The sequence below is a fragment of the Kitasatospora sp. NPDC056273 genome (assembly GCF_042268845.1).
Classification (GTDB): domain Bacteria; phylum Actinomycetota; class Actinomycetes; order Streptomycetales; family Streptomycetaceae; genus Kitasatospora.
On sequence record NZ_JBHJSJ010000005.1, the window covers coordinates 257,446 to 302,041 of the forward strand.

The following is a 44,596-nucleotide window of genomic DNA, read 5'->3' on the forward strand; positions in this document are numbered from 1 at the left end:
TGGTCTGTCCGGTTTGGTTATGTTTTTTCCCCCGTTTTTTTTGTTGGTCCCTTTTGTTTGGGGGGGGTCGGCGCGGGGGCCCCCCCGGGGGGGGCGGCGGGGGGGCCCCACGCCCGGGCAGGCGCTACCGGTTGGCGGATTCGGTCAGGTCATGCACCAGGCGGGCGATGGTCGGCACCGCCACCGCGTGCGCGTCGGCCGCCCGCAGCACGGCGCCGCCGATGGCGTCCAACTCGGTCGGCCGTCCGGCCTCCACGTCGCGCTGCATCGAGGACCTCATCGTCCCGGGGATGCGGTCGAAGGAGGCGAGCAGCGTCTGCGCGTCCGCCGGCGCGCCGACCGCCCGGGTGACGGCGGTGATCTCGTCCAGCACGGCGAGGAGTTCGGCCCGGTGCTCGGTGCGTACGGTGCCGATCCCGCTCGCGTGGCGGGTGGTCAGCAGGGCGAACGGGGCGAGGAAGGAGAGCTTGCTCCACAGCATCGCCGTCTCGTCCTCGCGCAGTGCGACGTCCAGACCGGTGTGCCGCAGCCGCTCGGCGAACTCGGCCACGGGGGAGTCGGGTTCGGCGTCCGCGCCCAGCTCGATGGCGGCGAACGGGCTGGTGTGCTCGATCAGCCCGGGCGCCGTCCGGGCGGCCTCGACCCGGATCGTGCCGGCCACCACCCGTGCGGCCGGGTAGCGCTCGCGCAGCACGGCCATGTGGTCCAGGCCGTTGAGCAGCGGCACCACGATCCCGGTGCCGAGCACCTCCGCGGGCAACCGGTCCAGCGCGGCGGCCAGCGCCGTCTCCTTGACCGTCACGAAGACGGCGTCGACCGGCTCGCGCAGCTCGGTCGCCGCCTCCACCCGGACGGTGAACTCGCCGAACTCGGCGCTGCGGACCCGCAGTCCGTCCCGCGTGATCGCGGCCGCGGTCGCCTCGCCGGCCAGGCAGACGACCCGATGGCCGTCGCGGGCGAGCAGCCCGCCGATCAGTCCGCCGACGCCTCCGGGGCCGAGGACGGCGACGGTCAGGGGGGTGGTGGTCATGGTGACTCCTGTGGGTGGGTGGGGTGGTGAGGGACGGGGAAGCGGGGGCCGGGTGCGGTTACGGTGAGCGGCGGGATGCGCCCGCCCGGCTGGAAGAGCAGGCCGTCGCCCGGGAGCAGCCACGGACGAAGGTGCCGCGCATCCCGCAGGGCAGCAGCCCGCCGTGCGGGGCCGGCAGCCCGCACACCTCCGCCTCGGTGGGGCCGAAGCGCGGCTCGGGCAGCAGGTCGATGGTCACCGGATCATGATTCCCGGTCGGGCGGGCCCGGCGGGAGGCGGGGGCGTAAAAGGGGAGGGCGTGCCCGGCTCCGGCGGGTTTAGGGTGCGCCGGTGGAGGCTGTGCGGCGAGGGGGAGTCGGCGGATGACGGCGGACGGGCGGCTGGCGGCGGCGGTACGGGCGCGGGATGTCGACGGCGTGTGGGAGGCACTCGCCGCGGGCGCGGATCCGAACGCCCGCGATGCGGACGGGCTGCCCCTGCTGTGGGCGGCCGTGAACGGGTTCGACCACGAGGTCGCCGGTGTCCTGGTCGACCACGGTGCCGATCCGGACCGTCCGCTGCCCGACGGGACGACCCCGCTGCTGCGCGCGGTGGACCTCGGTTCGTCGGCGCTGGTCGGGGCGGTGCTGGGGAAGGACCCGGCGCTGCGGTTGCCCGCCGACGCCCGTGAGCACCTGCTCGCCCTGGCCAGGGCCTGGCACGAGACGGGGACGGAGGAGGAACTGCGGCGACGGACCGGGGCCGTGGGGCCGGCGGAGTGGGTGTGGGTGACCGAGCAGTACGCGGACGTCGAGCAGGTCTCCCTCGGCGGGCTGACCGTGCGCGCCGGGCACGGGGCCGTGCTGACCGGGCTGGAGTGGCGGTTCCGCGTCCTCACCCCGGTCGACGAGTTGGTGGCCAGGGCCGTCCGGCACCGGGAGCCGGGGCACGTCGGGCAACAGGCCGTCCGGTTCGTGCTCGGGGAACGCCGCAGTCGGGAGACCTGGTCGGCCCTGACGGCCCACCACCGGCACCCCGACCCCGCGCACCGCCGCTTCCTCGCGGCCTTCCTGTGCGACGCCCCGCTCCTGCGGATGGGGCACGCGGTCGAGTACGAGGCGGAGGAGACGGAGCTGCTCGTCGCCTGGGCGTCGGCGGAGCCGGACGGCGGGGTGCTCGCCGAGGTCCTCCGAGCCCTGGGCGGTCGTGAGCATCCGGAGGAGGAGACCGTCGGGTTGCGGCACGCCGCCGCGTCCGTCCTGGCCCCGCCCGCCGACCGGACGCCCGAGGCCGCCGACGCCCTGGCGGCACTGCTGGACGTGGACGACCGGCCGGTGCGCCTGGAGGCGACCTACGGCCTCGCCCTCCGGGCCTGGGAGGCCCGCAATCCGCCCGAGGGGACGTAGCACCACCTGCGGGGTTCGGTTTTCCGAACCCCGGATTCGGGTGCCAGCACAATCGATCTCCCGGCCCCGGACGCCCACGATGGAGGGCATGAACGGGATGACGACAGCCGCCGCCACGGCGGCGCACGACGGGGTGACGGACGCGGCCCTGAGCGCGGTGGGGCTGCACCGGCGGTACGGGCGGGGCACGGCGGCCGTACAGGCGCTGCGCGGGGTCTCGGTGGCCTTCGCGCCGGGGACGTTCACGGCGGTGATGGGGCCGTCGGGCTCCGGCAAGACCACCCTGCTGCACTGCCTGGCCGGGATGGACCGTCCGACCGGGGGCACCGTGCGGTGGGGCCGCACCGAGGTGTCCGGGCTGCCCGAGCGGCGGCTGGCGGAGCTGCGCCGCACCCGGGTGGGGTTCGTGTTCCAGGCCTTCAACCTGATGCCGGCGATGACGGTCGGGCAGAACGTCGAGCTGCCCGGCCGGCTCGCCGGGCGGCCGACGGAGCGGGCCGCGGTGCGGGAGGCGCTGGCCCGGGTCGGGCTGGCCGGGCGGGAGCGGCACCGGCCCGGGCAGCTGTCGGGCGGTCAGCAGCAGCGGGTGGCGATAGCCAGGGCGCTGGTCTCCCGGCCGGAGGTGCTGTTCGCCGACGAGCCGACCGGCGCGCTGGACCGGGCCACCGGGCAGGAGGTCCTCGGCCTGCTGCGCTCGGGCGTCGACACCGACGGACGGACCTGCGTGATGGTCACCCACGACCCGGTCGCCGCCGGGTACGCGGACCGGGTGCTGCTGCTGGCCGACGGCCTGCTGGTGGACGAGCTGACCGCGCCGACGGCCGCGCAGGTCGCCGAGCGGCTGAGCCGGTTGGGCGGGTGAGCACGATGAGCAGTCCCGTACTGAGCCTCTCGGCGGGGCAGATCCGCCGCCGCCCGGCCTCCTTCGCCGGGCTGGGGACGGCGCTGTTCCTGGCGGTGGCGGCGGTGACGCTGTTCGGGTCGCTGGTCGCCGCCCAGGTCACGGCACCGGCCGCGGTGGCGCGCACGGCGGTGTCCGGGCCCGGCCTGGTGCTGATCGCCGGGGCCTTCGGCGAGATCGCCGTCCTGGTCGCGCTGTTCGTCGTGGCCAACGCCCTCGGCTTCACCCTGCGCCAGCAGCACCGCGACCTGGCGCTGCTGCGCACCGTCGCGGCGACACCCCGTCAGGTCCGGCGGGTGGTGCGCGCGCAGGTGGTGGCGACCACCCTGCTGGTGTCCGGGCCGGGCGGCCTGGTGGGCTTCCTCGCCGCCCGGGCCTTCCTCGCCGCACTCCAGCGGCGCGGCATGGCCGCACCCGGGCTGCGCATACCCGGGGCGCCGGTGCCGGCGCTGATCGGGCTCGCGGTGGCGCTGCTGGTGGGCCTGGCGGCCAGTGTCGTGGCGGCCCGCCGGATCACCCGGCCCGCCCCGGCCGCCGCACTGACCGAGGGCGCGGGCGGGCCGCGGCGGACGCCCGTGCCGCGGGTGCTCGCCGGGCTGGCGGTGCTCGCGGGTGGTGGGCTGCTGCTGCGACTGGCGGCGAGCCGGCCGGCCGGAGAGCTGGACAAGGCGGGGCAGGCCGCGCTGCTCGGCTCGCTGGTGCTGCTGGTCGCGGTCGGACTGCTGGGGCCGGTGGCGGCGCGGGTCCTGGCGGCGGTGCTCGGCGCCCCGGCGCGGGTGCTCGCGCCCCGGGCGGGCTGGCTGGCGGACGCCAACCTGCGCGGCTACGCGGCCCGGCTCTCCTCGGCGGTGGTGCCGGTCGCGCTGCTCGTCGGGCTCTCCGGCACCCTGCTGGTCCTGACCGGCACCGCCGAGCACGTCGTCCGGGCGACGGGCGCCGCGACCAGCGTCACCAAGCAGAGCGACATCTGGCTGCGCGAGGCGGAGCTCGGGATGCTGGTCTGCTTCGCGGCGGTCTCCACGGTCAACACCCTGGTGGCGCTGACCGCCGACCGGCGCCGCGAGTTCGCGCTGCTGCGCCTGGTCGGGGCGACGCGGCGGCAGCTGCTGCGGATGCTCGGCGTGGAGGCGGTCCTGACCACGGCGATCGGTGTGCTGCTGGGTGCGGCGGTGGCGGCCGCGGCCTCGGGGGCGTTCAGCCTGGCGGTGACGGGCTCGGTGGTGCCGGTGGTGCCGGGCGCGGCGTGCGGCTGGGTGGTGCTGGGGGCGGTGGTGCTCACGGTGCCGGGGATCGTGGGCACGGGGCTGTGGGCGGTCGGCGGTTCGGCGGTGGAGACGACGGGCGGGGAACGGGGGTGAGGCGGAGGAGGCGGAGGCCGGCGTCCACGGCGGGTGGGCGCGGGGTCGGTGCCATGGCTGTCCGAGGGGCCGTGCGGACGGAAGGGCAGGTGGATGCGGTGGTCCGGGCGGGTCCTGGTGGATGCTGGGGGCCGGTCGGCGGCTGAATGCCGGTCGGTGAGTGCTGGTCAGTGATTGTCGGTGGGCGAGTGGTGAGGTGGACGGTGGCTGAGCGGCGGCGGTACCGGTCGGTGCGCGGTGGTGAACTGGCCTTCGCGGTGCTCGGGTTGCCGCTCGGGGTGCTCGGCGGCGGGTACGCCGTCGCCGTCCTCTACGCGGGGGCCTTGCTCTCGCTCACCGTGCTGGGCCTGCCGTTCGTGGCGGCCGCGCTGCTCGGGGCGAGGAGGCTCGGCGGGTTGCACCGGTGGCTGGTCGCGCGGCTGCTCGGGGAGGAGGTGCCGGCACCGCGGCCGCTGCCGCGTCCGGCCGGAGTGTTCGCGCGGGGCCGGGTGGTGCTGACCGATCCGGTGGCCTGGCGGGCGCTGCTCTACCTCTTCCTCCGGCTGCCGCTGGGCGTGCTCGGCTTCCTGGCCGTGGTCGGGCTCCCGCTCGGAAGCGTCTGGCTGGTGGGCTTCCCGCTCTGGGTGCGGATGATGGAGCCGGGCCCGAGGTCGATCGGCCTGCTGGACCTGGGCGCGATCCCGATCGGCCTCGCGGTGCTGGTCGCCGTACCCGCCGCGGTGCAGGCGCTCGGAGGGGCGAACCGCACGCTGGCCCGTACCCTGCTCGGGCCGGTGCGCTCGGACCAGCGGGTGCGTCAGCTGGAGAAGGCCCGGTCCATCCTGCTGGCCGAGGGCACCGACCGACTGCGGAGCCTGGAACGCGACCTGCACGACGGCACCCAGGCGCAGCTGGTCGCGCTCGCCATCACGCTGTCGCTGGCCGACGACGTGCTGGGGGCGGGCGCGCCGCCGGTGGGCCTTCCGCCGGTGGGCGTTCCGGCCGAGGGTGGCTCGGACGGGCTCGACCTCGGGCGGCTGCGGACCCTGGTGGACCGGGCCCGTGGGCAGGCCGAGGACACCATCACCGGTCTGCGCCGGCTGACCAGGGGCATCCACCCGGTGGCGCTGGAGGGCGGGTTGGCCGAGGCGCTGCCGGGGCTGACCGCCACCTCGCCGGTGCCGGTCGACGTCCGGCTGGACCTTCGGGAGCGTCCGGAGGAGGTGATCGAGCGGGCCGTCTACTTCTGTGCGGCCGAACTGCTGACCAACGTGGCCAAGCACAGTGGCGCGCGGTCGGCGGAGCTGAGCGTGAGCGCCGCCGAGGGGAGGGTCCGGCTGACCGTGCGCGACGACGGGCACGGCGGCGCCGTGATCGGTGCGGGTAGCGGGCTCACCGGCCTGGCCGAGCGGCTCGCGGTGCTGGACGGGACGCTGCGGGTGGACAGTCCGCCCGGCGGGCCGACGGCGGTCAGCGCCGAACTGCCCGGCCGGCTCTGACGGGCGGCCACGGCCCGGGCGGTCGGGGTCGCCGTCCCGGGAGGTGCTACCTCAGGAGGCGCCGCTCTCCGCGAGGTAGGCGAGCACGGCCTTGACCCGCCGGTTGTCGGCCTCGGTCGCGGGCAGGTCGAACTTGCCGAACACGGCGGCCACGTGCTTCTCCACCGCCCGCTCCGAGACCACCAGCAGCGTGGCGATCGAACGGTTGGAGTGCCCCTGCGCCATCAGCTCCAGCACCTCCCGCTCGCGCGGGGTGAGCGCGTCCACCCGGCTGCGCCGCCCGCCGTGCAGCAGACCGTTGACGATCTCCGGGTCGAGGGCCGTGCCGCCTGCGGCGACCCGGTGCAGCGCGTCGACGAACTCGGAGGTGCGGGCCACCCGCTCCTTGAGGAGGTAGCCGATGCCAGAGGCGCTGTCGGCCAGCAGCCGGGCCGCCCAGGCGGTCTCGACGTGCTGGGAGAAGACCAGGATGCCGACCTCCGGCAGGGTGGCCCGGATCTCCACGGCTGCTCGGATGCCCTCGTCGGTGTGGGTGGGCGGCATCCGGATGTCCACCACGGCCACGTCGGGCCGGTGTCCGGTGACGGCGGCGATCAGCTCGGGTGCCGTCCCGGCGGTGGCGACCACCGCGCACCCCCGGGCGGTGAGGAGTTCGACCATGCCGTCCCGGAGGATCACCGAGTCCTCGGCGAGGACGACGCGGAGCTGCTTGTCGATCATGCCGTCATTATCCGGGCCCGCCGCCGGGCCGGGGCACGGGTGGTGGAGGGCCCGGTCCGCCCTCAGGAAATCTTCAGTTCAGACTGGACAGTCCAGACTGATGAAATTACCGTGGAGCCGTGACCGAGAAGCGAACCGCCCGTACCGCCCCGGCCGACCCCGCCGGGCCCGCCGGGTCCACCGAAACCGTGGTTCCCGACAGCGCGGCGCTGGCCGCCCGTGAACTGCGCGCCGTCTTCAGCCGGCTGCGCCGCACCCTCCGGGAGGCGAGCGGCACCAGCGACCTGACGCCCTCCCAGACCGCCGTGCTCAGCCGGCTGATCAACGACGGTCCGACCTCCGCCAGCGCGCTGGCCGCCGCCGAGCGGGTCCGTCCGCAGTCGATGGCCGCCACCCTCGCCGCGCTGGAACAGCACGGACTGGTCGGGCGCCGCCCCGACCCCGAGGACGGCCGCCGTCAGGTGGTCAGCCTCACCGAGGTCGGCCTGGCCCGGGTCGCGGACAGCCGCCAGGCCCGTGAGGAGTGGCTGACCCGGGCCATGGCGGAGCACTACACCGAGGCCGAGCGCGCCACCGTGCTGGAGGCGCTGGCCCTGATAGACCGGCTGAACCGGTGATGACCGGCCCGGCCGCCCTGCTCGCCCGACTCCGGCCGCGCCGTCGGCCGCCCGCCCCGGACGACGGGTTCAACCGCCGGCTGATCGCGCCGATGGTGCTCGGCTCGGTGCTCAACCCGATCAACTCGTCGATGATCGCGGTGGCCCTGGTGCCCGTCGGCGCCGCCTTCGGCGCGCCGCCCGCCGAGACCGCCTGGCTGGTCACCGGGCTCTACCTGGCCACCGCCATCGGCCAGCCGGTGATCGGGCGGCTGGTGGACACCCACGGCCCGCGCCGGCTCTACCTCGCCGGGACGGCCCTGGTCGGCCTCGCCGGACTGCTCGGTGCGCTCGCCCCGTCGCTCGGACTGCTGATCACCGCCCGGGTGCTGCTCGGACTGGGCACCTCCGCGGCCTACCCCGCCGCGATGCACCTGACCCGCAGCGAGGCCGAGCGGACCGGGCGGTCCAGCCCCACCGGGGTGCTGACGGTACTGGCCGTCGCCAACCAGACCGTCGCGGTGGTCGGCCCCACCCTCGGTGGTCTGCTGATCGGCGCGGGCGGCTGGCGGACGGTCTTCGCCGTCAACGTCCCGCTGTCACTGGCCTGCCTGGCACTCGGTGCGGCCCGGCTGCCCGTCACCGCCCGCCGCCCGGACCCTGCCGACGGCGGGGAGCGCCCCGGGCGTCCGGAACGCCTCGACCACCTCGGAATCGCGCTGTTCGCGGTCCTCCTGCTCGCCCTGATGCTGTTCCTGATGAAGCCCGGCCCTGCTCGCTGGTACCTGCCGGTGCTCGCCCTCCTGGCAGCCGTCGCCTTCGCCCTCCGCGAGCGGCGGGCCCGTGCCCCCTTCATCGACCTGCGGGCGCTCGCCGGCAACCGCCCGCTGATCGCCACCTACCTGCGCCAGGTGCTCGGCTACACCGCCATCTACGCCTTCCTCTACGGCTACACGCAGTGGCTGGAGGAGGGGCGCGGCCTGACGGCCGCCACCGCCGGACTCGTGCTGCTGCCGCTCTCGCTGACCGCGCTCGCGGCCGCCGGGGCCAGCGGCCGCAGTCCGGGCGTCCGCGGCAAGCTGCTGGTCGGCTCCGCCTGTCAGATCGCGGCCTGCGCCGCCCTGCTGCTGGTCCACGCGAACAGCCCGGGCGCCCTGCTGATCGGAGTCGGCGTGCTGGCGGGTGTCTCACAGGGGCTGATCGGGCTCGGCACCCAGACCGCCCTCTACCACCAGGCGGACCCCGCCACCATCGCCTCGGCGGCCGGGCTGCTGCGCACCTTCATGTACCTCGGCGCCATGGCGGCCTCCGCCGCGAACGCCGCCTTCTTCCCGCACGGCGCCACCACGGCCGGCCTGCACCACCTCGCGCTGTTCATGCTCGGCGGCGCGGCCCTGCTCTTCCTCCTCACCGTGCCCGACCGTTCGCTGGGGCGGCTGGGAACACCTCCGCGGCAGCGGAAGTGACGGCCGATCCGTTCGCCTGGACGTACTGACCGCGACGGTGGGTGACGGGGTTCAGTGAGGGCCTTTCTGGCTCGGTGCGGACTGCGACACCCGCACCGGCACCCGGAAGGCCCTCACGCCACACCGTGACCACCGCTGACCTTCACCGGACGCTGCCGCCTTGCCGACCTCCCACACCCGGACCGCGCCACCGGCCACCCGGTGCGGCGCTACGAACGCGCCGCACCGGGTGAGACGGTCGGGTTGCACCAGCTCGCGCTGTTCATGGTCGGCGGTGCGGCCCGGTCTTCCTTCTCGCTGTTCCCGACTGATCGTCCGTGCGGCTTGGAACGCTGGCGCAGTAGTAGGGGTGACGATCGATCAACTCTCGTCGGGCAGGTTTCCGCGCCAGGCGTGGATGCCCGGGGAGAGTTCGACCACCTCGGCGGGGTAGGCGCTGCGGACGAGGTGAAGCAGGGTGCGTTGCTCGGCCAGCCAGTTCGGTGCGGGGGAGAGTACGACCCGGAGGGTGACGCCGGATTCCTCCGCGTCGGAGACGGTCACCCAGAGGCCGCCGGGTCGGCCGGGTTCGATGCGTAGCTCCGGTCCGTGTTCCTCGTCCAGCCAGCGGACCGCGGAGCCGCGGCCGAGTCGGTCCAGAGCGGTTTCCCACTGCCTGAGGTGGCGGTCGGTCACCAGGGTGACGAACTGCCCGCGTACCGAGTCCGCGGTGACGGTGATCTCGCAGTCCAGCCAGTCGTGTCCGAGCAGCGAGCCCGGCGCGTGCCGTCCGAGGACGCGTACGCGGACGTTCCGGCCGCCGGTCCGTCCGTCGCAGCCGGGGGCGTCGTCGGTGCCGGGGCGGTCGGCGAGTCTTATCAACTCGTTCTGCTGCGAAGGGACTTCACTCACGGCGGACTCCTGTTGGCAGCGGGATCCAGGGGGTGACATCCTCGCGCAGGTGTTCGCCCCGGTGCCAGTCCGGGAGCGGGGCGTTCCGGCCGGGGCCGGCCCGTGGTGGGCCCCCCGGGAATCGGCTGGTGCCCGTGGCCGCAGCCCCCGCGGGCGTCGTCGGCACGCGGACGGCCCGCCGGACCGGGGAGGGTCGGGCGGGCCGTTCGGGTGCTGCGAAGGGGTACTCCGGAGGTCGGTGCGGCGGCGGTCGTCGGGTCAGCGGTGGTCCGGGTGGCCGGTGAGCACGGTGGTGAAGATCGGTTCGCCGTGCTGGTGGCCGGTCACGGTGGTGGTGAGGGCGTCCGGGTCCCCGCCGGGGGTGTGCTGGGCGGTGATCGTGGTGGGCGCGTCGTGCTCGGCGTACCGGTGGAAGGTGGTGGCCGCGGCGGTCGGTGTGACGGTGGCCGGGCTGCTCAGCGCGTTGGCCGCCTGCCGGGCCGCCTCCAGCAGCACCATGCCCGGGATGTGGTCGTTGGCGTGGTCGAAGAGGATCGGGTGCCAGAAGTCGGGGGTGAGGTGCCAGGTGCCGGGGGCGTCCGCCGGGGCCAGGAGGACGTCGCACGGGCGGAGCCGGCCGACCCGGGCCGGCGGGAGCGGCTCGGCGGTCACGATCGGCGCCGCCGGGAGCTCGGCGGAGTGGCGGCCCCGGCGCAGCCGCTGGTAGGTGGAGTCCGGAACGGTGGTGAAGCGGGCGTAGCCGGTGGCGGCCAGCTGGGCGCCCCGTCGGACGACGGTCTCCAGCGTGAAGTCGACGGTGGTGCCGGAGCGGCGCGGCTGGGCGAGGAGCTGGACCTCCAGGGTGAGGTCGGTCGGCGCCGCACCGATCAGCAACTGCCGCGACCGGGTGGTGTAGTCGAGGTTCCACATCATGAACTTGTGGTCGAGCGGTACGCCGAACCGGGTGTGGGCGAGGTAGAGCCCGGCTTGGCGGATCGTTTCAGCAGCTTGGATCGGGTCGTGCCGGGTGCCGTCCGGAGTGCTGAAGAAGGTGTGCGCCCGCGGCCACTGCGCGGTGACGGCGAAGGTGGTGTCCGTGAGCTGTTCGCTGCCGGTGAGGAAGACCTCGGCGTGGCAGGCCCGGTGGACGTACTCCTTGGCGACGGTGCTGGTCAGGCGAGGCGCCGGGGCTGCTGCGGCCGGGCCGGGGATCGTTCCGGAGTCCGTGCCGGTGGTGAGGACGGATGCGGGCGTACGGAAGGCAAGCAGAGTCATGGGGAGCGCTCCGAAAGGCCGTGACGGGCGGGGTGGGCTGCTCAGGGCTCGTAAGATACGTACCTACCGGTTTGGTTTTCAAGGAGCCAGAACAAAGGTTCGTCGGCGGCCGAGCGTGGTCGGACGGGCACGGTGGGTGGGTGTCGATCACTGCCCGGAGATCGGCTCCGGCGGGTGAACCTCGTTGACCTGTGGGGATGTCGGCGCATGGGCTTGACAGGTTCATGGCCATTATGTGGTCGTTCGTTGCCCTCCCGGCCACAAGTGAGAGCTGGTGTTCCGCTTAAGGGGGCTGGCGGCGAGATGTCGGCCATCTGTTCGTCTCATACCGTCTACGCGGTTTTAGTCCGCTCGAGGACGGCCTTATGTGACCTGGGGCGCAGGGATCCCCGCCGACCTCGGCGGGTAAGATACGGGGTGTTTGGTTTTGTTTGCCGAGCGTTTCGGGTGGGGTGGTTGCGGTGGTGCGACAGGAACGGGCGGTCCGGACGCGTCGGCTGATCCTGGAGGCGGCGGCGTCGGTCTTCGACGAGTACGGGTACGAGGGGGCGACGATCGGTGCGGTCGTGGCTCGCGCCGGAGTGACCCGGGGCGCGGTGTACTTCCACTTCGCCTCCAAGCGGGAGCTCGCCCAGGGGGTCGTCGAGGAGCAGTTCGGCCGGGACGAGATTCCCGAACGGCACTGCAAGCTCCAGGAGTTCGTGGACCTCGGGATGGTGGTCGCCCATCTCATGCCGCGCGACCCGGTGTTGAGCGCCGGCGCCCGGCTCTCCCTCGGCCAGGACGTGTTCGGCGACTTCAGCGGCGGCGCGGCGCCCGGCTGGATCCAGCGGGCCGAGACCGTGCTGGAGACGGCCGGCCGGCGCGGCGAACTGCTGCCCCAGGTGGTGCCCGCCGAGACGGCGTGGCTGGTCACCGGGGCCTGGACGGGCGTGCAGATACAGTCCCAGAAGATGTCCGGCCGGTCGGACCTGGAGCGCCGGGTCGCCTCGCTGTACCAGCATGTGATGCCCAGCATCGCGGTGCCCGGGGTGCTGGCCACGCTCGACCTCGCGGCGGACCGGGGCGGCCGGGTGGTCGCGGAGCTGGCGGCGGCCCGGGCGGCCGAGGCGGAGGCCGGGGCGGCCGCGGGCGAGGCGGCCGGGACGGGTGCGGGCGGGGCCGGTCCGGCCTGATTCGGGGTGATCCGGGCGGGCTCCGGGCGGGTCCGAGTGGTCCGCGGGGGTCTCGGGCGAAGCCGTTCGAGGCCGGACCGGCGGTCCGGTGTCCTACTCCCACGGGCTTGCTCCGCCCAGAAACAAACAGCGCGTTCGGTTTTGTATTGACAAACCGTCTGTCCTGTTTTTGGATAGGTGTCGGGTGCTCGACCGACCTTCCAGCGGATCTGCGCGGACGGTGAGCAGCGGAGCGCCCGCCCGACCGGCGGCCGTCGGGGCCGCCGATCCGTCTGGATGTGGGGTGGTCGTCGTGGAGATCCGGGTACTGGGGGTCTTGGGGGTCCGACTGTGCGGGGTTTCGGTGGTGCCCTCGGCGCCGAAGCCTCGACAGGTGCTCGCCCTGCTGGCGTTACGGGCCGACCAGGTCGTCCCGGCGAGCGTCCTCGCCGAGGAACTGTGGTCCGGCCGTCCGCCGCGCAGCGCCCGCACCACCGTGCAGACCTATGTGCTCCAACTGCGCGACCTCATCGACCGGGCGCTCGCCCAGGGTGACAGCGGCCCGGGGGCCTCCTGCGCGAAGGACGTCCTGGTCACCTCGGCCGGCGGCTACATGCTGAACAGCGGTGGCGGGCTGGTCGACCTCCAGGAGTTCGACCGCCTCGCCGGGCACGGCTACCGCGCCATGGACGGCGGCGACTTCCCGCTCGCCGCCCGCCAGTTGGGCGAGGCGCTCGCGCTGTGGCGCGGCCCGGCCTTCGCGGACGTCCCGGTCGGCGGCCAACTCGCCGTCGAGGTCAGGCGGTTGGAGGAGACCCGGCTCTGCGCGCTGGACCAGCGGATCGAGGCCGACCTGCGCCTCGGCCGGCACCGCGTACTGCTCGCCGAACTCACCGTCCTGGTCGACCGCTACCGCACCCACGAGAGCCTGCACGGCCAGTACATGATCGCGCTGCACCGCTCCGGCCGCCGGGGCGAGGCGCTGGAGGCCTACCAGCGCCTGCGGAACACCCTGGTACGGGAGTTGGGCATGGAGCCGTCCGCGACACTGCGGCGACTCCAGCGCTCCATCCTGCTCGCCAGCCCGGAACGCCCCGACCAGGAGCAGGTGGGCGCGCTCGCCGAGGGAGCAGTCGCCCGAACCGCCCGCCTCACCCGGGTCGGCTGAGCCCGGCCCGCGACGTCGCCGCCCGACCGCTCCCGACCACACCGGGCGGCGACGGGCGGCGCGGGGTGGCGACGGAACCGGTGGCCGGCCGGCGGGCGCGCCGGTCAGTCGGTCAGCACGCCGGTGTTCTGGCAGGCGTGCAGCAGCCACCGCCCGTCGTCCTGCCTGGTCATGACGTACAGCGGTGCACCCTCCGCGCCGCCCTCCGCGCCGCCGTCCGCCGAGTGGTAGACCTGGCGGACCTTGACGGCGGCCACGTCGGGGCGGAGGAACTGGATGTGCACCGGCTCGTACGTGACCCGGCCGTCCCAGGTCGCGGCGGGCAGGACGGCTCGGGTGAACTCGGCGATCGCGTCCAGGCCGAGGAGGACCTTGCCGTGCGCGGTGGTCCAGAGCGCCTCGGGGTGGAAGAGGGCGAGGAAGGCGTCCGGGTCCTTGGCACGTTGGGCGCGCTCGACGGCGGCCACGACCCGCTCGATGGCCGCGATGTCCGCGAGCTCGGTGTCGGAGGGAGCGGCGTCGGACAGGGCGGCGTCGGAGGGGGCGCTGCCGGAAAGGGCGGTGTCGGCGGGCGCGGGCGTTGCGGATTCGGTGTTCATGAGGATCACTCTGGGACCTCAAGTTCCCTTGAGGTCAAGCCCGTCGGGGCACCTCGGGACGCAGCGCCAGGTAGGTGTCGAGGCGGGCCGAGGCGGTGAGCATCGCGAGCCCCCGGGTGGTGAGGCGCTGTTGCCAGCCGTCGAGGGCGGCGGCCAGTTCGCCGGTGCCGCCCGCCGTGCGGATCTGCCGCAGCACGGTGGCGACGCGGTCCAGCAGGTAGCCGCCCCGGCGGAGCAGGTGGGCGAGTTCGGCGTCGCGGACGTCGGCCGGGAGGTAGCGGCGGTGGCCGGTGGCGCGGTCCCGGGCGGGGGTCAGGATGCCGGCGGCCTCCCAGGCCCGCAGGGTCGCGGGGGTGACACCGAGCCGGTGCGCGACCTCGCCGACGGAGCGGGGGCCGGGCAGCGCGGGAAGGGCGGGGCCGGGTGCGGAGCCGTCGCTCAGGTGGCCGACGGCCGTGCGGACGGCGGCGAGGGTCTCCCGGTCGCGCAGCAACTGGGCGTGGCCCCGGTCGAGTTCGGTGAGGGCGTCGCCGAGCCGGTCGGCGTGGACGGCGGTCATGACCGAGCCGGCGGTCGCGTGCCCGTACGCCGGGACGAGGGCGAGGTAGGCGCGCAGGGCGGCCGCGTGCGGCTCGGTGTAGATCCGGTACCCGGTGGGTGTGCGGTCGGCGGGCGGGAGGTAGCCGTCGCGCTCGTAGTTGCGGATGGCCTGGGTCGAGATGCCGTGCTCGCGAGCGAGGTCGGCGGGTCGCATGGTCGTCTCCGTTCGGGGTCGGGCGGGCGTTCGGAGTCGGCCGATGGTTCAGGGCCGTTTGAGGCTTTCGGCCACAGTTGGGCAATGCCTGGGCGGTGGTGGAGGGAAAAGTTTCAACCGTTCTTTCAAGGATACGCTTGAGGTTCATGAACCAGGACATCAACGATTTCGTCCCCCCGGCGTGCGAGCTTCTGGGCCTCGGTGAGCCGACGCACCAGGAGCCGGCGTTCGGGCGGGTCCGCAACGAGCTGTTCGCCCGGCTGGTCGACCGGGGCTTCCGGTCGATCGCCCTGGAGACCGACCGGGTGTCCGCGTTCGCCGTGGACGCCTACGTCCGGGAGGGTGTCGGCACCCTCGACTCGGCGCTGGAGGAGGGCTTCACCCACGGCTTCGGGGAGCTCGAGCCCAATCGCCGACTCGTCGCCTGGATAAGGGAGTTCAACCGGGACCGGGCGTCCGGTGCGCAGCTGTCCTTCCATGGCTTCGACATCCCGACCGAGAACACCAGCGCCCCCAGTCCGCGCCGCTACCTCGAACACGCCCGCGACTACCTGGGGCTCGACCTCGACCTCGCCGGGGTGGCGGGCGAGGACGAGCGCTGGAGCCGCACGGAGGCGGTGACGGACCCGGCGCATTCGCCGGGTGACAGTGCCGAGGCCGCGCGGCTGCGCTGCCTCGCCGACGACCTGCTCCTCCAACTCCACATGCGGGCACCGGCATTGATCGCCAAGACCTCGTCCGCCGAGTGGTACGCGGCCCGCACCCGGCTGACCGCCGGGATCGGACTGCTGCGCTACCACGCGCAGTCGGCGGTCCGGGGCCTCGACCGGAGCGCCCGGATCAGCGCCCTGTCCGGCGTGCGGGACGCGCTGATGGCGCAGAACCTCCTCGACATCCGCGCGATCGAGGCCGGGCGCGGACCGACCCTGGTCTTCTCCCACAACCTGCACCTGCGGCGGAACCCGAGCGCCTGGTCGTCGGGCGAGCTGGACTGCCGCTGGATCGGCGCGGGCCACATCGTGGGCACGCTGCTGGGCGAGCGGTACGCCTTCGTCGCCGGGAGCCTGGGGCGCAGCGAGGCGATCGGGCTGGCCGAGCCGGCGCCGGGGACGTACGAGGCCCACCTGCAGGGGCGGGGCGCGGCCTGGGAGTTGACGGACACGGCGCTGCCGGCCGGGGTCCGGACGCGCACCGACACCGTCCCGCGGCAGGGCTACTTCCCGCTCGACCGGGAGGTGCTCGACGGCGCGGCCGCGCTGCTGCACATCGCCGACGGCGCGGCGGTACCGGCCGGAGCCTGAACGGGGGCCGGAGCCGGAGCGGCGGCCGGCCCCGGGTAGGCCCGCCGCAGGTGGGCCACCAGGGCGGCGGTCGGCGGTGAGGCGGGCTGCCCGGTCGGCCAGGTGAGCGCGATCCGGACCCGGGGGACGGGTCCGGTGAGCGGGCGCACCCGCAGACCGGGCAGCGGGCCCGGGTCCGGCAGGACGGCGACGCCCAGCCCGTGTGCGGCGAGTTCGGCCAGCTGCGGTGGCGCGGCCGCCTCGACGCCGACCGCCGGATCGACACCGGCCTCGGCCAGGGCGCACTCCAGCGCGGTGCGCAGACCGGTGCCGCGCGGGGTGCTGACCAGGGCGTGCCCGGCCAGCTCGGCGACCGGGAGCGCGCTCCCGCCCGCACCAGGGACACCGGCGCCAGAGTCAGAGCCGGAGCCCGGACTATCGGCGGAACCCGGGCCCGTACCCGCCGCGAGCGGGTGCTCCGACGCGCAGGCCGCGACCAGCGGGACCTCCAGCACGGTGTGCAGCGCGAGCCCGGTCAGCGCCGACCAGCCGTCGTCGCCCTCCCGCCCGCTCGCCGGGGCGGGCAGGCCGACGACGGCGAGGTCCAGCCGACCGTCGCGCAGGGCGTCGAGCATCCGCGCGGTGGTGTCCTCGGTGAGCGAGAAGTCGATGCCGGGGTGCTCCTGGCGGAACGCCGCGAGCGTGGTGGCGAGTCCGGGGAAGGTCCCCAGCTCGGCCGGCGGGGTCAGGGCCGCCCCGGCGACCATGCCCAGGCGCACGTGCCCGCGCCGCAGCCCGCCGAACTCCTGGGCGGTGCGGCGGGCCGCCGCCGCGGCGGCGAGCGCCGCCCGGGCGTGCGGCAGGACCGCCTCGCCGACCGGGGTGAGCCGCACGGTGCGCCCCGAGCGGTCGAACAGCGGGTGGCCCAGCTCCCGTTCCAGTTGCCGGATCTGGGAGCTCACCCCGGGCTGGCTCAGGTGCAGCAGCTGCGCGGCCCGGGTGAAGCTGCCGTGCTGGGCGACGGTGACGAAGTACTGGAGCTGCCGCAGTTCCATAACTCCTGATCATAGGTGCCAGAACTTCCCGGTCTTGGACGGGCGTACGGTTCCGGCCGCAGGCTGGACGCATGGAAACCGTGCCGCAGGACCAGGACGCCGGGCAGATCCGGTGGATCCGCGCGCAGATCGCGGCCGAGCGCCGTGAACTCGCCGCCGTGTTCGCCGCCTTCACCCAGGAGCAGTGGAACTCGCCCTCGCTGTGCGCGGGTTGGCGGGTCCGTGAGGTGGCCGCGCACCTGAGCACCGGCTTCCGGCACTCGACGGCGCGCACGCTCCTCGAACTCGCCCGCTCCGGCGGCAACGTCCACCGGATGGCCGACCGCATCGCCCGCCGTGACGCCGCCGCCCTGAGCGAGCGCGAACTCGTCGCCGCCATGGCCGACCACGCCGGCCACCCCTGGCGCCCGCCGGTCGGCGGCCGGATCGCGGCGCTGGCCCACGACGCCGTCCACGGTCTCGACATCACCGTGGCGCTCGGGCTGCCGGCCCGGCTGCCGGTGGCGCGTACGACCGCCCTGCTGGCCGGTGTCTCACCCCGCACGCTGCGGTTCTTCGGGGCGCGGGTGGACGGGGTCCGGCTGGAGGCGACGGACACGGAGTGGTCCTACGGGCACGGTCGGCTCACCGTGGAGGGGCGGGCGGAGCACCTGCTGCTGGTGGCGTACGGGCGCCGGGTGCCGGAGGGGCTGCTGGCCGGGTCCGGCGCGGGACGGTTCACGGCGGACGGTGCGTAGCGGGCACGTGAGCGGTGCCCCATCGGCGGGAGGTGTTTCTCGGCCACCGGCGAGGGCGGCCGTCATGCGGGCCTCCGGGGCCCGTGGCTACGATCGGAAGGAGTACTTCCGGATGGTGGCGAGACGGAAGCCAGGTCGCCGATGGCCCCGAGGTCCGTGCAGTGGCCGCCGTACGTGCGGGTCGCGCCGTGGTTGCTGACCGTCGGCGGGCTGGTGTGGAACGCGCTGGACCCGACCGACTACTGGGGCGATCCGATGCTGGCGGCGGCCGCCGTGCTGGCGGGGGCGCTGCTGATGCTGGGGGACACCGTCGCGGTGGGGGCGGCCAACGCGCTGGGCATCCTGGTGCTGTCGGCCCGGGACGGGTCGCTCGGGACCCGGGCCGGCTTCCTGGAGCTGGGGAACACGGTGTTCGCGGCGCTGCTCGGGATCGCGGTGAACCGGGTGGTGGCCCGGCACGGGCGGCGGTTGGAGCGGGTGCGGTCGGTGGCCGAGGCGGCGCAGCGGGCGGTGCTGCCGGAGCCGCCCGCGCGGGTGGGGCGGCTGTCGGTCGCGGCCTGCTACCGGGCCGCCCAGGACGAGGCGCTGATCGGCGGGGACGCGTACGCGCTGCAGGTCACCCCGTACGGCGTGCGCGGGCTGATCGCCGATGTGCGGGGCAAGGGGCTGCACGCGGTCGGCGCCGTGTCGGTGCTGCTGGGCGCCTTCCGGGAGGGCTCGCACCGGCTGCCGGACCTGGTCGCGCTCGCGGACGCCCTGGAGGACTCGCTGCTGCGGGAGAGCGAGCGGATGAGCGAGGAACTGCGCTTGGAGGGGTTCATCACCGCGCTGCTGGTGGAGTTCCCGCCGGGGGAGGAGAGCGTGCGCACGCTCGACTGCGGGCACCCCGGCCCGTACCTGCTGGGCCCCTACCCGCCGGGCGGGGCCGCGCCCCGGGTGCGCCGGCTGGACGCGGCGGACCCGGGGCTGCCGCTGGGGATGGGCGGGTTGGGCGTGGCGCGTCCGCTGCCGGAGGGGCGGCCGTTCCCGGCCGGGTGCACGCTGCTGCTGGTGACCGACGGGGTCACCGAGGCCCGGGACGCGGCGGGGGAGTTCTACGACCCGGTGCTCGGCCTGGCCCCGCTGGGGCCGTTCACCGGGCCGGGGGAGGTGCTGGACGCGCTGGTGGCGGACGTCGAGCGGTGGACGGGCGGGCCCCGGGACGACGACATGGCGGTGCTGGCGATCACCCGCCGTGCGGAGCCGGGGGCGGACAGTCGGCGCTGAGGGTCGAGGGCGGCGGCCGGTGGACCGGTTCGCGCCGGGGGCGGCTCGTATCCGCCCTGTGATCCCCTTCTACGGCTCGCTTCGGTCACGCCGGTATCACGATGAGGTGACGGTAGGGCTGCACTCCATGGAATCCGGCCAAGTTGAGCGCCTCCGTCCGGTGGCCGGAAAGGTCCCGTCCGAATAGCGGACGTCGAAATGGACCGGCGGGCCCCGGGGTGATCAAGGTGCCCGTCGGGCCGCGCCGCCTTGGCCGAGGGGCGCCGTCGGCGGCGCGGCCGCGCGGGACGCGTCCATAAGGAGCGCGCAAGGGTCCGGCGGGCGAGTGGCGGGATTCGGCCGACCTGCGGTCCGTCCGGAAACGGACCCGGTGCTTGCCCGGTGTCGAAGGGGTGACCGAGAGTCGCACCAATGAACGAGAAGCCCAGCTCCCGCCAGGCCCGTCTGCTCGGCCACCGCGATTTCCGGCTCCTGCTGACCGGAGCCGCGGCGGCCCAGACGGGCACTCAGGTCACCCTGGTGGCCCTTCCCTTGGTGGCGGTGATGGTGCTCGACGCCACGCCGTTCGAAGTCGGCCTGCTGACCGCCGCCGAGACCGCCGCCTTCCTGCTCATCGGCCTCCCTGCGGGCGCCTGGCTGGACCGGATGCGCAAGCTGCCGGTGCTGATCAGGGCCGACGTGGTGCGCTGCCTGGCCGTGGGGTCGATCCCGCCGGCCGCCGCGCTCGGCGTGCTGACCATGCCGCAGCTCTACCTCGTGGCACTGGTCACCGGGGTGGCGACGGTGTTCTTCGACGTCGCCCACCAGTCCTTCCTGCCCGCCGTCCTGCCGCGCGAGCAACTGGTCGGCGGCAACGGAGCGTTGGAGACGGTCCGCTCCTCGGCGCAGATCGCCGGGCCGGGCCTCGGCGGCGGGCTGGTCCAGCTGCTCGGGGCGCCGCTCGCCATCGTGGCCGACGCCTGCGGCTACCTCGTCTCCGCGCTGCTGCTCGGCCGGATCAAGGTCGAGGAGCAGCGGCCGGAACCCGAGCCGGGGCGCTCGCTGCGCGCCGAGGTCGGGGAGGGTGTGCGGTTCGTGCTCGGCCACCCGCTGCTGCGGGCGATCGCGACCGCCACCGCCACGTCCAACCTGTTCTCCGCCGTGCTGACCGCCGTGCAGACGGTGTTCTGGGTACGGGTGCTCGACCTGTCGCCGGGCGCCATCGGCGTGCTGCTGTCGGTCTCCGCCCTCGGCGGACTGGCCGGCGCGCTGTGCGCCGGGCAGCTCGCCCGGTGGATCGGGCAGGCCCGGCTGATCTGGCTCTCCACGCTGGTGACGGCACCGTTCGCGATGCTGTGGCCGCTGTCCGGCGGCGGCGCGGGCGTGGTGCTGTTCGGCCTGGCCTCCGGGGTGGTGCTGTTCGGCGCGGTCGCCTACAACGTCGCCCAGGTCAGCTTCCGGCAGAGCCTCTGCCCGCCGGAGCTGCTCGGCCGGATGAACGCCACCATGCGCTTCCTGGTGTGGGGCACCCTGCCGATCGGCGCCCTGGTCGGCGGCGTGGTCGCCGACGCGGCCGGGCCGCGCGCCGCGCTCTGGGTCTGCGCCGTCGGTTTCCTGCTGGTGCCGCTGCCGCTGCTGCTCTCCCCGCTGCGGCGGATGCGCGAGCTGCCGGAGCCGGACCGTACGGCGGGGCCGGGCGCGGGCGAGGGCGCGGACGTCAGCGAGGAGGAGAGCGCCGTGAGCCCGGGGGTGTCCTGACCCGCCTGCCCGTCTGTCTGCCCGCCTGCCCGTCTGCCCGTAGCAACCGGACCTGAGCAACGCCCCGATCGATCACCTCGACCGATCCCGACCGATCCCCGACCCGAGCCGCGACCGGAAACCGGAGACCGTTCCCGTGCACGCCAGCATCACCGCCGCCTACCTCGCCCGGTACCGCTCCGCCGCCGCCGAATCCCCGGTGGAGCTGCTCCCGCTGACCGGCGCCCAGCGACGGTTCCTGATCACCCGCCGGCTCACGCCGCAGAGCCGCAGCGACATCGTCCCGCTGATGTTCGCCTACCCGCGCGGCACCCTCGACCTGGAGCGGTTGGCCCGCGCCGCCACCGCGGTGGCCGCCCACCACCCGGCGCTGTGCGGAGGCTTCGCCACCGTGCGCGGCACACCCGTGCTGCGCGCCGGCGGCCCCTCCGCCGAGGCCGCCCGGATCCCCGTCGCCCCCGGCGGCACCGCCCGCGCCGCGCTGCGCGAGGCCCTGCTGGACTGGCCCGCCGACGGGCCCGCGCTGCGCCTGCTGGTGGCCGCGGACCCGGACGGGGAGCCGTCCGCGGACCCGTCCGGGGCCGAGGAACTGCTCGTCGTCGCACTGGACCACGCCGCCTGCGACGAGCAGTCGCTCGGGGTGCTCACCGCCGAGCTCAGCGCCGCGTACGAGCAGGACGAGCCGCCCGCGGCCGGGCCCACCCCCCAGGCGCTGGCCGACTACCGGCAGGCCGTCGAGCTGCAGTTGGACGCCGAGGACGCCGCCGGCGGCCCCGCCGCCCAGGCCTACTGGGGCCGCCGGCTGGGCGGCCTGACCGGGGCGGGCGGCAGCGCGGCCACGTCCACCGGCATGCTCACCGAGCGGCTGCCCGCCGCCGAGGGCGCCGCCCGCGGCGCCGTCTTCCCGGCCCTGCTGGACGCGGTCGGCTCGGCCCTGCACCGGCTGCACCGGACGGAGGGGCCCTCCCGGCCGGAGACCGGGGGAGGGGCGCTCGCGCTCGGCTACCCGTGGGGCGGACGGCCGCCGGGCGCTCCCGCCGCACTCGGCTGCTTCCTCAACACCCTGGTGTACCCGGCGACTCCGGGGCCGGTCGCGGACCTGGACGCGCTCGCGGACGCCTGGTGGGACGACCTGGACCAGGCCGGCACCCCCTTCGACGAGGTGGTCCGCGCCGCCCGCACCGCCGGGGCCCCGTGGTCGGGCGCCCTGGACGGCCTGCTCACCCTGGACGACCTGCACCGCCGCCCGCCGCTGGTGCTCGGCGGCACCCCCGGCCGGGAGACCCCGCTGGACGGGCGCCCGCTCGCCGCGCCGATGGCCGTCTCCGCCTCGCACGGCGACGACCTGCTGATCCGGCTGGCCTGGGACCGCGACCGCTTCCCCGAGGCCGACACCCACGCGGCCTTCGACGACCTGCTCGCCGTGCTGCGGCACCACCTGCCCGCCCGGCCGAGCCCGGTGCCGCAGGCCTGAACCCGCCTGCCCCGCAGGCCCGACACCGCACGTCCGAGACCGTACTTCCGAGACCGTACTTCCGACGCCGCCCGCCCGAGACCGTACGCCCGGAACCACCCGCCCGGGACAGTACGCCCGAGACCGCGGGCGCCGAACTCCCACCCAGGATCCCGAACGGCGGATCCGCCATGCCCGTCCGCGCGCGTCCGAAACGCCCCCGGACGGGACCCCCGGGCCCCGGGCCGCACCTCACCCCGGTGCGGCCCGGCCACCGGCCGGTACGGGAACACCCCACGCCCGCTTCCGGCCACCGCAGTGCCGACACAGCCCACCACACAAGGGAATCGACGATGTTCGCACTCTCTCCGTCACAGGAGATCGTCTGGCTGCACGAGCAGATGCTGCCGGGCAGCCGCGCCTACAACTTCACCGCCGTCCTCGACCTGTGGGGCGCTCTCGACCGGGACGCGCTGCACACCGGTCTGGCCGCCGTGCTGGCCCACCACCCGGGTCTGCGACTGGAGTTGGTGCCCAGCCCGGAGGGCCTGCCCGGCCAGCGGGTCGCCGAGGACTGCGAACCGGAGCTGCGCCACAGCGACTTCGCCGCCGAGCAGGACCCGGAGGCCGCCTTCCAGCGGCTGCTCGCCGCCGAGGCCGAGGAGCCGCTGGACACCGGCCGGGCGCCGGTGCTGCGCTGGCACCTGGTCCGGCTCGGCGAGGACCACCACCGGCTGATCCACGTCGAGCACCACCTCGTCCACGACGGCCACTCCTTCGCGATCCTGCTGCGCGACCTGTTCACCGTCTACCGCGCCACCGTCCTCGGCGAGCCGTACCAACTGCCCGTCGCCCCCTCGTACGAGGACCACGCCCGCGCCGCCGCCGACCTCCCCCGGGACCGCGGCCTCGACTTCTGGACCAGGGAGCTGGCCGACGCGCCGCGCGAGGTCACCCTGCCCGGGCTGGCCCGGCCGCGCGCCGAACGGCGCCACCACGGCGGCCAGTTGCGCCAGTCGATCGGCGCCGACCTGGCCGGGCGGCTGCGCGAGCGCAGTAAGGCGGACGGCCACACCCCGTTCAGCACCCTGCTCGCCCTGCTCGCCGAACTGCTGCGCCGGCACAGCGGCCACCGCGAGCTGGTGATCGGCACCGCCGTCGGCAACCGCCCGGAGGGCTTCGAGGGCACCGTCGGCATGTTCGTCAACACCGTCCCGCTGCGCCTGCGGCTCGACCCGACGGTCCCCGGCACCGAGGCCGTCGACGAGGTGACCGACGTCCTGCTGCGCGCGCTGCCGTACCAGGACCTGCCGGTCCAGGAGCTGACCCGCCGGCTCGGCCTGCACACCAGCGGCGCCGACAACCCGCTGTTCAACGTGATGTTCAGCGCGCACGACGCGGCGCTGCCCGACGTCCAGGCGCCCGGTCTCGAGGTCTCGCTGTACGAGGGCTTCAACACCGGCACCACCCGCTTCGACCTCGACCTGGTGCTGCTGCCCGACGACCGCCGGGTGGTCGGCGAGAAGCACGGCGCCGCCGGGATGACCCTGGTCTGGGACTACGACGCCGACCTGTTCCGCGAGTCCGACGCGGTGCTGCTGTCCGAGCGGCTGCTGGAGCTGCTGCGCTGCTACCTGGACCGCCCGCAGACGCCGATCGCCGACCTGGCCCCCGCACCCGAGGCCGCGCAGGCCGCCCCGGCCGCCCCGGTCACCCCCGCCGTGCTCGACCCGGCCGCCGCCCACGACCCGGCCTCGCTCGCCCTGCTGGCCGGCACCGAGCGGATCAGCTACGGCGAACTCGACCGCCGGGTCGCCGAGTTGGTCGAGCGAATGAGCGCCGCCGGCGTCACCCCCGGCCAGCCGGTCGCCGCCGTGCTGCCGCGCGGCGCGGACAGCGTGGTCGCGCTGCTCGCCTGCCTGCGCCACGGCGCCGTGTACGCGCCGCTGTCCACCGAGGACCCGGCCGCCCGGCTCGGGCTGCTGCTGGAGCGGCTGAGCCCGGCGCTCGTCCTCACCACCCGGCAGAGCGCGTCGGCACTGCCGGAGGAGGGCGTCACCCCGGCGCTGCTGGACGGCCCCGAATTCCCGAAGGCCGAGCCCGCCGCCGTGCTGGACGGTGCCGCGTACGTGATCCACACCTCCGGCTCCACCGGCGTCCCCAAGCCCGTCCTGGTCGGCCGCGAGGCCCTCGCCGGGTACGTCGCCGCGATCGTCGACCGCTACCGCCTCACCTCCGCCGACCGGGCGCTGCTGTTCGCCCGGCCGTCCTTCGACGTGGCCCTGGAGGAGGTGCTGCCCGCCCTCGCGGCCGGCGCCGCCCTCGTCGTGCCGCAGCGCGAAGTGCCCACCGGGCCCGAGCTGGTCGCCGTGCTGGCCGCCCGCGGCGTGACCGTCGCCAACCTGCCGACCAGCTACCTGCTCGCCGTCCGCGAGGACCTGCGCGCGGCGCTGGACGACGGCCGCTGGGCGCCCCGGCTGCTGGTGCTCGGCGGCGAGCGGCTGCCCGCCCGGGCGCTGACCGGCCTGACCGGGGCCACCACCGTGCTGAACGCCTACGGCGTCACCGAGGCCACCGTCACCTCCACCGTGTACGAGATCACCGCCGCCGACGTCGCCGAGGACGGCGAGATCCCGCTCGGCGCCGAACTCGACGGCGTGAGCGTCCACGTCCTGGACGACACCCTGCGCCCGCTCGCCCCCGGCTGTGTCGGCGAACTCGTGGTCAGCGGCGGCCTGTTGGCCGAGGGCTACCTCGGCCTGCCGGAGCCCACCGCGGCCCGCTTCACGACCGTGCCCGCGCTCGGCGGCGCCCGGGTGTACCGCACCGGCGACCGCGGCTACCGCGACCTGGACGGGCGGCTGTGCTTCCTCGGCCGCGCCGACAACCAGGTCAAGCTGCGCGGCCACCGGATCGAGCTGGAGGAGATCGAGGCCGCCGCCTCCGCCGAACTCGGCGGCCGCTCCTGCGCGGTGCTGCTGCACACCGACCCGCGGACCGGCCCCCGCCTGGTCGGCTTCCTGGAGGGCGCCGACCGCCCCGACCAGGCCGCCCTGCACGAGGCGCTCGCCCGCCGGCTGCCCGGCGGACTCGTCCCGGCGAGCTGGACGGCCGTCGCCGCGATGCCGACCCTGCCCGGCGGCAAGCCCGACCGCGCCGCCCTCGCCCGCCTGGTGGAGCAGACCCCGGAGCCGCAGGAGGACGCGTCGGGCGAGTTCGCCGACCCCGGCCAGCGGCTGATCGCCGCCGCCTGGCGCGAGGTGCTCGGCCACGACCGCTTCACCGCGGACTCGCACTTCTTCGAGGTCGGCGGCCACTCGCTGCTCGCCGCCCAGCTCGCCGCGTACCTGGAGCCCCACCTCGGCAGCCGCCCGCCGCTGCGCACCCTGTTCCGCCACGCCGTGCTGGCCGACCAGGCCCGCGCCCTCGCCGCGGACGCCAAGTGAACGCGCCTTCCAAGGCATCGAACTGACGGCTCGTCACTTTCTGTGGAGATGATGATGGAACACCTTGGCACGGAACTCCGGAGCACGGACAGCCTGAGTGCGGGCAACCCGGGTACGGGCAGTCTGAGCATCGGCTACGGCCGCCCGCACCAGGACGGCGCGGTGCTCGACCTGTTCACCGCCTGGGCGCACCGCACCCCCGACGCCCCCGCCCTGATCGACGGCGAGCAGGTCTACAGCTACGCCGAACTCGACCGCCTCGCCGACACCGTGGCCGAGGCGCTGCGCGGCAGGGTCGGCCCCGGCGACCTGCTCGGCGTCTGCCTCGCCCACTCGGTCTCGCTGGTCGCCGTCACCCTGGCCGCCGCCAAGCTGGGCGCCGTCCACCTGCCGCTCGGCCCGCGCCCCGGCGAGCGCCGGCTGCGCGCCGTCGCCGAGCAGCTGCGCCCGGCCTGCCTGGTCGGCGAGCCGGACCTGCTGCCGCCCGGCGGCGAGCGGCTGCCGCTGGACCTGCCCACCGCCGGCGTGGTGGCCGCCCTGACCTCCGGCGGGCAGGTGCGCGTCCCGGTCGGCACCCACTACGCGGTGCTCACCTCCGGTTCCACCGGCACCCCGAAGGCCGTCGCCGTCACCGAGCCCGCGCTCGGCGCGCTGCTGCAGTGGTACCGCGGGGCGACCGGCCTCGGCCCCGGGGAGCGGCACAGCCTGCTGATCGGCGTCGCCTTCGACCCGCACGTGCAGGAGCTGTGGGCCGGCCTCACCTCCGGCGCGGCCCTGGTCGTCGCCCCCGAGGCGGTCCGCTGGGACACCGGCGCGCTCACCGACTGGTGGCGCGAGGCCGGCATCACCGTGTCCATCCTGCCCACCCCGCTGGCCGAGCCCGTCCTCGGCCGGCCCTGGCCCGCCGGGCTGGCGCTGCGCCACCTGGTGATCGGCGGCGACCGGCTGCGCCGCGCCCCCGGGCCCGACGTCACCGCGACCGTCCACAACGCCTACGGTCCCGCCGAGGCCACCGTCACCACCACCATGCACACCATGGCCCCCGGCGGGGACCACGGCGCCGGCGCCCCGCCGATCGGCCTGCCGATCGACGGCGTCGTCGTCCTGGTCACCGACGAGGACGGCCGCCCGGTACCGCGCGGCACGGCCGGCGAGCTGCGGATCGGCGGCCGCGGCCTGGCCGCCGGGTACCTCGACCCCGAGCTGACCGCCCGCCGCTTCGTCGACGCGCCCGCCGGCGTGGTCGGCACCGACCGGGTCTACCGCACCGGCGACCGGGTGGTGATGCGGCCGGACGGCGTACTGGAGTTCCACGGCCGCCTCGACGACCAGGTCAAGGTCAGCGGCGTGCGGATCGAACCCGCCGAGGTCGAGGCCGCCTTCGAGCGCGACCCGCAGGTGCGCCGGGCGGTGGTCGCCGCCGAACAGGCGCCGACCGGCGGGGTCCGACTGCTGGCCTTCGTCCACGCCGAGGACGGCGCCGACCCGGCGGCGCTGCTCGACTCCGTCCGGCCCTGGCTGCCCGAGCAGGCCGTGCCCTCCGCCGTCCACCTGGTGGAGCGCTTCCCGCTGGACGCCAACGGCAAGGTGGACCGCCAGGCCCTGCTGGCCGACGTGGCGGTGCCGGACGCGGTCGTGGCGGACGCGGTGGAGGAAGGGCACGGCCCGGTCGAGCGGACCGTGCTGAAGCTCTGCCGCGAGCTGATCGGCCGTGCCGACCTCGGTCCCGAGGACAACTTCCTGGCCGCGGGCGGCAATTCGCTCGCCGCCGCGAGACTGCTGGAGGCCCTGGAGAACGAGTACGGCGTCCGGCTGCGCGCCCCCCTGGTGCTGCGCCAGCCCGACCTGCGGGCCGTCGCCCGGCTGGTCGAGGAACGGGTGGCCGATCTGGCCGCGACCGCCTGACCCCGCCCGAACCTCCTCAGCGGGGCGCCCCGGCCCACCCGGCCGGGGCGCCCGGAAGGGAACCACCGTGACCACCATGTCCTCGCCCGCCGCGACCCCGTCTGCTGTGACCGACCCGCCGGCCCTGCCCACCCTGACCGATCTGCCCGCCCTGGTCGCCCGGCAGGCCGAGAGCCGCCCCGACGCGCTCGCCGTGACCGACGGCTCCACCGTCCTCACCTACCGCGAACTCGTCGACGCCGCAGGCCGGTTGGCCGCCGTCCTGGCCGCCCGGGGGATCGGCCCCGGCAGCGCCGTCGGCCTGCTGTGCGCCCGCTCGACCCGGTACGTCGTCGCCCAGCTCGCCGTCTGGCGGGCCGGCGCCCTGGCCGTCCCGATCGACCCGGCCTACCCGCGCCCGCGGATCGCCGAACTCACCGCCGACGCGGACCTCCGGCTCGTCCTCGGCGACAAGGGGCTGCTCGCCGAGGCCGGGCTCCCCGAGGAGCTCACCCTGGTGCTGACCGAGCGCGGCACCGAGGCCACCGACGGCACGGTGCCCGACGCCGCCGACCCGGCCGCGCCCGCCCTGCTCTACTACACCTCCGGCTCCACCGGCCGCCCAAAGGGCGTCCTCGTCCCGCACCGCGCCGTCGCCGACCTGGTCACCGCCGAGGACGCCGTCGTCCTCGGCCCGCGCGACCGGGTGCTCTTCCACTCCACCGTCTCCTTCGACGGCGCCACCTTCGAACTGTGGGCCCCGCTCGCCCGCGGCGCCGCCGTGGCCGTCTCCCCGAGCGAGCGGCCCAGCGCCGAGGACCTGGTCCGCGACGTCGAGAGCTTCGGCGTCACCACCGTCTTCCTCACCACCGCGCTCTTCCACCACCTGGCCGCCCGGCGCTCCCGGATCTTCGGCGTGCTGCGCACCCTGGTCGTCGGCGGCGAGGCGATCTCCGCCGAGCACGCGGGCGCCGTGCTGCGGGCCTTCCCCTGGCTCGAACTGGTCAACGGGTACGGGCCGACCGAGGCCACCACCTTCACCACCGTCCACCGGGTCACCCCGGCCGACTGCGCCGGCTCCGTCCCGATCGGCCGGACCTTCGGCGGCGCCCGCGCCTACGTCCTGGACGAGGGCCTCGCGCCGGTGGCGCCGGGCGCCGTCGGCGAACTGTGGATCGCCGGCGACCGGCTGGCCCTCGGCTACCTCGACCGGCCGGAGCTGACCGCCGAGCGCTTCCGCGAACTGCCGGGCATCGGACGCGCCTACCGCAGTGGCGACCGGGTCGCCCAACTGCCGGACGGCTCCCTGGAGTACCACGGGCGCACCGACGACCAGGTCAAGGTGCGGGGCTACCGGATCGAACCCGGCGAGGTCGAGCACGCGCTGCTCCAGCTGTCCGAGGTCGCCGAGGCGGCGGTCGTGGTCCGCCGGGCCGGGCAGCCCGACGCCGCGCTCACCGCCTGCCTGGTGCTCGCCGAGGGCGCCCGCCCGGCCGTCGAGGCGCTGCGCGCCCGGCTGGCCGAGCAGCTGCCCGCCCACCTGGTGCCCACCGCCTGGACCGTGCTCGCCGCGCTGCCGCTGACCGGCAGCGGGAAGGTGGACCGGCGGGCGCTGGCCGCCGACGAGCGGGCCGGGGCGCACCCGGCCACGGACGAGACGGCCGTCGGCGGGGCGGCCGACGCGCACCCGCCCGTGAACGAGACGGCCGACGCGCACCCGGCCGGCGGCGGGCCGACCGGGGCACACCCGGCCACCGGCGCCGGCCTCGGCCCGATCCAGCAGGTCGTCGCCGAGGCGTGGAGCCGGGCCCTGGAACGCCCGATCACCGACCCGGCCGCCGACTTCCTCGCCGAGGGCGGCCACTCGCTGCTCGCCATGTGGGTGGTGGACGACCTGCGCGAGGACCTCGGGGTCGAGCTGTCGCTCGCCGACTTCCTCGCCCACCCGACCGTCGCCGCCCAGGCCGACCTGCTGGAACGCGCCCTGCGGGCCGCCGACGACACCCCCGGAGCCGACCGATGAGCACCGTCGACCAGACCGACCTGCTGCGCCGCGCCCGCGACCGCCGCACCGCCACCGCCCCCTCCCGACCCGTCGCGCCCGGCGGCCCGGCCGTACCCGCCGAGCCGGCCCCGCTCTCGCACGCCCAGCAGCGGATGTGGCTGATGGACCACCTCGGCCAGGGCGGCGCCCTCTACAACGTGCCGATCGCCACCCGGCTGCGCGGTCCGCTCGACCAGGCCGCCCTCGCCGCCGCGATCACCGGCCTGACCGAGCGGCACGCCGTCCTGCGCACCCGCTACCCGCGCCGGGGCGACCAGCCCTACCAGCAGACCGACCCGGTCGCCCCGGTGCCGCTGCCGGTGCTGGACGCCACCGGCCCCGAGCAGCTCCTCGCCGAGGCCGCCCGCCCGTTCGACCTCGCCGCCGGCCCGGTGCTGCGCGCCCTGCTGCTGCGGCACGGTCCCGAGGACCACACGCTGCTGCTGACGATCCATCACATCGCGGTGGACGGCGGCTCGCTGCCCTTCATCGCGTCGGATATCGCCGCGCTGTACCGCGCCGGATGCGAGGGGGTTCCGGCCCAACTCCCGTCGGTGGCCCCCTCGTACGCCGACTACGCCCGCCAGGAGCGAGCCCGGGAGGCCGAGTTGACGGCCGCCGCCGACACCCTCGCGGCCGGTCTGTCCGGAGCCCGGCCGCTGTCGCTGCTGCGGCCCGTCCCGCCCGGCGCCCGCGAGCGCCGCGCCGCCCTGCACGCCGCCCCGGTGGACCCCGCCGTCGTGGAGGAGCTGCGCGTTCTCGGCGCGCGGCACGGCGCCACGCTGTACACCGTCGTCCTGGCCGCCGCGTTCGCCGTGCTGCGCACCGCCTCCGGGCAGGACGACCTCGTCCTCGGCTGCGCCAGCGGCCACCGCGCGCGGCCCGAGTTCCGCCGGACCGTCGGCCTCGCCGTCAACACCCTCGCCGTGCGGACGAATCCGTCCGGAGACCCGTCGTTCGCCGAACTGCTCGGTCTCGTCCGCACCGCCCTGCTCGACGCCCAGCAGCACCACGAGGTGCCGTTCGACCTCGTGGTCGAGCGGCTCGGCGCGGCCTCGCGCGGGGCGGACGGCACCCCGCTGCTCTCGGTCAGCTGCGACCTGCTCCGGATCGCCGACCCGCTGGTGCTGCCCGGCCTCGACACCGAGAACGTCGAACTCGACCTGGGACTGGCCAAGTTCGGCCTCACCCTGCTGCTGGAGGACGGCCCGCGGCCGCGCGTCCTGGTCCAGCACGACCGGGACGCGCTGGACGCGACCACCGCCGCCCGGCTCACCGACGCCTTCGCCGCGCTGCTCACCGCCGTGGCCGGCAACCCGGACCTGGCGCTGTCCGCACTGCCCGGCGAGCGGCTGGCCGCCGCCGAACACCCGGTGGTGGCTGCCCTCACGGCCGATCCCGCGGTGGTCGAGGCGGCCGTCGTCGAGCACCCCGACGGCCCGCCGCTCGCCTACGCGGTGGTGCGCGGGCCCGTCGCGCCGACCGGCAGCGCCCTGCGGGCCGCCCTGCGCGGGCGCCTGCCGGCCGCCGAACTGCCGCGCGCGGTCACCCTGCTGGACCGGCTGCCCCGCCTCCCCGACGGCACCCCGGACCGCGACCGGCTGCCCGGCGCGGGCCCGCAGCCCGGCACCGCCGCACTTTCCGGCACCGCTCCGCTGTCCGGTGCCGCTCCGCTGGAGGGCGGCCCGCTGGACGTCGTCCGGCAGGCGTTCGGCGAACTGCTCAGCGCGACCCCGCCCGCCGACGGCGACTTCTTCGCCCTCGGCGGCCACTCCCTCATCGCCGTCCAGCTCGCCGAACGCCTGCGCACCCGCACCGGGCTGCCGCTCACCGGCCTCGACATCCTGGAGCAGCGCACCCCGCGTGCCCTCGCCGCCCTGCTCGCCACCCGCGCGGACGAGCGCAGCGCCGCCCTCGCCCAGGCCGGCGCCCGCCCGCGGAGCACCGGTGCCCGCACCGGCACCGTCCTGCTCACCGGCGCCACCGGAGGGGTCGGCGCGGCCGTGCTCCAGGAGCTGATGGCCCAGGGCCGACCGGTCCGGGTACTGGTCCGGCCCGAGTCCGCGCACCTGCCCGCGCTGAACGGCGCCGAGGTGGCGGAGGGCGACCTCGGCGACCTCGACAGCCTGCGCCGGGCCGTCGAAGGCGTCGACGCCGTCATCCACTCCGCCTGCACCTTCACCGACCACGCCACCGACCTCGCCGCGATGCGCGCGCTGGTCGACGGCTGGCGGGGCGGCCCGTTCGTCTTCGTCAGCAGCATCGACGCATACGGCCGCCCGCCGGGCACCGAGGTCCCCGAGGGCGGCCCCAGCGGCGCGCCGGTCACCCCGTACGGGCAGGCCAAGCTGGACAGCGAGCGGATCCTCTTCGAGGCCGCCGCCACCGGCCGCGGCCAGGCCGTCGCCGTCCGCGCCCCGATCGTCTGGGGCCCGCACCACCGCCTGCGCGACCAGCTCCGCTGGGGCTCCACCGGCGCCCTCTACCAGGCCGCCCTGGCCGGACGCCCGATCGGCCTGCCCGCCGACGACGAGTGGTACGGCGCGTCCTGGGTGCACGCCTCCGCCCTGGCCCGCGCCCTCACCGCCTGCCTCACCCCCGACCACCCCGCCGCCGGCCGGGTCGTCAACGCGGTCAGCGGACACGTCTCCTGGCCCGACTTCACCGCCGAACTGGTCCGCCTGCTCGGCTCCGACAGCCCCATCACCACCGCCCCCGACGCCGACGAGGACCTCCGCCGCCCCTGGCACTACCGCGCGGACACCCTGGCCGGCCCCCTCGCCCCCGAGCCCGGCGAGGACTGGCGCAGCGTCCTGGCGGCCATGGTCCGCTGAGCCCCCGCCGCGGGCGGAGGAGTCCGGCAATCCGGTCTCCTCCGCCCGCGCTACCGGACCTGCCGCAGCCGGGCCGTGGCGACGTTGCGAGTGCGCCGGGTGCGGCCGCGCTCGGCGAGCAGGCCCAGGACCGGCCGGGCGTTCGACTCCTCGGCGAGGTGCTCCTGGAGCCGGTTCTCCGCCGCGAGCACCTGCTCCTCCGTCCATGGCTCGTCCAGGGTCACCGCCCGCAGCAGCGCCCAGTCCCGCAGGCGGCGGGCGGCGAAGGCGTCGGCGGCCACGACGCCCGACAGCTCCCGGTGCCAGGCCGGGAAGCCCGGGGCCGTGAGCAGTTCCGCCGCCCGCCGGTCCAGGTACTCGCAGACGGCGCCGCTCGCCATTGAGCGCTCGGGGTCGGTGAGCACCCGGGCGGCGAGGCCGGCCGCCTCCTCGGGTGCCACCGTCGCGAAGGCCCGGCGGTACCGGGCGAACCGTACGTGCTCGTCCGGATCGAAGCCCGCGGCACCGGCTGCCACCGTCCCGGTCACCGAGGTCTCCTCTTCCGTCCTGCCGTGGCCGGGGTGGTCCACGGCCGTCACCTGCCCGATTCTCGCACGGCCGCCGGGCGCCCTCTCGGCGATCTCGTTGACCTCAAGCCCGCTTGAGCTCCTAGCCTTCCTCCGACCAGTCGTCAGATGACAGGAGAAGGCAGATGATTCTTGTGACCGGAGCCACCGGAAACATCGGACGCGCCCTGCTGGAGGACCTGCGGGCGCACGGAGCGGGTCCCCTCCGAGGCCTCACCCGTGACGCCGCCCGGGCCCGGTTCCCCGAGGGGGTGGAGGTGCGCGAAGGCGACTTCGCCGACCCGGCCGCCCTGGCGTCCGCCCTCGACGGGGTGCGCTCGCTGTTCCTGGTGTCGCGGATCGGCTCCGACGCCGAGATCCTCGCCGCCGCCCGCCGGGCGGGTGTCGAGCACGTGGTGCTGGTGTCGTCCATCACCGTCCAGACGCATCCGCATCTGGGCCCCGCCCGCGAGAACGCCGCCGTCGAGCGGCTGCTCATGGACAGCGGCATGGCGTGGACGGTGCTCCGGCCGACGCAGTTCGCCTCGAACGCCCTGTGGTGGGCGTCGGCGGTCCGCGAGCGCCGGACGGTCCGCGTGCCGTACGCGGACACCGGGCTGCCCACCGTCCACCCCGCGGACATCGCGGCGGTGGCGCGCGTGGCGCTCACCGAACCCGGCCACCGGGGACGGACCTACGCGCTGACCGGCCCGCGGCTGGTGACGGCCCGGCAGCAGCTGGAGGCCGTCGCGGCGATCCTGGGGCGGGAGGTGCCCGTCGCGGAGACCGGCCGTGCGGAGGCCCACCGGGAACTGTCCGCGCTCCTGGGGGCCGAGGCCGCGGACGCGGTGCTGGACGTGACGGGCGGCGACGTCAACGACGAGCTGCTGGAGGTGCGCGACACCGTCGAAGCGGTCACCGGATCCCCCGCCAGGCCCTTCCACCGCTGGGTCTCCGAGAACATCGCCGCCTTCCGCTGAGCCGCCCCCCGGCAGCGCCCCCGCCCGGCTCCGGGTGCTCAACCGATGGCCACCACCCGGGCCCACTCCGGCGGAGTGTCCGGCCGGATGCTCAAGGGCTGCTGGAGGAGGGGTCGAGACGGGTGGTTCGTGGGGGCTTGGGTGTGTTCTGGTGGAGGGCGGAGGGGGCGCGACGGGGGTGTAGACGCTCGCGCATGGAACTGAGTGCGGAGGCTATGGTTCGCCGGCCCGGAGTGGCCTTGACTGGTGAGCACAAGGACGGACGCGCAGGGTTCACGAACACCGGCGGGTCCGCCGATCCGAACAGGCTCCTACTCCGAGTGAGGGTGATTGTGATGGCTGGTGTGGTGGATCTCGCGGTCGAGTCCGGTGTCGTGCTGGTGGTCGGTGGGACGGGGAAGACGGGTCGGCGGGTGGCGGACCGGCTGACGGCGCTGGGGTACGGGGTGCGGGTGGGGTCGCGTTCGGGTGCGGTGCCGTTCGACTGGCACGACGAGGGGACGTGGGAGGGGGCGTTGGAGGGTGTGAGTGCGGCGTATCTGACGTACTACCCGGATCTGGCGTTCCCGGGTGCGGTGGAGGCGGTGGGGGCGTTCTCGCGGTTGGCGGCGGAGCGCGGGGTGGGGCGGCTGGTGCTGCTGTCGGGGCGCGGTGAGGAGGCCGCGGAGGCGGGGGAGAAGGCGGTGATGGAGTCGGGGGCCGCGTGGACGGTGGTGCGGTGCGCGTGGTTCAACCAGAACTTCAGTGAGTCGTTCTTCCTGGAGCCGGTGCTGGAGGGGGAGTTGGCGTTGCCGGTGGGTGGTGCGGTGGAGCCGTTCGTGGACGTGGAGGACATCGCGGACGTGGCGGTGGCGGCGTTGACGGAGGCGGGGCACGCGGGGGAGGTGTACGAGCTGACGGGGCCGCGGCTGCTGTCGTTCTCGGACGTGGCGGTGGAGCTGTCGGCGGCGACGGGGCGTGAGGTGCGGTTCGAGGCGGTGTCGGAGGAGTCGTACCGGGGGGTGCTGGAGGCGGCGGGGCTGCCGGCGGACTTCGCGGAGCTGTTCTCGGTGATCCTGGACGGCCGCAACGCGTCGCTGGGCGACGGGGTGCGGCGGGCGTTGGGCCGTGAGCCGCGGGACTTCGCCGACTACGCCCGCGAGGCCGCCGCCTCGGGCGTGTGGAACGCGTGACCAGCCAGAAGGGCAACACCTGCCGTCCGTACGGCAGTCCACTTGATCGTCGGTGCCGGGCGGCGCCGACCGCCTGACCGAACACCCGGCCCCGGCCGGGAGCGGTGAGGAGGCCGGCGGCCCGGACACCGGGAGGGTCCCCGCGTCGGGCGGGGACCGGGGAGACCGAAGGAAAACCGATGCGCTCGAATCAGACCGCGACCCCTGCTTCCTACACCGCCGCACAGTCCTTCACCGGCCTCGCGCCGGGCGGTACGGCCCCGGCCGTGCCCGCCACCCGGAGCAAGGCCGCCGGGCCGCTCCTGGTGGGCGCCACCGTCGCGATGGGCCTGATGGCGGGCCTGTTCTTCGCCTTCGACGTCTCGGTGATGCCGGGCCTCGCGGCGGGCGACGACCACACCTACGTGGCGGCGATGCAGCAGATCAACAAGGCGATCGACGGGAACGGGCTGTTCGGCCTGGTCTTCGTCGGCGCGTTCCTCGCCACCGGCATCGCCGCCTGGCTCCAGCACAAGGCCGGACGGCGCCAGGCCGCGCTCTGGGCGGCGGCCGCGACGGCGCTGTACGTGGTGGCGCTGATCGTCACCATGGGCGTCAACATCCCGCTCAACAACGAGCTGGCGGCGGCCGGCGACCCGGCGCAGATCCACGACCTGGCCGCCGTACGGGCCAAGTTCGCGGACACCTGGGTCCCGGTCAACATGCTCCGCACCGCGCTCTGCGCCGGCGGACTGTTCGCGCTGACCCGCTCCCTGGTGCTGCACGGCCGCGCGGGGCGCTGAACGCCGAACCCCCGCACCGCGCCCCCGGCGGAACCCCGCCGGGGGCCTCGGCATGTCCGATACCCGCGGTGCCCGGCGGTGCTCGGCACCCGGTGCACCCACTGGCCGGTTCCGTTCGCTCGCGATCGACGGAGGGTCGCGGCGGACGGCCCCTCGGGAGCAGACTGGCGGCCGGTGCACGGGAGTTCCGACCGCAGGGGGCAGACATGACCGTACGACCCGGCAGGCGAACGGCAGTCGGCAGGATCCGGACCGCGATCGGCGCGCTCGTCGTCGCCCTGGCGGCGGGAGCGGCGGTCGCCCTGCCCGTCACCGGGGCGGAGGCGGCCGGTGCCAACGGCGGCAAGGTGGTCTACCTGACCTTCGACGACGGCCCCAGCCCCGCCTACACGCCCAAGGTCCTGGCGACGCTCGCCCGGTACGGGGTGCGCGCGACCTTCTTCGAGATCGGGCAGAACGTCGCCGCCCACCCCTCCGTGACCGCGCAGGTCGCCAAGCAGGGCCACAGCGTGCAGAACCACTCCTGGTCGCACCCGGACCTGCGCAAGCTCTCCGCCGCCGCGCTCGACGCGCAGGTGGCCGACACCGACCGGGCGATCCGCGCGCGGACCGGCCGCACGCCGAGCTGCCTGCGCCCGCCGTACGGCGCGGTGAACAGCACGGTGCGCTCGAAGGCCGCGGCGCTCGGCAAGCAGGTCGTGCTCTGGTCGGTGGACCCGGCGGACTGGTCCCGCCCCGGCACGGCCGCGATCCGGTCACGGGTGCTGGACAACGTCCGTCCCGGATCGGTGGTCCTGATGCACGACGGCGGCGGCGACCGCAGTCAGACGGTGGCTGCGCTGCCGACGATCATCTCCACGCTCAAGGCGCGCGGGTACGGCTTCGCCACCCTCTGCGGCTGAGTCGGGCCGGCGGCAGAGGGTGGCGGGGGACGGGCGGCGCGCTGGGGCCGCCCGTCGAACGGGCTCGGCAAAGCTGCTGAGCGGGTCCGGGCCGGCCGTCGAAGGGGCTCGGCCCGGTCGGCTCCGCCCGTCGAGCGGGTCGGGGCCGGTCAGCTCTGCCCGTTGAGGATCAGCGCCCACGCGAGGCAGGCCAGCGCGCCGGTCGACAGCAGGGTGCGCAGCACGTTGAAGCGCACCCATCGCGCCTCGAAGCGGCTGCGCACCGCGGCCGGGTCGGCGATCCGCTGGGGCGACCCGGCGGCCTCGAGCTCGTCGTTCAGCGGGATGTTGACCGAGCGGGTCACCCCGATCATCGCGATGTACAGCACGAGGGCGGCGATGGTCGCGGGCAGGACGTCGTGCCCGTCCGAGGGCAGGTGCAGGGCGACCGCGGCCGCGGTGGCGAGCAGGGCGCCGACGAAGCCGAGGACGAACCAGCCGTTCAGGATCGCCTTGTTGATGCGCTGCATGACCTCGATGAAGGTCCGGTCCTCGGCCCGCGCGAGCGCGGGCATGACCGAGCAGGAGAATCCGTAGAACAGTCCCGCGGTCAGTCCACAGGTGACAGTGGCCGCCACCAGGACGAGTGTGCGTGCCGTTTCCATCGTCGTGAGCCCCTCACTTCTCGCTGTCGGTACCGCTGTACTGCCGTACCGCCGTATCGCGTTCGCCGTGTCTCGGTCCATACCCCGTGGGCAGATCATCCGGCATCGGGGCGGTGCGGGCCACCTCGATCACTCAAGAGTCTCTCAAATGACGAAGCGTCAAATGATGTGCCGACGTCTACACTTGGCGGCATGGACACTCTGACGGGACTCCTCGACGGCCCCAAGGCCCGTGGCGCGTTCCTGCTGCGCTCCATCCTCACCCCGCCGTGGTCGCTGCGGATCGAGGACCGGGCCCCGCTCTCGGTCGTGACGATGGTCCGCGGCGACGCCTGGATCCTGCCCGAGCGCGGCACCCCGCTGCTGCTGCACCCCGGGGACGTGGCGATCGTGCGCGGCCCGGAGCCGTACACCGTGGCGGACGATCCGGACACCCCGGTGGACGTGATCGTCGGCCCGGGCCAGGTCTGCACCAAGGGCGGGGTGGACGTCTCCGAGGTGATGTCGCTCGGCGTCCGGACCTGGGGCCAGGGGCGGGAGGGCGACCGGGCCTCCTCGGTGGTGCTGTCCGGCACCTACCAGGCCGAGCACGAGATCGGCCAGCGGCTGCTGGGCTGCCTGCCCGCGCTGCTGGTCCGCCCGGCCGGCACCGGCGCGGACGACACCCTGGTGCACCTGCTGGCCGCCGAGATAGGGCGCAACGAGCCCGGCCAGGAGCTCGTCCTGGACCGCATCCTGGACCTGCTGGTGGTCTCCGTGCTGCGCTCCTGGCTGGCCGCCCCCGACTCCGGTGCCCCTGCCTGGTACCGCGCCCAGCACGACCAGGTGGTCGGCCCGGTGCTGCGGCTGATGCACGACGATCCGGCCACCGCGTGGACGGTCGCCGACCTGGCCCAGCGGGTCGGCGTCTCCCGGGCCGGCCTGGCCCGCCGCTTCACCGCCCTGGTCGGCGAGCCCCCGATGGCGTACCTGGCGGGCTGGCGCCTGGCGGTCGCCGCCGACCTGCTGCGCGAGCCCGAGTGCACCGTCGCCTTCGCCGCCCGCAAGGTCGGCTACAGCAACGCCTTCGCGCTCTCGGCGGCCTTCAAGCGGGTGCGCGGCGTCAGTCCGCAGGAGCACCGCCGGCTGGCCGCCACGGGCAGCCAGCCGCAGGCGGCGGGCTTCTCGGGGCCGGCGGAGACGGTGATCCTGGCGGGCTGAGCGGGCTGATCAGGTCGTTTCCATTTGCCTAAACCATTTAGGAAATCCCATACTGTCCGTACGCCACCGACGCGACCGTACGGGAGAACACACATGGCACGGGCAGGGCTGACCGTCGAACGCCTGGTCGTCGCGGGCGCCGAACTCGCCGACGAGGTCGGCTTCGACCAGGTGACCGTCGCCGCGGTCGCCCGCCGCTTCGGCGTCCGGACGGCCAGCCTCTACTCCCACCTCAAGAGCTCCCAGGACCTCAAGACCCGGATCGCCCTGTACGCCCTGGAGGAACTCGCCGACCTCGTCGCCGACGCCCTCGCCGGCCGGGCGGGCCGCGACGCGCTCGCCGCCTTCGCGGACGCCTACCGCGACTACGCGGCCCGCCACCCCGGCCGCTACGACGCCACCCGCCTGCGCCTGGACGCCGAGACGGCCGCCGCCAGCGCGGGCGTCCGGCACGCCCAGATGTCCAGGGCGCTCCTGCGCGGCTACGACCTGGGCGAACCGGAGCAGACCCACGCGGTGCGGATGCTCGGCAGCGTCTTCCACGGCTACATCAGCCTGGAGGCGGCCGGCGGCTTCAGCCACACCGCCGTCGACGCGCGGCAGTCCTGGGACTGGATCATCGACTCCCTCGACGCGCTGCTGCGCTCGGGCGGAGTCCGTACGACCGGCTGACCTGCCTCCCGTACGACCAGTCCGGCCATCCGCCCATGAGCCCGGTCTGACGACCAGGCGACCCGACGAACCGACGAACCGAAGAAGCATCATGACCACGATCACCACCCCCGTCACCGAGGACCTCCTCCACGGCCACCTCGACGTCGAACACACCCGCCGCGGCCTGCTGCCGCACCGCCTGCCCGCCGCCGCCCGCCGACGGATCCCGGACGAGCAGCTCGCGATGGCCGAGTCCCAGCCCTCCGGCGTCCGGCTGGCCTTCCGCACCCGCGCCACCACGATCACGCTGCACGCCGTCCCCACCAAGCGCGCCTACCCGGGCGTCCCGAACGTCCCGGACGGCGTCTACGACCTGCTGGTGGACGGCCGGCTCACCGCGCAAGCCGGCGTCCCCGGCGGCAACCTGCGCACCGTCGACCTCGCCACCGGCCGCTTCGAACTGACCGAAGGGCCGTCCGGCAGCGCCCGGTTCACCGGCCTGCCGGAGCGGGACAAGACCGTCGAGATCTGGCTCCCGCACACCGAGACCACCGAACTGATCGCCCTCGACACCGACGCCCCGGTCGAGCCGGTCCCGGCCGGCACCCGCAAGCGCTGGCTGCACCACGGCAGTTCGATCAGCCACGGCTCCAACGCCGCCCACCCCACCGGCACTTGGCCCGCCCTGGTCGCCAACCGCGCGGGCCTGGACCTGACCAACCTCGGCTTCGGCGGCGGCGCCCTGCTCGACCCCTTCACCGCGCGCACCATCCGCGACACCCCCGCGGACCTGATCAGCCTCAAGCTCGGCATCAACCTGGTGAACACCGACCTGATGCGGCTGCGCGCCTTCACCCCGGCCGTCCACGGCTTCCTGGACACCGTCCGGGACGGCCACCCGAGCACGCCACTGCTGCTCGTCTCCCCGCTGCTCTGCCCGCTCCACGAAACCGTGCCGGGCCCGCTCGCCCCCGACTTCAGCAGCGGCACCCTCCGCTTCCGAGCCACCGGCGACCCCGCCGACGTCGCCGCCGGCCGGCTCACCCTCACCGTCATCCGCGCCGAACTGGCCCGCATCGTCGCCGACCGCCGGGCCGACGGCGACCACCACCTCCACCACCTGGACGGCCTGGCCCTCTACGGCGAGCCCGACCACGAGGCCCACCCGCTCCCCGACGGCCTCCACCCCTCCCCGGAGGCCCACCGGCTGATCGCGGAGCGCTTCGCCGACCTCGCCCTCGCCCCCGGAGGCGCCCTGGCGCCGTGACGAGCCGTGACCCGTCGGGACCCGCCGCGGCCGCCTCCCGCCGGGAGCGGCCTCCCGGCTCCGGGGCCGGTCGCACGAGCAGTCAGTTCCCTGTGCTGTACTACGTGCTCCTCCGTACACCACGTACACCGTGCACCACTTCCGGAGCCACCTCTCGATGAGCACCACCTGCCCGACCTGCGCCGCAGCAGACGAAACCGTCACCGTGCGCCTCGCCCTCCTGGACTCCGACCGGCCGCTCGACCCGCCGACGCGGGAGCTGCTGACGATGCCGTCCGAGCCCCGGGGCACGAGCGGGGCCGCGATCGCCCTCTTCGTCCTGGCCGGCCTCATGGGCCTGCTGGGACTGACCACACTGGGCTCCGGCGACAAGGCCGCCGACGTCGACGACGCCGCGTACCAGCTCGGCTACCACTACGGCGCGTTCCTCTTCGCCGCGGTCCTGCTGGGCATCGGACTCGCCGTCCACTTCGCCCACCGGAGCCGGCGGAGCGACGCGGCGGACCAGTGGCCGCGGACCTACGAGCAGTGGCAGCAGCTCCACCAGGTGTGGCGGGCGACCTGGCTGTGCCGGCGCTGCCGCGTCGTGTTCCGCCCCGACTCCGCCGCCTCCTCCGCGATACCCGCGGAGCAGTTCCCGCAGTGGTCGGTGGCCGTCGCGCGACAGGACGACCGCCCCGGCGCCCCGAGCACGGCGGCCTGACCGGCTGCCCGACCACGTCGGTTCGGCCGTCCACCCGGCAGCCGGCCCCCCGGAGGCCGCATCACGTGCCGCCGCCGGGGCGGCCCGGCCGGGTCGGGTCCGTCGCCTCAGGCCCGGCGCCTCAGGAACGCACTGATCTCGTACGGCCCCTGCCGCGCGAGTCCGACCAGCGGCTCCAGGTAGCCCAGCCACGGCGCGTCGAAGCCCTCCGGAGCCGCCACCGACAGACGGCTCCGAGCCGCGGCGACCCGTCCTGCGGCGGCCGGCAGCGCCTCGTCCTCCAGGCACCCGTACGCCTGCTCCACGAGTGCGGCCATCCTCCGCCGCCCCTTGCGGGCATGCGCCTGCTCGGCGCCGTCGCGGGCCACGAGCAACTGCTCGACCGGGATGGTGACCGCGGCTTCGAACGTGCCGAGCAGCGGCTCCTCGCACAGCTGCCCCACCACGCCCTCGGACAGCGGCGGGTTGCCGGCGACCAGCCGGTCCAGCACGGTGATGCCCAGCACCGCGTACGCGCTGGCCGTACGCCACAGCAGCACCTCCACCGCCTGCGAGAACTCGAAGGCCGCGCCGTTCAGTTCCCGCGCGACCTCGTAGTCGAGCCGCGGCGCCACCCCGTCGTCCCCGTCGTCGCGGCGGCCCTCGGCGGCGTCGGCCGCGTACCTCAACCGCATCTCCACGGCGAGCGCCGAGCGCCACTCCGCGTGCAGGCCGCTGACCGTGCCGTGCATCGCCGCCAGCGCGCCGTGCTCGGCCTCCGTCAACCCGTCCAGGGCCTTCCTGCTCGGGAAATCCACCTCAGCGCCCTTCCGTCCGCCGACAACGTCGGGGCCACGCTAGAGCCCCGCCGCGCCCGCCGCAGGCGAACCGGCCGCGCGCCACACCGATCAGCGCGAAACCCCGTAGCCCCGCCCCTCGTTCGGCACCAGCCGTACCGGCGTCGAACGAGGAGCGGGGCGGGCGTGGTCCACAGGCGGCGGGCGTCTCACGCGGCGGCCGCCCGGGACGGCGGGAGGGCGAGCGCGGTGACGACCGTGCCGCGGTGCACGCCCCAGGAACCGGTGCGGACGGCCGGGAGGTGCGGGTGCCGGGCGGTGAAGGTGCCGTCGGCGTGCACGGTGACGGCGATGGCCGCGAGTGGAGCCCAGGTGCCGGTCAGCGGATGGACGGCCTTGTAGGCGGCCTCCTTGGCGCTGAACAGGACGGTGTCCCACGGGGCTTGGCCCTCAGGCAGCGCCGCCAGGCCGCCGCGTTCGGACGCGCTGCTGACCAGCTGCAGCACGCCCCGGGGAAGCGGCCGGGCGGGCTCGGCATCGATCCCGAGCGAGGTGAGCCGCCCGGTACCGGCGACCGCGCAGGCCGTGTACCCGTCCGTGTGGGTGATGCTGCCCGTGACACCCACCGGCCACCGGGGCGCCCCGCCGGGCCCCGGCAGCAGCGGCACCGGCGGGTGCCCGAGAGCGCCCAGCGCCTGGCGGGCGAGTGCCCGGGCGGTGGCGAACTGCCGTCGGCGGCGCGGCGAACGGTCCTGGATGTACGCCGCCTCCAACGGCAGCAGTCGCTCCTCGGACGGGTCACCGAAGGACTCGGCACAGTGGACGTGGGGCGGGAGCAGCGCGGCCAGGACGCCGACGGGGGCGGTGGTGGTCACGGTCGTCAGCGGCCGGCCGTGACCAGCAGGTGGACGTGGTGCGCGACGTGCTGCGGGGCCTCCAACGGCACCATGTGGCCGGTGCCGGGAATCCGGTGCAGCTCGGCGTGCGGCAGCGCCGAGGCGAGCTCCTGGCTGAAGCTGGGCTTCACGATCTTGTCCTCGGTCCCGGTGATGACCGCCGTCGGCGCGGTGATCCCGGCCAGGCCCGCGCGCTGGTCCATCTCCTGGGTCGACGCGAAACAGGCGGCCCGGACCGCCGGCACCGTGGCGGCGAACAACCGGCGGTTGGCCTCCCGCGCCGCCAGGGTGGCACTCGGCCCGTGCGTCCCACCGAGCAGCCGACGGCCCAGCCACGGCGTCCCCAGGGCCCGGCTGAACAGCTTCGACCCCATCATCTTGACCTCGTTCGCCGGCGTGTTCTGCCCGTGCGAAGCCGTCGACACCAGCACAAGTCCCGCCAACCGCTTGACACTTGCCCCGCCCCTCGCGGCGGACGGCCCGTTCGCGGACGGCCCGGTCGCGGACAGCCCCGCCGCCCAGGCCAGCGCCGCGTACCCGCCACCGGAGTGCCCCACCACCACGACCGGCCGCTCCGGCGTGGTGAGCGTCCCGACCACGGTGTCCAGGTCCCGCGCCAGCCGCTCGACGCCGATCGGCTCCCGCCCGGCCGTCGACGAGGCGTGACCGCGCTGGTCGTACGTGGCCACCGTGTGCCCGGCCGCCGCCAACTGGCTCGCGGTGGCGTGCCACACGGTCCGGGACGCGGCCCAGCCGTGGACGAGCACCACCAACGGCCGGCTCGGGTCGGGCTCGCCCGGCTGGTGGACGGTGATGGCGAGCCGCGCGTGGTCGTCGGTGGTCGCGGTGTGGTCGGTGGTGGTGACGGCGTGCCGGGTGGGCAGCGTGCGGATCTCGGTGATGGTCACGGCGGGCCTCCTCTTCCTCTTCCGGTGACGGTTCTTACTTCTGGTTGTCGAGGTGGTGGCGGAGGTTGCTCAGGGCCCGCTGGGTGGCGGTGGTGTGCTTGGCGGTGAGGTTGGTCAGCTTGTGGAGGAACTTGGCGAGGCCGTGCGGGGTGGTGGCGAAGGTGACGGTGAGCAGGGTCTGGGCGCCGTCGTTGTGGGGCGTGAGCTGGTACGTCGTCGTGCCGTGGAAGTGGCCGGTGTGGCTCTGGGTCAGCCGGGCGTCGGGCGTCGCGTGGGTGGTCGTGGAGGTGAACCGGAGCTTGGGACCGGGCTTCCCGACGCCACCCGTGTGGACGGTGGTCGTGGTGGTGCCGCCCTCCTGCTGGGGGCCGGTGGGACCGGGCTGGTGGGTGTTGTGGGGGTGCCACCAGGTGGTCCTGCCGTTGAGTTCGTCGACGATGGCCTCCCAGACGGCGTGGGTGGGGTGGTCCAGGATGGCCCGGTCGGTGTGGTGAATGGCGTGCATGGGGAATTCGGCCTTTCGGTCGGCGAACGGGGGCGTGCGACGGGGGATTTCCTATTTCTCCGGACGTGGATTCCGGGTGTTTTTTGTGTGTTAGGGGAAGATGTTTTGGCCGGGGGTGAGGGTGTGGGTGGGGTCGTAGGTGTTTTTGGCGTTGGTGAGGGTGGTCCAGTGG

The 44,596-nt window shown here is 75.1% G+C and carries 40 protein-coding genes; 25 read left to right on the forward strand and 15 right to left on the reverse strand.

Annotated features, from left to right (window positions below):
- Window positions 1-124: 124 nt before the first annotated feature.
- Window positions 125-1,030, reverse strand: coding sequence for a ketopantoate reductase family protein (locus ACFCY1_RS07150; protein ID WP_375873837.1), 906 nt, complete (start codon window positions 1,028-1,030; stop codon window positions 125-127).
- A gap of 58 nt (window positions 1,031-1,088) precedes the next feature.
- A complete protein-coding gene (locus ACFCY1_RS07155) occupies window positions 1,089-1,268 on the reverse strand; it encodes a hypothetical protein (protein ID WP_375873838.1) in 180 nt (59 codons plus the stop codon).
- Between the two features lie 124 nt (window positions 1,269-1,392).
- Here ACFCY1_RS07155 and ACFCY1_RS07160 point away from each other — a divergent pair, with 124 nt between their 5' ends.
- The 4 genes from ACFCY1_RS07160 (at window position 1,393) to ACFCY1_RS07175 (ending at window position 6,152) form a co-directional block, all read left to right on the forward strand.
- The gene (locus tag ACFCY1_RS07160) at window positions 1,393-2,415 is read left to right on the forward strand and encodes an ankyrin repeat domain-containing protein (RefSeq protein ID WP_375873839.1); all 1,023 of its coding nucleotides are present in this window, start codon (window positions 1,393-1,395) and stop codon (window positions 2,413-2,415) included.
- 97 nt (window positions 2,416-2,512) lie between these two features.
- Window positions 2,513-3,277, forward strand: a complete 765-nt coding sequence (locus ACFCY1_RS07165; protein ID WP_375873869.1) for an ABC transporter ATP-binding protein — start codon at window positions 2,513-2,515, stop codon at window positions 3,275-3,277.
- Between the two features lie 5 nt (window positions 3,278-3,282).
- The gene (locus tag ACFCY1_RS07170) at window positions 3,283-4,674 is read left to right on the forward strand and encodes an FtsX-like permease family protein (RefSeq protein ID WP_375873840.1); all 1,392 of its coding nucleotides are present in this window, start codon (window positions 3,283-3,285) and stop codon (window positions 4,672-4,674) included.
- 203 nt (window positions 4,675-4,877) lie between these two features.
- Complete coding sequence (locus ACFCY1_RS07175) at window positions 4,878-6,152, forward strand: sensor histidine kinase (protein WP_375873841.1); 1,275 nt, start codon at window positions 4,878-4,880, stop codon at window positions 6,150-6,152.
- A 51-nt stretch (window positions 6,153-6,203) separates the two neighbouring features.
- Here ACFCY1_RS07175 and ACFCY1_RS07180 read toward each other — a convergent pair whose 3' ends face one another.
- A complete protein-coding gene (locus ACFCY1_RS07180) occupies window positions 6,204-6,872 on the reverse strand; it encodes a response regulator (protein WP_375873842.1) in 669 nt (222 codons plus the stop codon).
- Between the two features lie 188 nt (window positions 6,873-7,060).
- Between ACFCY1_RS07180 and ACFCY1_RS07185 the strand changes: the two genes are divergently transcribed.
- Window positions 7,061-7,489, forward strand: a complete 429-nt coding sequence (locus ACFCY1_RS07185; RefSeq protein ID WP_375873870.1) for a MarR family winged helix-turn-helix transcriptional regulator — start codon at window positions 7,061-7,063, stop codon at window positions 7,487-7,489.
- Complete coding sequence (locus ACFCY1_RS07190) at window positions 7,489-8,934, forward strand: MFS transporter (protein WP_375873843.1); 1,446 nt, start codon at window positions 7,489-7,491, stop codon at window positions 8,932-8,934. Before ACFCY1_RS07185 ends, ACFCY1_RS07190 begins: the two co-directional genes overlap by 1 nt.
- A 360-nt stretch (window positions 8,935-9,294) precedes the next feature.
- Here ACFCY1_RS07190 and ACFCY1_RS07195 read toward each other — a convergent pair whose 3' ends face one another.
- Window positions 9,295-9,825 (reverse strand): DUF5959 family protein, encoded by a 531-nt coding sequence (locus ACFCY1_RS07195; protein WP_181970917.1) that lies wholly within the window; start codon window positions 9,823-9,825, stop codon window positions 9,295-9,297.
- Between the two features lie 258 nt (window positions 9,826-10,083).
- On the reverse strand, window positions 10,084-11,079 hold the full coding sequence (locus ACFCY1_RS07200) for a ScbA/BarX family gamma-butyrolactone biosynthesis protein (RefSeq protein WP_375873844.1): 996 nt from the start codon (window positions 11,077-11,079) through the stop codon (window positions 10,084-10,086).
- 461 nt (window positions 11,080-11,540) lie between these two features.
- Here ACFCY1_RS07200 and ACFCY1_RS07205 point away from each other — a divergent pair, with 461 nt between their 5' ends.
- Complete coding sequence (locus ACFCY1_RS07205) at window positions 11,541-12,254, forward strand: ScbR family autoregulator-binding transcription factor (protein WP_117493055.1); 714 nt, start codon at window positions 11,541-11,543, stop codon at window positions 12,252-12,254.
- 292 nt (window positions 12,255-12,546) lie between these two features.
- Entirely contained in the window at window positions 12,547-13,401 is an 855-nt protein-coding gene (locus ACFCY1_RS07210) for a BTAD domain-containing putative transcriptional regulator (protein ID WP_375873845.1), read from the forward strand.
- A gap of 104 nt (window positions 13,402-13,505) precedes the next feature.
- On the opposite strand, the gene ACFCY1_RS07215 is transcribed toward ACFCY1_RS07210, so the two are convergent.
- Together ACFCY1_RS07215 and ACFCY1_RS07220 are read right to left on the reverse strand one after the other, a co-directional pair.
- Window positions 13,506-14,000, reverse strand: coding sequence for an SgcJ/EcaC family oxidoreductase (locus tag ACFCY1_RS07215; protein WP_375873846.1), 495 nt, complete (start codon window positions 13,998-14,000; stop codon window positions 13,506-13,508).
- A gap of 34 nt (window positions 14,001-14,034) precedes the next feature.
- Window positions 14,035-14,754 (reverse strand): TioE family transcriptional regulator, encoded by a 720-nt coding sequence (locus ACFCY1_RS07220; RefSeq protein WP_375873847.1) that lies wholly within the window; start codon window positions 14,752-14,754, stop codon window positions 14,035-14,037.
- Between the two features lie 146 nt (window positions 14,755-14,900).
- On the opposite strand from ACFCY1_RS07220, the gene ACFCY1_RS07225 reads away from it, so the two are divergent.
- Complete coding sequence (locus tag ACFCY1_RS07225) at window positions 14,901-16,055, forward strand: erythromycin esterase family protein (RefSeq protein ID WP_375873848.1); 1,155 nt, start codon at window positions 14,901-14,903, stop codon at window positions 16,053-16,055.
- On the opposite strand, the gene ACFCY1_RS07230 is transcribed toward ACFCY1_RS07225, so the two are convergent.
- Window positions 15,968-17,089 (reverse strand): LysR family transcriptional regulator, encoded by a 1,122-nt coding sequence (locus ACFCY1_RS07230; RefSeq protein WP_375873849.1) that lies wholly within the window; start codon window positions 17,087-17,089, stop codon window positions 15,968-15,970. The genes ACFCY1_RS07225 and ACFCY1_RS07230 overlap by 88 nt on opposite strands.
- Before the next feature lie 71 nt (window positions 17,090-17,160).
- On the opposite strand from ACFCY1_RS07230, the gene ACFCY1_RS07235 reads away from it, so the two are divergent.
- The 8 genes from ACFCY1_RS07235 (at window position 17,161) to ACFCY1_RS07270 (ending at window position 32,490) form a co-directional block, all read left to right on the forward strand.
- On the forward strand, window positions 17,161-17,826 hold the full coding sequence (locus ACFCY1_RS07235; protein ID WP_375873850.1) for a maleylpyruvate isomerase family mycothiol-dependent enzyme: 666 nt from the start codon (window positions 17,161-17,163) through the stop codon (window positions 17,824-17,826).
- A 141-nt stretch (window positions 17,827-17,967) separates the two neighbouring features.
- Complete coding sequence (locus ACFCY1_RS07240; protein ID WP_049659093.1) at window positions 17,968-19,092, forward strand: PP2C family protein-serine/threonine phosphatase; 1,125 nt, start codon at window positions 17,968-17,970, stop codon at window positions 19,090-19,092.
- 411 nt (window positions 19,093-19,503) lie between these two features.
- Entirely contained in the window at window positions 19,504-20,829 is a 1,326-nt protein-coding gene (locus ACFCY1_RS07245) for an MFS transporter (RefSeq protein ID WP_117493061.1), read from the forward strand.
- 136 nt (window positions 20,830-20,965) lie between these two features.
- Entirely contained in the window at window positions 20,966-22,303 is a 1,338-nt protein-coding gene (locus ACFCY1_RS07250) for a non-ribosomal peptide synthetase (RefSeq protein WP_375873851.1), read from the forward strand.
- Between the two features lie 332 nt (window positions 22,304-22,635).
- A complete protein-coding gene (locus tag ACFCY1_RS07255; RefSeq protein WP_375873852.1) occupies window positions 22,636-25,728 on the forward strand; it encodes an amino acid adenylation domain-containing protein in 3,093 nt (1,030 codons plus the stop codon).
- A gap of 54 nt (window positions 25,729-25,782) precedes the next feature.
- Window positions 25,783-27,633 (forward strand): amino acid adenylation domain-containing protein, encoded by a 1,851-nt coding sequence (locus ACFCY1_RS07260; RefSeq protein WP_375873853.1) that lies wholly within the window; start codon window positions 25,783-25,785, stop codon window positions 27,631-27,633.
- A 76-nt stretch (window positions 27,634-27,709) separates the two neighbouring features.
- The gene (locus ACFCY1_RS07265; protein ID WP_375873871.1) at window positions 27,710-29,635 is read left to right on the forward strand and encodes a non-ribosomal peptide synthetase; all 1,926 of its coding nucleotides are present in this window, start codon (window positions 27,710-27,712) and stop codon (window positions 29,633-29,635) included.
- Window positions 29,632-32,490 (forward strand): condensation domain-containing protein, encoded by a 2,859-nt coding sequence (locus ACFCY1_RS07270; RefSeq protein WP_375873854.1) that lies wholly within the window; start codon window positions 29,632-29,634, stop codon window positions 32,488-32,490. Before ACFCY1_RS07265 ends, ACFCY1_RS07270 begins: the two co-directional genes overlap by 4 nt.
- Before the next feature lie 50 nt (window positions 32,491-32,540).
- Here the strand turns inward: ACFCY1_RS07270 and ACFCY1_RS07275 are convergent, their stop codons facing one another.
- Window positions 32,541-33,068 (reverse strand): hypothetical protein, encoded by a 528-nt coding sequence (locus ACFCY1_RS07275; protein WP_375873855.1) that lies wholly within the window; start codon window positions 33,066-33,068, stop codon window positions 32,541-32,543.
- A gap of 113 nt (window positions 33,069-33,181) precedes the next feature.
- Here ACFCY1_RS07275 and ACFCY1_RS07280 point away from each other — a divergent pair, with 113 nt between their 5' ends.
- The 4 genes from ACFCY1_RS07280 (at window position 33,182) to ACFCY1_RS07295 (ending at window position 36,871) form a co-directional block, all read left to right on the forward strand.
- Window positions 33,182-34,015 carry an NAD(P)H-binding protein gene (locus tag ACFCY1_RS07280; RefSeq protein WP_375873856.1) on the forward strand — a complete coding sequence of 278 codons (834 nt, stop codon included), beginning with the start codon at window positions 33,182-33,184 and terminating at the stop codon, window positions 34,013-34,015.
- A 335-nt stretch (window positions 34,016-34,350) separates the two neighbouring features.
- Window positions 34,351-35,187, forward strand: coding sequence for an NmrA family transcriptional regulator (locus tag ACFCY1_RS07285; protein WP_375873857.1), 837 nt, complete (start codon window positions 34,351-34,353; stop codon window positions 35,185-35,187).
- A gap of 179 nt (window positions 35,188-35,366) precedes the next feature.
- Entirely contained in the window at window positions 35,367-35,969 is a 603-nt protein-coding gene (locus ACFCY1_RS07290) for a DUF1772 domain-containing protein (protein WP_049653286.1), read from the forward strand.
- A gap of 206 nt (window positions 35,970-36,175) precedes the next feature.
- Window positions 36,176-36,871, forward strand: a complete 696-nt coding sequence (locus ACFCY1_RS07295) for a polysaccharide deacetylase family protein (protein WP_375873858.1) — start codon at window positions 36,176-36,178, stop codon at window positions 36,869-36,871.
- A 149-nt stretch (window positions 36,872-37,020) separates the two neighbouring features.
- Here the strand turns inward: ACFCY1_RS07295 and ACFCY1_RS07300 are convergent, their stop codons facing one another.
- Complete coding sequence (locus ACFCY1_RS07300) at window positions 37,021-37,488, reverse strand: DUF1772 domain-containing protein (RefSeq protein WP_310593231.1); 468 nt, start codon at window positions 37,486-37,488, stop codon at window positions 37,021-37,023.
- Window positions 37,489-37,707: 219 nt separating this feature from the next.
- Here ACFCY1_RS07300 and ACFCY1_RS07305 point away from each other — a divergent pair, with 219 nt between their 5' ends.
- The 4 genes from ACFCY1_RS07305 to ACFCY1_RS07320 all read left to right on the forward strand — a co-directional run bounded on the left by ACFCY1_RS07305 (window position 37,708) and on the right by ACFCY1_RS07320 (window position 41,339).
- A complete protein-coding gene (locus ACFCY1_RS07305) occupies window positions 37,708-38,715 on the forward strand; it encodes an AraC family transcriptional regulator (protein ID WP_375873859.1) in 1,008 nt (335 codons plus the stop codon).
- A 93-nt stretch (window positions 38,716-38,808) separates the two neighbouring features.
- On the forward strand, window positions 38,809-39,387 hold the full coding sequence (locus ACFCY1_RS07310; protein ID WP_049653293.1) for a TetR/AcrR family transcriptional regulator: 579 nt from the start codon (window positions 38,809-38,811) through the stop codon (window positions 39,385-39,387).
- 91 nt (window positions 39,388-39,478) lie between these two features.
- Entirely contained in the window at window positions 39,479-40,636 is a 1,158-nt protein-coding gene (locus ACFCY1_RS07315; protein WP_375873860.1) for a GDSL-type esterase/lipase family protein, read from the forward strand.
- 157 nt (window positions 40,637-40,793) lie between these two features.
- Complete coding sequence (locus tag ACFCY1_RS07320; RefSeq protein WP_375873861.1) at window positions 40,794-41,339, forward strand: hypothetical protein; 546 nt, start codon at window positions 40,794-40,796, stop codon at window positions 41,337-41,339.
- Between the two features lie 107 nt (window positions 41,340-41,446).
- Here the strand turns inward: ACFCY1_RS07320 and ACFCY1_RS07325 are convergent, their stop codons facing one another.
- The 5 genes from ACFCY1_RS07325 to ACFCY1_RS07345 all read right to left on the reverse strand — a co-directional run.
- Complete coding sequence (locus ACFCY1_RS07325) at window positions 41,447-42,136, reverse strand: hypothetical protein (protein ID WP_375873862.1); 690 nt, start codon at window positions 42,134-42,136, stop codon at window positions 41,447-41,449.
- A gap of 188 nt (window positions 42,137-42,324) precedes the next feature.
- Window positions 42,325-42,990 (reverse strand): 4'-phosphopantetheinyl transferase, encoded by a 666-nt coding sequence (locus ACFCY1_RS07330; protein WP_375873863.1) that lies wholly within the window; start codon window positions 42,988-42,990, stop codon window positions 42,325-42,327.
- A 5-nt stretch (window positions 42,991-42,995) separates the two neighbouring features.
- Window positions 42,996-43,919: an alpha/beta fold hydrolase gene (locus tag ACFCY1_RS07335; RefSeq protein WP_375873864.1), complete on the reverse strand. Its 924-nt coding sequence runs from the start codon at window positions 43,917-43,919 to the stop codon at window positions 42,996-42,998.
- Between the two features lie 34 nt (window positions 43,920-43,953).
- The gene (locus ACFCY1_RS07340) at window positions 43,954-44,424 is read right to left on the reverse strand and encodes an SRPBCC family protein (RefSeq protein WP_074004792.1); all 471 of its coding nucleotides are present in this window, start codon (window positions 44,422-44,424) and stop codon (window positions 43,954-43,956) included.
- A gap of 90 nt (window positions 44,425-44,514) precedes the next feature.
- Window positions 44,515-44,596: hypothetical protein (locus ACFCY1_RS07345; RefSeq protein WP_375873872.1), on the reverse strand; the 82-nt coding region annotated here is incomplete at its 5' end.

Bases quoted from the DNA above. Each gene is read 5' to 3' on its own strand.
- ACFCY1_RS07150 (WP_375873837.1), bottom strand. From the start codon at position 1,030: ATGACCACCACCCCCCTGACCGTCGCCGTCCTCGGCCCCGGAGGCGTC.
- ACFCY1_RS07160 (WP_375873839.1), top strand. From the start codon at position 1,393: ATGACGGCGGACGGGCGGCTGGCGGCGGCGGTACGGGCGCGGGATGTC.
- ACFCY1_RS07165 (WP_375873869.1), top strand. From the start codon at position 2,513: ATGACGACAGCCGCCGCCACGGCGGCGCACGACGGGGTGACGGACGCG.
- ACFCY1_RS07170 (WP_375873840.1), top strand. From the start codon at position 3,283: ATGAGCAGTCCCGTACTGAGCCTCTCGGCGGGGCAGATCCGCCGCCGC.
- ACFCY1_RS07180 (WP_375873842.1), bottom strand. From the start codon at position 6,872: ATGATCGACAAGCAGCTCCGCGTCGTCCTCGCCGAGGACTCGGTGATC.
- ACFCY1_RS07190 (WP_375873843.1), top strand. From the start codon at position 7,489: ATGACCGGCCCGGCCGCCCTGCTCGCCCGACTCCGGCCGCGCCGTCGG.
- ACFCY1_RS07200 (WP_375873844.1), bottom strand. From the start codon at position 11,079: ATGACTCTGCTTGCCTTCCGTACGCCCGCATCCGTCCTCACCACCGGC.
- ACFCY1_RS07215 (WP_375873846.1), bottom strand. From the start codon at position 14,000: ATGAACACCGAATCCGCAACGCCCGCGCCCGCCGACACCGCCCTTTCC.
- ACFCY1_RS07220 (WP_375873847.1), bottom strand. From the start codon at position 14,754: ATGCGACCCGCCGACCTCGCTCGCGAGCACGGCATCTCGACCCAGGCC.
- ACFCY1_RS07225 (WP_375873848.1), top strand. From the start codon at position 14,901: ATGAACCAGGACATCAACGATTTCGTCCCCCCGGCGTGCGAGCTTCTG.
- ACFCY1_RS07230 (WP_375873849.1), bottom strand. From the start codon at position 17,089: ATGGAACTGCGGCAGCTCCAGTACTTCGTCACCGTCGCCCAGCACGGC.
- ACFCY1_RS07235 (WP_375873850.1), top strand. From the start codon at position 17,161: ATGGAAACCGTGCCGCAGGACCAGGACGCCGGGCAGATCCGGTGGATC.
- ACFCY1_RS07240 (WP_049659093.1), top strand. From the start codon at position 17,968: ATGGCCCCGAGGTCCGTGCAGTGGCCGCCGTACGTGCGGGTCGCGCCG.
- ACFCY1_RS07245 (WP_117493061.1), top strand. From the start codon at position 19,504: ATGAACGAGAAGCCCAGCTCCCGCCAGGCCCGTCTGCTCGGCCACCGC.
- ACFCY1_RS07255 (WP_375873852.1), top strand. From the start codon at position 22,636: ATGTTCGCACTCTCTCCGTCACAGGAGATCGTCTGGCTGCACGAGCAG.
- ACFCY1_RS07260 (WP_375873853.1), top strand. From the start codon at position 25,783: ATGGAACACCTTGGCACGGAACTCCGGAGCACGGACAGCCTGAGTGCG.
- ACFCY1_RS07265 (WP_375873871.1), top strand. From the start codon at position 27,710: ATGTCCTCGCCCGCCGCGACCCCGTCTGCTGTGACCGACCCGCCGGCC.
- ACFCY1_RS07270 (WP_375873854.1), top strand. From the start codon at position 29,632: ATGAGCACCGTCGACCAGACCGACCTGCTGCGCCGCGCCCGCGACCGC.
- ACFCY1_RS07280 (WP_375873856.1), top strand. From the start codon at position 33,182: ATGATTCTTGTGACCGGAGCCACCGGAAACATCGGACGCGCCCTGCTG.
- ACFCY1_RS07285 (WP_375873857.1), top strand. From the start codon at position 34,351: ATGGCTGGTGTGGTGGATCTCGCGGTCGAGTCCGGTGTCGTGCTGGTG.
- ACFCY1_RS07290 (WP_049653286.1), top strand. From the start codon at position 35,367: ATGCGCTCGAATCAGACCGCGACCCCTGCTTCCTACACCGCCGCACAG.
- ACFCY1_RS07295 (WP_375873858.1), top strand. From the start codon at position 36,176: ATGACCGTACGACCCGGCAGGCGAACGGCAGTCGGCAGGATCCGGACC.
- ACFCY1_RS07305 (WP_375873859.1), top strand. From the start codon at position 37,708: ATGGACACTCTGACGGGACTCCTCGACGGCCCCAAGGCCCGTGGCGCG.
- ACFCY1_RS07310 (WP_049653293.1), top strand. From the start codon at position 38,809: ATGGCACGGGCAGGGCTGACCGTCGAACGCCTGGTCGTCGCGGGCGCC.
- ACFCY1_RS07315 (WP_375873860.1), top strand. From the start codon at position 39,479: ATGACCACGATCACCACCCCCGTCACCGAGGACCTCCTCCACGGCCAC.
- ACFCY1_RS07320 (WP_375873861.1), top strand. From the start codon at position 40,794: ATGAGCACCACCTGCCCGACCTGCGCCGCAGCAGACGAAACCGTCACC.
- ACFCY1_RS07340 (WP_074004792.1), bottom strand. From the start codon at position 44,424: ATGCACGCCATTCACCACACCGACCGGGCCATCCTGGACCACCCCACC.